This window comes from Roseateles paludis (assembly GCF_039872745.1).
In the GTDB taxonomy this organism is placed as follows: domain Bacteria; phylum Pseudomonadota; class Gammaproteobacteria; order Burkholderiales; family Burkholderiaceae_C; genus Pelomonas; species Pelomonas paludis.
The window spans coordinates 1-54,757 of record NZ_JBDPZD010000009.1 but is presented as its reverse complement, the minus strand read 5'-3'; the positions used below and the strand labels follow the sequence as shown (position 1 = coordinate 54,757).

52 protein-coding genes (1 of these 52 cut by a window edge) are annotated in these 54,757 nt (G+C 68.9%); 27 read left to right on the top strand and 25 right to left on the bottom strand.

Annotation, left to right across the window (positions count from 1 at the left end):
• The 4 genes in view from ABDJ85_RS19530 to ABDJ85_RS19515 are tightly spaced (at most 14 nt apart) and all read right to left on the bottom strand, a layout consistent with a single transcriptional unit that may run on beyond the window.
• Positions 1-166, bottom strand: partial view of an efflux RND transporter permease subunit gene (locus tag ABDJ85_RS19530; RefSeq protein ID WP_347706480.1) — the 5' portion only. It extends 2,924 nt beyond the left edge of the window; only the first 166 of its 3,090 coding nucleotides appear in the window; its start codon is at positions 164-166; its stop codon lies off the left edge, out of view.
• A 14-nt stretch (positions 167-180) separates the two neighbouring features.
• On the bottom strand, positions 181-1,314 hold the full coding sequence (locus ABDJ85_RS19525; RefSeq protein WP_347706479.1) for an efflux RND transporter periplasmic adaptor subunit: 1,134 nt from the start codon (positions 1,312-1,314) through the stop codon (positions 181-183).
• Positions 1,311-2,735 carry a TolC family protein gene (locus tag ABDJ85_RS19520; RefSeq protein ID WP_347706478.1) on the bottom strand — a complete coding sequence of 475 codons (1,425 nt, stop codon included), beginning with the start codon at positions 2,733-2,735 and terminating at the stop codon, positions 1,311-1,313. The genes ABDJ85_RS19525 and ABDJ85_RS19520 overlap by 4 nt, the downstream gene beginning before the upstream one ends.
• Positions 2,732-3,472, bottom strand: a complete 741-nt coding sequence (locus ABDJ85_RS19515; RefSeq protein WP_347706477.1) for a TetR/AcrR family transcriptional regulator — start codon at positions 3,470-3,472, stop codon at positions 2,732-2,734. Before ABDJ85_RS19515 ends, ABDJ85_RS19520 begins: the two co-directional genes overlap by 4 nt.
• Before the next feature lie 339 nt (positions 3,473-3,811).
• On the opposite strand from ABDJ85_RS19515, the gene ssuE reads away from it, so the two are divergent.
• The 6 genes from ssuE (at position 3,812) to ABDJ85_RS19485 (ending at position 9,355) form a co-directional block, all read left to right on the top strand.
• Positions 3,812-4,351 carry an NADPH-dependent FMN reductase gene (ssuE, locus tag ABDJ85_RS19510; RefSeq protein ID WP_347706476.1) on the top strand — a complete coding sequence of 180 codons (540 nt, stop codon included), beginning with the start codon at positions 3,812-3,814 and terminating at the stop codon, positions 4,349-4,351.
• 124 nt (positions 4,352-4,475) lie between these two features.
• Positions 4,476-5,432, top strand: coding sequence for a sulfonate ABC transporter substrate-binding protein (locus ABDJ85_RS19505; protein WP_347706475.1), 957 nt, complete (start codon positions 4,476-4,478; stop codon positions 5,430-5,432).
• Positions 5,433-5,445: 13 nt separating this feature from the next.
• Positions 5,446-6,423 (top strand): aliphatic sulfonate ABC transporter substrate-binding protein, encoded by a 978-nt coding sequence (locus ABDJ85_RS19500; protein WP_347706474.1) that lies wholly within the window; start codon positions 5,446-5,448, stop codon positions 6,421-6,423.
• Positions 6,424-6,467: 44 nt separating this feature from the next.
• Complete coding sequence (gene ssuD / locus ABDJ85_RS19495; RefSeq protein WP_347706513.1) at positions 6,468-7,652, top strand: FMNH2-dependent alkanesulfonate monooxygenase; 1,185 nt, start codon at positions 6,468-6,470, stop codon at positions 7,650-7,652.
• A 2-nt stretch (positions 7,653-7,654) separates the two neighbouring features.
• Positions 7,655-8,443 (top strand): aliphatic sulfonate ABC transporter permease SsuC, encoded by a 789-nt coding sequence (gene ssuC / locus ABDJ85_RS19490; protein WP_347706473.1) that lies wholly within the window; start codon positions 7,655-7,657, stop codon positions 8,441-8,443.
• A gap of 159 nt (positions 8,444-8,602) precedes the next feature.
• A complete protein-coding gene (locus ABDJ85_RS19485) occupies positions 8,603-9,355 on the top strand; it encodes an ATP-binding cassette domain-containing protein (RefSeq protein WP_347706512.1) in 753 nt (250 codons plus the stop codon).
• 10 nt (positions 9,356-9,365) lie between these two features.
• On the opposite strand, the gene ABDJ85_RS19480 is transcribed toward ABDJ85_RS19485, so the two are convergent.
• The 3 genes from ABDJ85_RS19480 to ABDJ85_RS19470 form a co-directional block, all read right to left on the bottom strand.
• Positions 9,366-11,147 (bottom strand): hypothetical protein, encoded by a 1,782-nt coding sequence (locus ABDJ85_RS19480; RefSeq protein WP_347706472.1) that lies wholly within the window; start codon positions 11,145-11,147, stop codon positions 9,366-9,368.
• 488 nt (positions 11,148-11,635) lie between these two features.
• A complete protein-coding gene (locus ABDJ85_RS19475) occupies positions 11,636-12,856 on the bottom strand; it encodes a sensor domain-containing diguanylate cyclase (RefSeq protein WP_347706471.1) in 1,221 nt (406 codons plus the stop codon).
• The gene (locus ABDJ85_RS19470; protein WP_347706470.1) at positions 12,853-13,317 is read right to left on the bottom strand and encodes a CreA family protein; all 465 of its coding nucleotides are present in this window, start codon (positions 13,315-13,317) and stop codon (positions 12,853-12,855) included. Before ABDJ85_RS19470 ends, ABDJ85_RS19475 begins: the two co-directional genes overlap by 4 nt.
• Positions 13,318-13,425: 108 nt before the next feature.
• On the opposite strand from ABDJ85_RS19470, the gene ABDJ85_RS19465 reads away from it, so the two are divergent.
• Positions 13,426-14,619 (top strand): GGDEF domain-containing protein, encoded by a 1,194-nt coding sequence (locus ABDJ85_RS19465; RefSeq protein WP_347706511.1) that lies wholly within the window; start codon positions 13,426-13,428, stop codon positions 14,617-14,619.
• A 112-nt stretch (positions 14,620-14,731) separates the two neighbouring features.
• A complete protein-coding gene (locus ABDJ85_RS19460; protein ID WP_347706469.1) occupies positions 14,732-15,841 on the top strand; it encodes a transglycosylase SLT domain-containing protein in 1,110 nt (369 codons plus the stop codon).
• A 6-nt stretch (positions 15,842-15,847) separates the two neighbouring features.
• On the opposite strand, the gene chrA is transcribed toward ABDJ85_RS19460, so the two are convergent.
• Both chrA and ABDJ85_RS19450 read right to left on the bottom strand, forming a co-directional pair.
• Positions 15,848-17,218: a chromate efflux transporter gene (gene chrA, locus ABDJ85_RS19455; RefSeq protein WP_347706468.1), complete on the bottom strand. Its 1,371-nt coding sequence runs from the start codon at positions 17,216-17,218 to the stop codon at positions 15,848-15,850.
• Positions 17,208-18,161, bottom strand: coding sequence for a chromate resistance protein ChrB domain-containing protein (locus tag ABDJ85_RS19450; protein WP_347706467.1), 954 nt, complete (start codon positions 18,159-18,161; stop codon positions 17,208-17,210). Before ABDJ85_RS19450 ends, chrA begins: the two co-directional genes overlap by 11 nt.
• A gap of 307 nt (positions 18,162-18,468) precedes the next feature.
• Here ABDJ85_RS19450 and ABDJ85_RS19445 point away from each other — a divergent pair, with 307 nt between their 5' ends.
• Positions 18,469-18,996, top strand: coding sequence for a DUF3859 domain-containing protein (locus ABDJ85_RS19445; RefSeq protein ID WP_347706466.1), 528 nt, complete (start codon positions 18,469-18,471; stop codon positions 18,994-18,996).
• A gap of 196 nt (positions 18,997-19,192) precedes the next feature.
• Here the strand turns inward: ABDJ85_RS19445 and icmF are convergent, their stop codons facing one another.
• From icmF to ABDJ85_RS19430, 3 genes are read right to left on the bottom strand one after another with little or no spacing between them, the layout of a single operon-like run.
• Positions 19,193-22,480, bottom strand: a complete 3,288-nt coding sequence (gene icmF / locus ABDJ85_RS19440) for a fused isobutyryl-CoA mutase/GTPase IcmF (protein WP_347706465.1) — start codon at positions 22,478-22,480, stop codon at positions 19,193-19,195.
• A gap of 58 nt (positions 22,481-22,538) precedes the next feature.
• Positions 22,539-22,952, bottom strand: coding sequence for a tellurite resistance TerB family protein (locus tag ABDJ85_RS19435; RefSeq protein ID WP_347706464.1), 414 nt, complete (start codon positions 22,950-22,952; stop codon positions 22,539-22,541).
• Between the two features lie 10 nt (positions 22,953-22,962).
• Positions 22,963-23,646: a Bax inhibitor-1/YccA family protein gene (locus tag ABDJ85_RS19430; protein ID WP_347706463.1), complete on the bottom strand. Its 684-nt coding sequence runs from the start codon at positions 23,644-23,646 to the stop codon at positions 22,963-22,965.
• A 117-nt stretch (positions 23,647-23,763) separates the two neighbouring features.
• Here ABDJ85_RS19430 and ABDJ85_RS19425 point away from each other — a divergent pair, with 117 nt between their 5' ends.
• From ABDJ85_RS19425 to ABDJ85_RS19410, 4 genes are all read left to right on the top strand, one after another.
• Positions 23,764-24,645 (top strand): LysR family transcriptional regulator, encoded by an 882-nt coding sequence (locus ABDJ85_RS19425; protein WP_347706462.1) that lies wholly within the window; start codon positions 23,764-23,766, stop codon positions 24,643-24,645.
• 27 nt (positions 24,646-24,672) lie between these two features.
• The gene (locus ABDJ85_RS19420) at positions 24,673-25,851 is read left to right on the top strand and encodes an isovaleryl-CoA dehydrogenase (RefSeq protein WP_347706461.1); all 1,179 of its coding nucleotides are present in this window, start codon (positions 24,673-24,675) and stop codon (positions 25,849-25,851) included.
• Positions 25,852-25,877: 26 nt separating this feature from the next.
• Positions 25,878-26,573, top strand: coding sequence for a carbonate dehydratase (can, locus tag ABDJ85_RS19415; protein ID WP_347706460.1), 696 nt, complete (start codon positions 25,878-25,880; stop codon positions 26,571-26,573).
• Between the two features lie 71 nt (positions 26,574-26,644).
• Positions 26,645-27,265, top strand: a complete 621-nt coding sequence (locus ABDJ85_RS19410) for a glutathione S-transferase family protein (protein WP_347706459.1) — start codon at positions 26,645-26,647, stop codon at positions 27,263-27,265.
• Here ABDJ85_RS19410 and ABDJ85_RS19405 read toward each other — a convergent pair whose 3' ends face one another.
• Positions 27,266-27,628, bottom strand: a complete 363-nt coding sequence (locus ABDJ85_RS19405; RefSeq protein ID WP_347706458.1) for a VOC family protein — start codon at positions 27,626-27,628, stop codon at positions 27,266-27,268.
• 99 nt (positions 27,629-27,727) lie between these two features.
• Between ABDJ85_RS19405 and ABDJ85_RS19400 the strand changes: the two genes are divergently transcribed.
• On the top strand, positions 27,728-27,973 hold the full coding sequence (locus ABDJ85_RS19400) for a DUF3297 family protein (protein WP_347706457.1): 246 nt from the start codon (positions 27,728-27,730) through the stop codon (positions 27,971-27,973).
• Between the two features lie 136 nt (positions 27,974-28,109).
• The gene (locus tag ABDJ85_RS19395; RefSeq protein WP_347706456.1) at positions 28,110-28,733 is read left to right on the top strand and encodes a hypothetical protein; all 624 of its coding nucleotides are present in this window, start codon (positions 28,110-28,112) and stop codon (positions 28,731-28,733) included.
• Between the two features lie 35 nt (positions 28,734-28,768).
• On the opposite strand, the gene ABDJ85_RS19390 is transcribed toward ABDJ85_RS19395, so the two are convergent.
• The 5 genes from ABDJ85_RS19390 to ABDJ85_RS19370 are packed head-to-tail and all read right to left on the bottom strand — an operon-like array spanning position 28,769 to position 34,005.
• On the bottom strand, positions 28,769-29,068 hold the full coding sequence (locus ABDJ85_RS19390) for a hypothetical protein (protein ID WP_347706455.1): 300 nt from the start codon (positions 29,066-29,068) through the stop codon (positions 28,769-28,771).
• 16 nt (positions 29,069-29,084) lie between these two features.
• On the bottom strand, positions 29,085-31,652 hold the full coding sequence (locus ABDJ85_RS19385; protein WP_347706454.1) for a protein kinase domain-containing protein: 2,568 nt from the start codon (positions 31,650-31,652) through the stop codon (positions 29,085-29,087).
• Positions 31,653-31,661: 9 nt separating this feature from the next.
• Positions 31,662-32,198, bottom strand: coding sequence for an ECF-type sigma factor (locus ABDJ85_RS19380; RefSeq protein ID WP_347706453.1), 537 nt, complete (start codon positions 32,196-32,198; stop codon positions 31,662-31,664).
• Positions 32,199-32,236: 38 nt separating this feature from the next.
• On the bottom strand, positions 32,237-32,653 hold the full coding sequence (locus ABDJ85_RS19375) for a hypothetical protein (RefSeq protein ID WP_347706452.1): 417 nt from the start codon (positions 32,651-32,653) through the stop codon (positions 32,237-32,239).
• A complete protein-coding gene (locus ABDJ85_RS19370; RefSeq protein WP_347706451.1) occupies positions 32,650-34,005 on the bottom strand; it encodes a cytochrome P450 in 1,356 nt (451 codons plus the stop codon). The genes ABDJ85_RS19375 and ABDJ85_RS19370 overlap by 4 nt, the downstream gene beginning before the upstream one ends.
• A gap of 66 nt (positions 34,006-34,071) precedes the next feature.
• Between ABDJ85_RS19370 and ABDJ85_RS19365 the strand changes: the two genes are divergently transcribed.
• The 7 genes from ABDJ85_RS19365 to ABDJ85_RS19335 all read left to right on the top strand — a co-directional run bounded on the left by ABDJ85_RS19365 (position 34,072) and on the right by ABDJ85_RS19335 (position 45,258).
• The gene (locus ABDJ85_RS19365) at positions 34,072-34,953 is read left to right on the top strand and encodes an AraC family transcriptional regulator (protein ID WP_347706450.1); all 882 of its coding nucleotides are present in this window, start codon (positions 34,072-34,074) and stop codon (positions 34,951-34,953) included.
• 86 nt (positions 34,954-35,039) lie between these two features.
• Positions 35,040-36,938 (top strand): response regulator, encoded by a 1,899-nt coding sequence (locus ABDJ85_RS19360; protein WP_347706510.1) that lies wholly within the window; start codon positions 35,040-35,042, stop codon positions 36,936-36,938.
• A gap of 76 nt (positions 36,939-37,014) precedes the next feature.
• Positions 37,015-38,007: a diguanylate cyclase gene (locus tag ABDJ85_RS19355; RefSeq protein ID WP_347706449.1), complete on the top strand. Its 993-nt coding sequence runs from the start codon at positions 37,015-37,017 to the stop codon at positions 38,005-38,007.
• Between the two features lie 7 nt (positions 38,008-38,014).
• Complete coding sequence (locus ABDJ85_RS19350; RefSeq protein WP_347706448.1) at positions 38,015-42,784, top strand: PAS domain S-box protein; 4,770 nt, start codon at positions 38,015-38,017, stop codon at positions 42,782-42,784.
• Between the two features lie 122 nt (positions 42,785-42,906).
• Positions 42,907-44,085, top strand: a complete 1,179-nt coding sequence (locus tag ABDJ85_RS19345; protein ID WP_347706447.1) for an acetyl-CoA C-acyltransferase — start codon at positions 42,907-42,909, stop codon at positions 44,083-44,085.
• The gene (locus tag ABDJ85_RS19340) at positions 44,082-44,747 is read left to right on the top strand and encodes an SDR family oxidoreductase (RefSeq protein ID WP_347706446.1); all 666 of its coding nucleotides are present in this window, start codon (positions 44,082-44,084) and stop codon (positions 44,745-44,747) included. Before ABDJ85_RS19345 ends, ABDJ85_RS19340 begins: the two co-directional genes overlap by 4 nt.
• 52 nt (positions 44,748-44,799) lie before the next feature.
• The gene (locus tag ABDJ85_RS19335) at positions 44,800-45,258 is read left to right on the top strand and encodes a MaoC family dehydratase (protein WP_347706445.1); all 459 of its coding nucleotides are present in this window, start codon (positions 44,800-44,802) and stop codon (positions 45,256-45,258) included.
• A gap of 6 nt (positions 45,259-45,264) precedes the next feature.
• Here ABDJ85_RS19335 and ylqF read toward each other — a convergent pair whose 3' ends face one another.
• Positions 45,265-46,242, bottom strand: coding sequence for a ribosome biogenesis GTPase YlqF (gene ylqF / locus ABDJ85_RS19330; RefSeq protein ID WP_347706444.1), 978 nt, complete (start codon positions 46,240-46,242; stop codon positions 45,265-45,267).
• Between the two features lie 130 nt (positions 46,243-46,372).
• Between ylqF and ABDJ85_RS19325 the strand changes: the two genes are divergently transcribed.
• Positions 46,373-46,771 carry a S1 domain-containing protein gene (locus ABDJ85_RS19325; RefSeq protein ID WP_347706443.1) on the top strand — a complete coding sequence of 133 codons (399 nt, stop codon included), beginning with the start codon at positions 46,373-46,375 and terminating at the stop codon, positions 46,769-46,771.
• A gap of 81 nt (positions 46,772-46,852) precedes the next feature.
• On the opposite strand, the gene ABDJ85_RS19320 is transcribed toward ABDJ85_RS19325, so the two are convergent.
• Positions 46,853-47,170 carry a TonB family protein gene (locus ABDJ85_RS19320; RefSeq protein ID WP_347706442.1) on the bottom strand — a complete coding sequence of 106 codons (318 nt, stop codon included), beginning with the start codon at positions 47,168-47,170 and terminating at the stop codon, positions 46,853-46,855.
• A 204-nt stretch (positions 47,171-47,374) separates the two neighbouring features.
• Positions 47,375-48,088 carry a YggS family pyridoxal phosphate-dependent enzyme gene (locus ABDJ85_RS19315; RefSeq protein ID WP_347706441.1) on the bottom strand — a complete coding sequence of 238 codons (714 nt, stop codon included), beginning with the start codon at positions 48,086-48,088 and terminating at the stop codon, positions 47,375-47,377.
• Positions 48,089-48,127: 39 nt separating this feature from the next.
• Here ABDJ85_RS19315 and ABDJ85_RS19310 point away from each other — a divergent pair, with 39 nt between their 5' ends.
• The 3 genes from ABDJ85_RS19310 to ABDJ85_RS19300 all read left to right on the top strand — a co-directional run bounded on the left by ABDJ85_RS19310 (position 48,128) and on the right by ABDJ85_RS19300 (position 51,452).
• Complete coding sequence (locus tag ABDJ85_RS19310) at positions 48,128-49,171, top strand: type IV pilus twitching motility protein PilT (protein WP_347706440.1); 1,044 nt, start codon at positions 48,128-48,130, stop codon at positions 49,169-49,171.
• A 135-nt stretch (positions 49,172-49,306) separates the two neighbouring features.
• Positions 49,307-50,443: a PilT/PilU family type 4a pilus ATPase gene (locus tag ABDJ85_RS19305; RefSeq protein ID WP_347706439.1), complete on the top strand. Its 1,137-nt coding sequence runs from the start codon at positions 49,307-49,309 to the stop codon at positions 50,441-50,443.
• 118 nt (positions 50,444-50,561) lie between these two features.
• Positions 50,562-51,452, top strand: a complete 891-nt coding sequence (locus ABDJ85_RS19300) for an NAD(P)-dependent oxidoreductase (RefSeq protein ID WP_347706438.1) — start codon at positions 50,562-50,564, stop codon at positions 51,450-51,452.
• Here the strand turns inward: ABDJ85_RS19300 and ABDJ85_RS19295 are convergent, their stop codons facing one another.
• The 3 genes from ABDJ85_RS19295 to ABDJ85_RS19285 are packed head-to-tail and all read right to left on the bottom strand — an operon-like array spanning position 51,453 to position 53,052.
• Positions 51,453-52,097, bottom strand: a complete 645-nt coding sequence (locus tag ABDJ85_RS19295) for a BON domain-containing protein (RefSeq protein ID WP_347706437.1) — start codon at positions 52,095-52,097, stop codon at positions 51,453-51,455.
• An 8-nt stretch (positions 52,098-52,105) separates the two neighbouring features.
• The gene (locus ABDJ85_RS19290) at positions 52,106-52,660 is read right to left on the bottom strand and encodes an SIS domain-containing protein (protein WP_347706436.1); all 555 of its coding nucleotides are present in this window, start codon (positions 52,658-52,660) and stop codon (positions 52,106-52,108) included.
• Between the two features lie 8 nt (positions 52,661-52,668).
• On the bottom strand, positions 52,669-53,052 hold the full coding sequence (locus ABDJ85_RS19285) for a YraN family protein (RefSeq protein WP_347706509.1): 384 nt from the start codon (positions 53,050-53,052) through the stop codon (positions 52,669-52,671).
• 258 nt (positions 53,053-53,310) lie between these two features.
• On the opposite strand from ABDJ85_RS19285, the gene rsmI reads away from it, so the two are divergent.
• Positions 53,311-54,201 (top strand): 16S rRNA (cytidine(1402)-2'-O)-methyltransferase, encoded by an 891-nt coding sequence (gene rsmI, locus ABDJ85_RS19280; RefSeq protein ID WP_347706508.1) that lies wholly within the window; start codon positions 53,311-53,313, stop codon positions 54,199-54,201.
• Between the two features lie 3 nt (positions 54,202-54,204).
• On the opposite strand, the gene ABDJ85_RS19275 is transcribed toward rsmI, so the two are convergent.
• Positions 54,205-54,528, bottom strand: coding sequence for a hypothetical protein (locus tag ABDJ85_RS19275; protein WP_347706435.1), 324 nt, complete (start codon positions 54,526-54,528; stop codon positions 54,205-54,207).
• Between the last annotated feature and the right edge of the window lie 229 nt (positions 54,529-54,757).

Here is a 54,757-nt window from a genome sequence, read left to right as displayed (position 1 = left end):
CGGCGCCCGGCAGGCTGGCCGTGACCATGACGGTGGGCAGCTCGATGTCGGGGAACTGCTGGATCTTCATGGCCCGAAAGCCCATGATGCCCAGCACCGTCAGCATCACGAAGAGCAACACCGACGGCACGGGGTTGCGGATGCTCCAGGCGGATACGTTGAACATGCTTGCGTCTCCGCTCATTGGGTCACGCGGACGGTGTCGCCATCAGCGAGGAAGCCCACGCCCTGCGCCACCACCTTGTCGGCAGCCTTGAGCCCGTTGCGGATCTCGACCCGGTCACCCTGGCGCCGGCCCAGCTCCACCTTCACCTGCCGCACCTTGCTGCCCTCAAGCTTGAAGACGAAGGCAAAGCCATCGCGCAGCAGCAGGGCGGTTTGCGGCACGGTCAGCACATTGGCGTCGCCGAGCACGAAGTCGCCGCGCGCAAACATGCCCGCCCGGGCGCCAGGGCCGGCACCCAGGTCCACCAGCACGCGGCCGAGGCGGGTGGTGGCGTCCACCGTGGGGGCCACCACGCGCACCTTGCCCTCCAGCGGCTGGGTGCCGCCGGCTGGCAGCACGCGCACCTTCTGGCCGGGCTGCAGCTGCGCCAGCTCGCTGGCCGGCACTTCGGCGCGCCACTCCAGGCGGCCGTCGCGGATCAGGCTGAAGAGCGTCTGGCCGGCTTGCGGCAGCGCGCCTTCCACGGCCTCCTTGCTGCTGACGATGCCGTCCACCGGCGCCACGATGCGGGTGTAGGACAGGCGCAGCTCGTCGGCCTGCACGCGGGCCTTGGCGGCGGCGGCGCGGGCCTCGGCGCCTGCGGCGGCGGCCTGGGCCTGCTCCAGCTGCTGGGCGCTGACGGCGTCGGTGCCGGCCAGGGTCTTGAGCCGCGCGGCGGTGCTGACGGCCTCGCGGGCGGTGGCTTCTGCTTCGAGCAAGCCGGCGCGGCTGGCGGCCAGGTCAGCGGCCACGCTGGCGCTTTGCAGCTGCGCGAGCACCTGGCCCTTGTGCACGCGCTGGCCCAGCTCCACGGCCACTTGCTGGATGCGCTGGCCGCCGAGCTCGCTGCCCACCTGCACCTCGCGCCAGGCGGCGAGGCTGCCGGTGGAGGACAGCAGCTGCGGCCAGCTCTCGGCCTTCACGGGCGTGAGCGCCACGGTCAGCGCGGGCTTGACGGCCGAGGCTGCAGCGGCTGATGCATCCGCCGCTTCGGCGGGCTGCAGGGCAAAGGTCATTGCGGCCGCCAAAGCGGCAGCCAGCAAGGCAACGGTGGCAAAGGGCAAGGCGGAATCGGGCTTGAACTTGCGTGGCATGGCGAGGGTCTTCATGGGGCGGTGGCAGCGGTGGCGGCGGCGGTGGCGCTGGCTTGCCAGCCGCCCCCGAGGGCGCGAACGAGTTGCAGGTAGGCGGCGACGTGCTCGCGCGCGGCGTCGAGCTCGGCGGAGGTGGCGGTCAGGAGGTTGCGCTGGTCGCGGGCCTGGGCTTGGGCACTGGCCAGGCCGGCGCGGGCCTGGGCGCGCGTGGCCTCGGCAATGCGCTGCCAGTGCTGGCGCGTGGTGGCGGCGTCAACGCGCTCGGCGGTTGCCGCGTGCCAGCGCAGCAGCGCCTGCTCGACCTCGGACACCGCGCCGCGCCACTGCGCCTCCAGCCCCGCGCGGGCTTCGGCCTCGGTGGCGCGCGCCGCAGCCGTGGCGGCGGCGCGGCCGCCAAAGTCGAACAGCGGCAGGCTGAGCGTGGGCGCGATGTTCCAGACTTGGCCGGTCAGCGTGCCGCTCGTCAGCTCCCAGCGGCCACGGCCGGCCAAGGCGCCGAGGCTGAGCTGGGGCGTGGTCTGGTCGAGCCGGGCGGCGTGGGCGTCCAGTGCGGCGGCCTGCCACTGGTGCAGCGCGGCGCGCAGGTCGGGGCGGCGCTCCAGCAACTCGGCCGGCACGGTCTCGACGCGCAGCGCCTGCGGCACGGGCAGCGGGGCCGGGCTGGCAGACAGTTCGGTGGCCAGGGTGTTGGCTTCATCGGCGCAGAGCACGGCCAGGGTCTGCAGCCAGACGCCGCGCTGCTCTTGCCAGACACGGTGGCGGCTGCGGGCGGCCGCGGCAATGGTTTGCGACAGCGCGGCGCCGGCGGGGCTCAGCACACCGGCCTGGGCCTGGGCGGCGTCGGCAGCGGCCAGGCGCTCGGCCAGGGTCTGGTCTTCTGCGGCCAGGCGTGCCTGGGCGTCGGCATGGCGCCAGGCCAGCAGGGCCTGCGCGACCTCGACGTCGAGCGAGACCTGGGCCTGGTCCAGCGTGAGCTGGGCGGCGGTGGCGCGCTGGCCGGCGGCATCGCGGCTGGCGCGGGTGCTGCCAAAGAGATCGATCTCCCAGCCAGCCTGCAAGGTCCAGAGTGCGCTGGTCGAGGCGTGCAGTGGCGGTGCCATCTGGCCGCGCTGCGGGGCCAGCTCCATGCCCACGCGCGGCGCCAGCGCCGCTTGCGCTGCCTCGCGGCCGGCGGTGGCGCGGGCCAGGCGGGCGCGGGCCTGGGCCAGGCTGGGGCTTTGCTCGCGGGCCCGCTCGATGAGGCGGCCCAGCAGCGGGTCGCCCAGCGGGGTCCACCAGTCAGGCTGCAGGGCCTGGGTACCGCTTTGCGGCGCGGTCCAGGCGGCTGGGAGGCGCGGCGGCGCGGCGGGGCTGGGGGGCGGTGCGGCGCAACCTGACAGCAGGGCCAGCAGCGCCAGCGCGGCCAGGGCCGTGGGGAGCGGGGTCAAGGGTTTCATGGCTTGCGGGAGGCGGGTTTCTTCTTGGAAATCGGAGCCAGCTTGGGCGGGGAGCTTTGCGCGTGCTTGCGGCGCTCGTGCTCCACCAGCACCAGGCCCCACTCGACGAGGCGCTCGCGCACAGCGTCAAAGCTGCCGGGGGCGTCGAGCCAGCCGGGCGACATCAGCTCCATCATTCCGCTGCAGTGCGAGTAGTCGTGCGCGGCGGCCTGCAGCGCGTAGGCCAGCTGGTGGGTGGTGGTGTTGGGGCCCTTCAAGCCGATGTGCCGGGCCAGCAGACCCGAGAGCGATTGGTGCAGCGGCGCCACCACGTCGCGGAAGGCCTGGGCGAACACCGGGCTCGGGTCGTGGATCTCGTCGTGGAAGAGCTTCATCACCGCCTCTTGCAGCGGGTCGGTGTCGTCACCGCACATGAAGGGCATCAGCACGCGCGCCAGCGCCTCGCGCAGCAGCAGGGCCGGGTCGTCAAAGCCGGTCATCTCGTCGCGCAGGGCCTCCAGCGGGCCCAGCAGCACGGCGCGGTAGAGGCCGTCCTTGTCGCCAAAGTGGTAGTGGATGGCACCGGGGTTGAGCCCCGCCGCCGTGCAGATCTCGCGCGTGGTCGTCTCGGCCACGCCTTGCTCGGCAAACAGCTGGGTGGCGGCCTTGAGCAGCGCCGCGCGCGCGTCGATGGCCTCCGCCTTGGGGCGGCGGCCGGCACGGGGGGCGGCAGGTTCGGGGGGGCGTCGGGCGGCCATGGGGGCGGGCAGGGGCGTGGGTCGAAGTGCGCGCAATGTATCAAACAATCAAGCGACTGCTTGAATTCAATGGCCTTGCAGATTGGGGGGTGTCGAATGGCATCCGGGGGGGGCACCGCGCACCCCGCGTGGGAGCGGTGTGGGTGCCAGGGCTTGTCACCATAACGAACGAGGTGGCACGAAATTGACAGCAGGCTGCGCAGATCGTTTGCCGGCGGGGCACTTCCCGGTTTTGCGCATGAGGTTCTCTGAATCGCTTCGTTGGCTTGGGCAGGGGTGGCTCCTAAGCTGAGTGCACTGTTCAAACACCTGCGGCGTCTTGGTGGCGCTGAGTCCGTCATGAAGCTTGTCCGCATCTCCGGCAGCCCCTCTGCCCACTCACGCTCCCACTGGTTGCTGGCGCTCGCGGTTGAACGCCTGCAGCCGCAGTTGGCCTCCTTGATCGCCGTGCGCGAGCTGCCTGCAGAGGCGCTGTTGGGGGCCGATGTGCACGCCGCGCCCATTGCGGCCGCCCTGCAGCAGGTGCTGGAGGCCGATGTGGTGTTGGTCTCCACACCCATCTACAAGGCGGCCTACAGCGGCTTGCTCAAGACCTTTCTCGACCTGCTGCCGCAGGACGCACTGCGTGGCAAGCGCGTGCTGCCCTTGGCCACCGGCGGCAGCGCGGGCCACCTGCTGGCGCTCGACTACGCACTGCGCCCGGTGCTGAACGCACTGGGTGCGCGGCAGATTGCCGATGGCGTGTTTGCCACCGATGCGCAGCTGCCGCGCGGTGCGGGCAACCGCTTTGAAGCGGCGCCGGAGTTGCTGGCGCGGCTGGATGTGGCGGTGGCGGGGCTGCTCGCTCTCGCGCCACTAGCTCAGCCACAACCAAGCTGACGCCGACCGGCTCCACGCCTCACATCCTGCTCTACCCCCACACGGCGCCCGCCCGGGCTGGCCGTGCGGGCCTTGCTGTCCCTTCGTCTTTGACACCCACGCCAACAACCTGCCCCACCTCATCATGTCCATCGCCAAACTACCCCGCCGCCTCGCCCTTGCGAGCCTGATTGCCCTCACCACCTGGGCCGGCACGGCCGCCGCCCAGAGCGGCGAGCTGCTGCGCATCGGCTACCAGAAGTCCGCCAGCCTCTTGACCCTGCAAAAGGCCCAGGGCACGTTGGAGAAACGCCTCGCGCCGCTGGGCGTGGGGGTGAAGTGGGTCGAGTTCCCGGCCGGCCCGCAGCTGCTCGAAGGCCTCAACGTGGGCAGCGTGGACGTGGGCTTTGTCGGCGAGGCGCCGCCCATCTTTGCCCAGGCCGCCGGGGCCAACTTCGTCTACATCGGCTACGACCCGGCGGCGCCCGAGGCCGAGGCCATCGTGGTGCCCAAGGACTCGCCGATCAAGTCCGTCGCAGAGCTGCGCGGCAAGAAGGTGGCCTTCAACAAGGGCAGCAATGTGCACTTTCTGCTCGTCAAGTTGCTGGAGAAGGCCGGGCTCAAGTACGCCGACATCCAGCCCGTCTTCCTGCCGCCGGCCGATGCGCGCGCGGCCTTTGAGAAGGGCGCCGTGGACGCCTGGGTGATCTGGGACCCCTTCCTCTCGGCGGCCGAGAAGCAGACGGGGGCGCGCGTCCTGGCCGATGGGCGTGGCACGGTGAACAACTTCGCCTACTACCTGGCCGAGCGTGGCTACGCGCAGAAGAAGCCCCAGGTCATCAAGGCGCTGTTTGACGACAGCACCGAGCGCGGCCAGTGGTTGCGGGCCAACTTCAAGCAGGCCGTGGCCTTGATTGCGCCCTTGCAGGGCCTGGAGCCCGAGGTGGTGGAGCAGAGCCTGCGCCGCTACCAGTTTGGCGTGAAGCCGGTGACGGCCGCCATCGCCGCCGAGCAGCAGAAGATCGCCGACAGCTTCTTCGAGCTCAAGCTCATCCCCAAGGCCATCCGCATCGCCGACGCGCTGCCGGCTGGCGCGAACTGAGGCGGGCCCGGCGATGCGCTCCTTCCCTCGCCCCGCGTCGCGCCGCCGCTGGTTGGTCGCCTTGACCAGCTTGCTGGCCACTCCCGCCTGGGCCCAGGCGGGCAAGCCTGCCGCCGTGCTCGGCCTCAGTGAGTTCCGCGTCGGCTTCCAAAAGGGCAGCTTCAACCTCGCCCTGCTCAAGAGCCTCGGCCTGCTGGACAAGCACCTGCCCGGTGTAGCGCTGAAGTGGGTCGAGTTCCCGGCCGGCCCGCAACTGCTGGAGGCGCTGGCCGTGGGCAGTGTGGACTTCGGCGGCGTGGGCGACTCGCCGCCCGTCTTCGCCCAGGCTGCCGGCAAGGACATCGTCTACGTCGGCGCCGAGCCGCCCAAGCCCGACAGCTCGGCCGTGCTGGTGCGCCAGGACAGCCCGCTCAAGACGCTCGCCGATTTGCGCGGCCGCCGCGTGGCCGTGCAGCGCGGCAGCAGTGCGCACTACCTGCTGGTGCAGGCCGTCAAGAAGGGGGGCCTCAAGTGGACCGACATCCAGGCCACCTACCTGGCGCCGGCTGATGCCCGTGCGGCCTTCGAGCGTGGCTCGGTGGACGCCTGGGCCGTGTGGGACCCCTACTACGCGGCGGCCGAGATCGACGGTGCCGCGCGCCCCCTGGCCACCAGCCGGGGCCTGACCAACAACAACACCTTCTACCTGGCCTCGCGCGCGCTGGCTGGCAACGAGCCGGCGCTGCGCGCCGTGTTCCGTGCGCTGACCGAGACCGATGCCTGGGTGCAGGCGCACCGCAAGGAGGCCGCCCAGCTGTTTGCCGACTTTGCCGGGCTGGGCCTGGCCACCGTGCACCGCGTGCTGGAGCGCCGCCCGCCCTCGCCCGTGGCCCCCTTGCCCCCGGCCCTGGTGGCCGACCAGCAGCAGGTGGCTGACGCCTTTGCCGAGCTGACCCTCATCCCCAAATCCATCCGCGTGGCCGACATCGTCTGGCGCCCCGCTGGCCGTTGACTGCCCCACCCCCTTAGGAGACCTGACCCATGTCGCAGCAGCCCCTGAAGATTCTCTGGTTCATCCCCACCCACGGCGACAGCCGCTACCTCGGCACCAGCCGGGGCGGCCGCCAGACCGACCTCGCCTACTTCAAGCAGATCGCCGTTGCGGCCGACTCGCTGGGCTACGAGGGCGTGCTCATCCCCACCGGCCGTTCCTGCGAGGACCCCTGGACGGTGGCCGCCAGCCTGATCGACGCGACGCGGCGGCTCAAGTTCCTGGTCGCGCTGCGGCCCGGGCTGATCACGCCCTCGCAGTACGCGCGCATCACCGCCACCTTTGACCGCCTCTCCGGCGGGCGCCTGCTGCTCAACCTCGTCACCGGCGGCGACGCCGAGGAGCTGGAGGGCGACGGCCTCTTCCTGCCGCATGCCGAGCGCTACCGCCTGTCCAGCGAGTTCCTGACCATCTGGCGCGAGATCCTGGCGCGCAGCCACACCGGCGAGGCGCTGGACTATGAAGGCCAGCACCTCCAGGTCAAGGGCGCCAAGCTGCTCTACCCGCCGGTGCAGGCGCCGTATCCGCCGCTGTTCTTCGGCGGCTCCTCGCCCGAGGCGCATGAGCTGGCGGCTGCGCAGCTCGACACCTACCTGACCTGGGGCGAGCCGCCCGAGGCCGTGGCCGAGAAGATTGCCGACGTGCGTGCCCGTGCCGCCGCGCGGGGCCGCTCGCTCAGCTATGGCATCCGGCTGCACGTCATCGTCCGCGAGACCGAAGAGCAGGCCTGGGCCGCCGCCGCCGAGCTGGTGCAGCACCTGGACCCGGCCACCGTGGCCGCCGCGCAAAAGCGCTTTGCGCAGATGGACAGCGTGGGCCAGCGCCGCATGGCCGAGCTGCACAAGGGCGCTTTTGACCCCAGCGACATCCGCAAGGGCCTGGAGGTGGCGCCCAACCTCTGGGCCGGCGTGGGCCTGGTGCGCGGCGGCGCCGGCACGGCCCTGGTGGGCAACCCCGAGCAGGTGGCCGCGCGCATCAAGGAGTACGCCGACCTCGGGCTCGAGTACTTCGTGCTCTCGGGCTACCCGCACCTGGAAGAGGCCTACCGCTTTGCCGAGCTGGTCTTCCCGCTGCTGCCGCTGGCGCTGCGCGAGAAGCTGGCCGCGCCGAAGCTGACCGGGCCCTTCGGAGAGATCGTGGCCAACAGCTATGTGCCCGCCGCCAACGCGGCACAGACGGCTGCGAGCTGAGCATGGGCAGCAAGGCGAGCATCTGGCTTGAGCGCGCGGCCCCCTGGGCCCTGCCCGTGCTCATCATCGCGGCCTGGGAGCTGGCCTCCGTGCAGGGCTGGCTCAGCACCCGCGTGCTGCCCGAGCCCTGGGCCGTGCTGCAGGCCTTTGGCCGCCTGGCGGCCAGCGGCGAGATGTGGGAGCACGTGGCCGTGAGCACGCGGCGCGCGGCCCTGGGCTTTGCCATCGGCGGCGGGCTGGGCCTGCTGCTGGGCCTGCTCACCGGCAGCTTCCGGCGCGCCGAGACCCTGCTCGACACCACGCTGCAGATGGTGCGCAACGTGCCGCCGCTGGCGCTGATCCCGCTGGTCATCCTGTGGTTCGGCATCGACGAGACGGCCAAGCTCTTTCTCGTCGCGCTGGGTGTGTTCTTCCCGGTCTACCTCAACACCTTCCATGGCATCCGCGCGGTGGACAAGGGCCTGATCGAGATGGCCGGCAGCTATGGCCTGCGCGGCTGGCAGCTGTACCGGCACGTGGTGCTGCCCGGCGCGTTGCCGAACATCCTCGTCGGCGTGCGCTTCAGCCTGGGGCTGATGTGGGTGCTGCTGATCGTGGCCGAGACCATCTCGGCCCAGTCCGGCATCGGCTACATGACGATGAATGCCCGCGAGTTCCTGCAGACCGACGTGGTGCTGGTGGGCATCACGCTCTATGCCTTGCTGGGCAAGCTGGCCGACCTGGCCGCCAAGGGCCTGGAGCGCTGGTGGCTGCGCTGGCACCCGGGTTACCAGGCCACCGCCAAAGCTTGAAGGAAACGCACGATGACCTTGCTCACCACAGCCAGCACGCCCACCGCCTGGCGCGAGCCTGCGCGGCCCTCGATTCCCACGCCCAGCCGCCCGGGCCTCGAAGCCTCTGCATTCACCGCAGCCCCCACCCCACCGCACGTGCCGGGCATCGCTGTCTCGATGCGCGGGCTGGGCAAGGCCTTTGGCGAGCGCCAGGTGCTGAAAGAGGTCGATCTCGACATCGCGCCCGGCGAGTTCGTCGCCATCGTCGGCCGCAGCGGCTGCGGCAAGAGCACCCTGCTGCGCCTGGTGGCCGGGCTGGAGCGCGCGACGGCAGGCAGCCTGCAGCTCGACGGCCAGGCTGCTGGCCCGCGCCGTGATGACCTGCGCATCATGTTCCAGGACGCTCGCCTGCTGCCCTGGAAGCGCGTGATCGACAACATCGTCCTGGGCCTGGCCGACCCGCGCGCCCTAGCCCGCGCCCACGAGGCGCTGGCCCAGGTGGGCCTGGCCGACCGCGCGCACGACTGGCCGGCCGTGCTCTCGGGCGGGCAGCGCCAGCGCGTGGCCCTGGCCCGCGCCCTGGTGCACCGGCCCCGGCTGCTGCTGCTGGACGAGCCACTGGGTGCGCTGGATGCCCTCACCCGCATCGAGATGCATGGCCTGATCGAGCGCCTGTGGCGTGAGCACGGCTTCACGGCCCTGCTCGTCACGCATGACGTGGGCGAAGCCATCGCCCTGGCCGACCGCGTGGTGTTGGTAGAGGACCATCGCCTCGCGCTCGATGAGGCGGTTCCGTTGCCCCGCCCGCGTGAGCGTGGCGATGCGGCCTTTGCCGCGCTGGAGGCGCGTGTGCTGCAACGCGTGCTGCAGCAGCCCGACGAGCCCGCGCCGCCCGCCGCGCCGGCTTCGAGCTGGCGCTGGGCGTTCTAGGCAGTTGCCCTCAAGGGCAGGCCACGCCGGCCGCCACGGTGCCGCAGCTCTGCCAGTCGGTCTGCATCAGGCTGCCATCGGTGTTGATGGCCATCAGGCGCAGCTGCTTGAAGGTCACAGTGTCGAGCAGGCTGGCGCCATTGGTGCCGGTCAGGGTGGCGGTGGTGGCGGCGGTGGGCAGGGTCATCAGGCCCAGGCGCGTGCCGCAGGCGGCGTCCGTGCACAGCATCATCTGCGTCAGGGTCAGGCCGCCACGCGCCAGGGTCCAGCTCGATTGCAGGCTGATCTTGGCATTGGCCACGGCCTTGAGCCCTGACAGGGCCGAGATGCCGGCCACCACGAGGTTGGGCCAGGGCAGGGCCGTCATGCTGCTGGCCGCCAGGGGCGGCGTGCCGGCCATGTTGACGCTGATGGTGGCGCCGTCGGCACCGGCCCAGGGCGTGCTGCAGCCGATGTCGCCATAGAGCGCAATGCGCACCTCGCGGCCCATGCGCACGAAGTTGCGCACCAGGCTGTCGCCGCCCACGCTGTTGGCGATGGGCACCTCGACGATGTCGTTGCCGCGCGTGACGCCGCTGGCAGCGTTGAGGCTGGGCGAGCCGTCGCTAAGCGACACGCTCCACAGCGACAGGTAGGTGCCGGCGCCGGTGGACTTGAAGATGGCGAAGGGCGCGTTGGCGCCGTTCGTGTCCTTCTGGCTGGCAACGGCGCACTGCACGCCGCTGGCGGCGGGGATGGGGATGTCGATGTAGCGGTAGAGGTTGTCGGGGGCGGTCTTGTCGATGCGGCGGATGAGGCGCGTGCGCGCCGTGGCGGTGGCTTGCACCTCCAGCCGGTTGCCCAGAAAACGCCAGCCCCCGGGCCGCTTGACGGCCGCTTGCTCCACGCCCAGCACCCGCAGCTCGCCCTTGGACGTGAGCCAGCGGAAGGAAACGCGGCAGACCGGGTCGGCCCCGGAGGGGAAGTCGCAGCGGTCCAGCTCGGGCTGCAGCAGCTTGCCGCCGAACAGCACCTCACCGTCGCCCAGCACACCGTTCATGCGCAGGCACAGCAGCTCGGCGGCATTGGCGCCGGTGCGCACCACGGTCTCGATGTTGTAGCGGCCGGCGGCGTCAAAGAGCGGCGTGAGGCTGGCCTGGCAGACGTTGTTGTTGGCCGTGCCGGTGATCATGGACGCGGCCATCGCGTCGAGGCCGGTGAAGTCAAAGCCCGCCGCGCCGCTGGCCAGGTTGAGCGGGGTCGGGGCCGCGCCGCCGGGCTCCAGGTAGGCGGTGTTGGTGCCCAGCCGCGAGCCGATGCGCACGGCCGGGACGCTGCCGTCCTGGTTGAGGGCGACGTCGGTCAGGTCGAGCAGCAGGTCATAGCCTGCGTGGCTGGCCGGCGTGAGGTTGCCGGTCATGAAGTCGAAGTCAGCCGCCAAGCCGGCCTCGGTCAGCAGCGGCGCCAGGGCGGCGCGCAGCTGGGTCTGGGCGGTGGCCAGCGCGGGGTCACCGAGGCCCTGGACGGTGCCGGTCATCATCGCGTCGGCGGCCTGGCCACCGGCCAGCACGGTGAGCGCGCTGGTCAGCGGCGTGATGTGCAAGGTGCCGCCCACATTGGTGGCCGACCACACGCAGCGCTGCCGCCCGGCGAAGTTGCCGCAGGCCTCAACGCGGTAGGGCCCGGTGCCCGAGAGCGTGATGGGCCCATAGGCCCCGGTGACGGCCGTGACCGGCTTGCCGGTGGCGATGGCCTTGCCGGTGCTGTCGAGCACGCGCACCGTGCCATTGCTCATCGCCGCGCCCAGGGCCACGATGCCCTGGATGGGGGGCGGCGGAGGAGGCGGTGGCGGAGGGGGTGGTGGCGGCGGCGGTGGCGGGGTGGGTGTGGGGCTGGGCGCTGGGGCCGGGCCTGGCGAAGGGCTGGGCGAAGGACTTGGAGATGGACTCGGGCTGGGGCTCGGACTCGGGCTCGGTGAGGGGCTCGGCGACGGAGATGGTGACGGCGAAGGCGTCGGGGCCGGCGCCGGTGTCGGTTGGGGCAGGGGGCTGGGGCTCGGGCTGGCCACCGGCGGCGGGGGCGCGGTGGTGTCGGGGCCCGAGCTGCCGCCGCCGCCACAGGCACCCAGTGCGAGGGACAACGGCCAGGCCAGCAGGTTCGCGGTGGACTTGCGGCGCGGCGGCGGGCAGGACGCGAGCGCCGGCAAGGGACTGGGCGGGGCAGAGACGGGCATTGCCCGACGACTTTAGGCCGATGCGGGGTGCGCGATCCGTCGAACAGGGGCGCCGGACGCGCGCAAGTTCACGACTCGTGCGGGTTGTCGTGCTGCTCGCTGTCCCGCACCGGGGTCTCGGCCATCTGGCCCAGGGGGCTGAGGCCGGGCTCGGCCTTGAGCTGGCCGTGGCCGGCCCGGCGGGCCTCGTTGAGGGCGAGGTCGGCACGGCGCAGCAGGTCGTTCAGGTGCCGGTCGCCATTGCGCAGCCGTGCCCAGCCGGCGCTGTGGCTGATGGCAAAGCCCAGCTCCAGCGGGGCGCGCTGGGCCAGGTCGACGCGCAAGCGTGCATCCATGGCAGCGGGGCCGGTGGGCTCGCAGCGGGCCAGCAGCACGCCGAACTTGTCGTTCGACAAGCGGCCGATCACATCGCCCAGGCGCATCTGCGTCTGCAGCCCGCTGGCAAACAGGGCCAGCGCCCGCTGGGCGGTTTCCTCGCCGTGCTCGGCGCGCAGGGCCTGGAAGTTGTCGATGTCCAGCACCAGCAGCGCCAGCGGCTCCCGAAAGCGCCGCGACACCGAGAACAGCTCCAGCGCGCGGGCCTCGAAGGCGCTCAGGTCCATCAGGCCGGTCACGCCATCGGTGCGGGCCAGGCGGGCCAGGTCGGCCTCCACCTCGCCGCGCCAGGCCAGCATCAGCACGGGCAGGGCCAGCAGCAGGGCCAGCTCGGCGGCCAGGCCCACGGCCAGCTCGGCCGAGAACAGGGCCAGCGGCCACTGGGTGATGACCAGCGCGTGCGCCAGCAGGGCCAGCAGCATGGGCATCACGGCCGCCAGCGCCAGCGCGCGCCAGCGCTGCGGGTGCAGGCCCTGCACCACGCGCAGCCGCTCGGGCCGCGAGAGCGTCCAGGCCATCACGGCCAGGTGGGCGGCCAGCAGCGCGTCTGCCAGCACGGCCGCCGCCACGCTTTGCATCGGCAGCGCCTGGTGCCACAGCCCGCACACCACCGGCACCACCACCAGCCAGGCGCCGCGCCGCAGTGGCCGGATCCAGAGGCTGATGGCCCACCACAGCGCGCACAGCCCGGCGCTTTGCAGCGCCAGCGCCAGGCTGGGCAGCCAGATCAGCGCGCTGAGGCGGCCGCCCCAGCCGGCACGCAGCGCCAGGCCGAGGCCGGCCGCTGCCATGCCCAGCACGGCCCAGCGTGCGGCCGGCGTGGCGTGGCGCAGGCCCATCAGCAGGGCCAGCACCAGCGCGGCACAGAAGGCCTGCAGTGCGGCCAGCGCAAAGGGGTCGAGGGGCGTGTTCATTTGCGCAGCGGGATGGGGGTCTCTTTGGGCACGGGCACGGCGGTCACGCTGTTCTGCGGTGAGCCGTCGATCAGGCGGTCGGAGTAGGTCAGGTAGACCAGCGTGTTGCGCTTGGTGTCCACCATGCGCACGATGCGCAGGTGCTTGAACAAAAGCGAGATGCGCTCATTGAACACCTCTTGCTGCTGCGGCAGCGCGGCCGGGATGCTGATGGGCCCGATCTGCCGGCAGGCGATGGAGGCCTCGGCCTTGTCCTCGGCCAACCCGAGAGCCCCTTTGATGCCCCCGGTCTTGGCGCGGGAGACATAACACGCCACCCCGTTGACGCCCGGGTCGTCGTAAGCTTCGACCGTGATCTTGTGATCGGGTCCGATCAGCTTGAACGCGGTGTCCACCGAGCCGATCCCCTCGGCCCGAACAATGCCAAAGGACAACATGGCCAGTGCAGTCAGCAGCTTCATGGCGATGAGTCTAACGAGCGAGACGCATCAGCCGCCACATCGGCCGGCCAGCATCGGTGACCGTCTGTGTTGGCGGCAGCCCCCCCGGGCCGCAGCCCGGTGACCACGATGCTGCTGCACACGCCCACCCTGCTGTTGGTGCTGCTGCTCGGGTTTGCGCTGCTGGGCGTGCAGCTGTGGCTGACGCGCAGCGCCACCTTGCCCCGGCGCGAGCTGCGCCCCGTGGAGTGGCTGTGCTGGAGCTCGATGACGGGCTTTGGCTTCTTTCTTGCGCGGGACTGGATGCCCAGCAGCATCGCCAGCTTGCTGGGCATGCTGGCGCTGGCGGCGGGCGTCACCTGCTTCACGGCGGCCGTGTTCCAGCACGTGCTGCAGCGCCTACCGCCCCGGGCCTATTGGGTCTTGCTGGGGCTGATGGCCCTGCCCGTGCTGGGCAGCCTGGCGGCCGACGGGGCGGTGCGCGTGTCGGTGTCCTGCCTGGTGCTGGCCCTGCTGCTGCTGCCGCCCACCTGGGTGGCGCTGCGCCATGGCTGGCACAACGAGGTGTCCTTCCGCATCGTGGGCGGCACGCTGTGCGTGACCGTGCTGGGCCTGCTGTGGCGCACGCTTGACGCCTGGTGGCATCCGGCCGACTACCAGGACGGCCAGCAAGACAGCCTGCGTGCGGGTCTCACCTTCTTGTTCGCCTTCATGGGCCTCTTGGGCTCGGCGTTTGGCTTCCTGCTGGCCAGCTTCGAGCGCGTGGCGCAGAAGATGCGCCGCCTGGCGTCGGTGGACGGCCTCACCGGCTGCTTCAACCACAACACCACCCAGGCCCTGTTCGCGCACAGCCTGGAGCGCGCCCGCCGCGAGCGGCTGCCCATGTCGCTGCTGATGCTGGACCTTGACCACTTCAAGCAGGTCAACGACCGCTACGGCCACCCCGTGGGCGACCATGTGCTGCGCGAGGTGGCCGAGGCCGTGCGCCGCTGCCTGCGCGCCTCCGACGTGTTTGGCCGCCTCGGGGGCGAGGAGTTCGCCGTCATCCTGCCCACCGGTGACGACGCCGGCACCCGCGTGCTGGCCGAGCGCATCCGCACCGCCATCGAGCGCACCGACATGCGCAGCGACACCGGCCAGGTCTTCCACGTCACCGTCAGCATCGGCATGGCCGTGATCGGCCCGCAACTCGTGCTCACGCCCAACGAGGCCCTGCACTGGGCCGACAAGGCCCTCTATCAGGCCAAGTCCCAGGGCCGCAACCGCGTGGTGGTGGCCGACCCGTGGATGCTCAACACGACGATTGCCGAAGTGCCTTCGTGAGCCCTTGACGCGCCCGGCTGGGCCCTCCGTTGAGGGGGTGCCAACTCCGCACAAACCCGAGGCCCGCCCCTAGACTGACCCGCTTTGCAAGGCTGGAGCGCAGCAGGTGGTGATGGGCAAGGTTTGGGTGCGGCAAGGCGGAGTGTTGGGCACGGTGGCCGCTGCACTGCTGCTGGGCATTGCCCCTGGGGCGCAGGCCCAATACCAGGCTCCGCTGGCTGGCAGCGCCCACGTCAGCACGCGCACGGCCAACAGTCTGGGTGGCGCCGCCGCTGCCCTGCCCACGCTGACCGAGGACCAGCTCCCCCGCCCCAGCACCCCCCCACCTGAGCGGGGCACCGTGGTGCCCGCCCAGGTCGAGCGCTGGCGCGAGGACGCCAAGCGCTGGGAGCACGGCGACGGCCTGTCCCAAGACCCTGTGATGGCCGCCAAGCTCTACTGCCGCGCCGCCCGCTATGGCGACGCCGAGGCCCAGTACAACCTGGGCTGGATGCTGACCAACGCGCGTGGCATCCAGCGCAACGACAGCGAAGCCGCCCACCTCTTTGCCGCTGCCGCCGAGCAAGGCATGCAGCAAGCCCAGAACATGCTGAACGCCATGGGCGGCACCCCCATGGGCGACCCCCCGCCCTGCCTGCGCCCGCCCGAGACCGACCCCCCGCTCGCCGTGGCCGAGAAGCGCCCGCCCGTGGTGGCCGGCGCCGGCCTCAAGCTGGCTCAGGCTTCGCTGCTGCCGCCCCCGCCGCCGCCCGCCAATGCCCCGGCTGCCCTCGTCAAGTTCGTCCAGCTCGTCGCGCCTGACTACGGCCTCCAGCCCCACCTGGTGCTGGCCGTGATGGCGGCAGAGTCCAATTTCGACGTCCGTGCCGTCTCGCCCAAGAACGCGCAGGGCCTGATGCAGGTCATGCCCGCCACCGGCGCGCGCTTTGGCGTCACCAAGCTCAGCGACCCGGCCCAGAACATCCGCGCCGGCATGGCCTATCTGCGCTGGCTGCTGGCCTACTTCGAGGGCGACATCACCCTCGCCCTGGCTGGCTACAACGCCGGTGAAGGCGCCGTGGACCGCTACCTCGGCGTCCCGCCCTACGCCGAAACCCGCCTCTACGTCCGCAAGATCGTGGCCAATATCAACGGCCAGCGCTTCCACCCCTTCGACCCCAAGTACGCCGAGGCTTCGCCGCTGGTGGGCAGGATCAAGATGGTGGCGAGTGCGATGAGGTGATGGGGCTCAGCCCGCCGCCGACAGCAGGCTGTGGCCCATCTGGAACAAAAGCCCGGCAAGGCCCGCGCCCGCCACCACCGAGATCACGCCGAGCTTGAAGCGGAACAGCGCCGCAGCGGCGCCCAGCCCGATCAGCGCCGACATCCACTCGAAGTGCCCGCCCAGGCCCTGCGGCCAGAGCACGTGGTACGCGAAGAACACGGCGAGGTTCACGATCACGCCCACCACCGCCGCCGTGATGCCCGTCAGCGGCGCGGTGAACTTGAGATTGCCGTGCGTGGACTCGATGAAGGGTCCGCCGAGGAAGATGAACAGGAACGAGGGCAGGAAGGTGAACAGCGTCACCACGCCCGCCGCCACTGCCCCGGCAAGGAACAGCGCATCGGGGCCGAAGATGGCCTTGGTCCAGCCGCCGACGAAGCCGACGAAGGCCACCACCATGATCAGCGGCCCCGGCGTGGTCTCGCCCAGGGCCAGGCCGTCGATCATCTGCGTGGCGCTCAGCCACTGGTAGTGGTCCACCGCGCCCTGGTAGACGTAGGGCAGCACCGCGTAGGCGCCGCCAAAGGTCAGCAGCGCGGCCTTGGTGAAGAACCAGCCCATCTGCGTCAGCACGCCGCTCCAGCCGTATAGCGCCGTCAGCGCACCCAGGGCCGCGGCCCACAGGGCCACAAAGACCACCAGCACGGCCCTGAAGCGCGCCCAGGTGAAGAGCGCGTGGGGCGGCGTCGGCGTGTGGTCGTCAATCAGCGCCGGGCCAAAGCCTTGCTTGGCCGCGCCATGCCCACCGCCGGCCTTGAACTTGTCGGGCGCCACCCGGCCGCCCACATAGCCGATCACGCCCGCGATGAGGACGATCAACGGAAACGGCAACGCCAGCGCAAAGATCGCCACAAAGGCGCCCGCCGCAATCGCCCACAGCCAGGCGTTCTTCAGCGCCCTCGAGCCCACACGCCAGGCCGCGTGCACAACCAACGCCGTCACGGCCGGCTTGATGCCGTAGAACAGACCCGCAATCACCGGGACGTGGCCGTAAGCCATGTAGACCCAGGACAGCGCGATGAGGATGAACAGCGACGGCAGCACGAACAGCCCGCCCGCCACCAGGCCGCCCCAGCTGCGGTGCATCAGCCAGCCGATGTAGGTGGCCAGCTGCTGCGCCTCGGGGCCCGGCAGCACCATGCAGTAGTTGAGCGCGTGCAGGAAGCGGTTCTCTGAGATCCAGCGGCGGCGCTCGACCAGCTCCTCGTGCATGACCGCGATCTGCCCGGCCGGCCCGCCAAAGCTGATGAAGCCCAGCTTCAGCCAGAAGCCAAAGGCCTCGGCGCGGGTGGGCATGGGGGGCTGGCTTGGAGCCTCGGCGTTGTCAGTGCTCATGCGGTGTCTGCAAGGCAGCGTAGTAGGCGTCGAACACCGGCAGGGCGGCGGCCAACAAGGCGTCGTCCGCCGCGTGCTGGGCCTGGAGCCCGCGCATCAACAGCTCCAGCCCAGGCGCGGCATCAACCGGGATGCCGCCGATGTCGATGAAGTGCACCAAGGCGGCCAGGTGCCGCAGGGCTGCGTCCTGCAGCAGGCCAAAGCTCTGGGCCACCACTTCAAAGGTCACCTGGTCGCCCACGTGCGTGAACGTCGCGCCGTCGAAGTCATAGCCCAGGGCCGACTTGGGGCAGCGCCTGGCGTCGGCCAGCCAGGTGAAGCTGGGGCGTTGGTCGATGAAGCGCTGGATGAGCCAGGCCGTGGCCAGGCGGTCCACCCACGGCCGCTTGCGTGTGGCCCAGGTGCGGCCCTGGTAGTCGGCAATCGAGCGCGCGGGAATGGCGGCCTTGCTGGCGGCCGGCTCGTCGGGCGACAGCTGCAGCTCGATCGCCCGGCGCAGCGCGCCCAGGGCCTCGGCCGCCTTCTGGCTGCCCGGGCCGGGGAAGAAGTCCAGCGCCTGGCAGGCTTGCCACTGCGCCTCCAGCACCCGCAGCGCCTTGCGCAGCTCCGCCTCGCTCGACTTGCGCAAGCCCGCCCGCACCTGCTTGACCGCCTGCACCAGCTCCGCATACAGCGCCGACCTGTCGAACAACGCCCGAAACGCCTGCTCCTGCTCCGCGTCACGCGCCTGCAGCGTCAGCAGGTGAGCATCTGCCCCCGCCTGCGTGATCGTCTGCGCCAACTCCCGCAGGGTCTCGCTACTCGGCGCCTGCGCCGGCAACAGGTAAACCCCCTCACGCAGCGTGCCCGCCCCCGTCGCCTTGAGCGCCCGCCACACACGCACCCGCAGCCCGCTGGGCGTGGTGGGCAGCGTAGCGGTGAGGATGAGCCAGGTGGTAGGCATGTATCAATTATCTCTTGGTGAGATGACTGATGCACGACAAGTGGGTGAGCCTGTCGCCGAGGGCTGAGCCAGCCTGGCCGGAGCGCAAGGCAGCCACGTGCGCCAAGCGACAGGCCCCTCTCGTCCTACAGGCCGGTTTCCCGAAGCGCTGCGTTACAGACGCACGCATGCGTTGCGCCAAGCGGCTTTCACTCCGACGAGAACATTTGTCTGGCGCAGCGAGGAGAAGATGCGCTTTGCGGCAAAGTACCAATGGGCCTTACAGGCCGCTCGCAAACACGTTCAATCAACGCATTCGAGTTCACCCATGCACAAATTTGTCCGACTTCTTGCTTCGTTTGCCTTGGCGACCTTCATCAGTTCCGCTGTGGCCGCACCCCGCGGGGCTGAACGAACGACGGTGGGCGAGCTCACATTTGTTGTGACGGAAGTGGGGCAGTACGAGACGGTCGGTGATGTTGTCGACGTTCCTCAGCCCAATACCGCTGCCGGCAAGATGAGCGAGCACGAAAAGATCCGACTCGTTCGCGCTGGGAACCAAATACCCGCCAAGAAGGGAAATGCCTTTGGTTTTCGCTACCGCGTTGAGGGGAAGCGAGATGGCCCAATGACTGGGGCAGAGATGCACGTCGTGCACCCGCCCATGCAGGGAGTCGATGGCAGGATTCACACCACAACGACTGCATCAATCGACCTGTACTTCGAGAGCGGAGTGGCTGAAGAGGACATCATCTACATGCTCAGCGAAGACTTCGAAGTCTTGCCAGGCACGTGGATCTTGCAGATCCGCTTTGACGGGAAGGTGGCAGCGAGTCGTACTTTTGAGCTGCGTTGAGGCCTGAGTAGCCAGTCTCCGGCATCGCGCCAGTAGCCAAAGGTCTCGAAGACGTCGGCCGCAGGCCTGCGCTTCGGACGTCGTCCGATGGTGCGCCTTGCGGTGTGCTTCTGATCGGGCTTCGCCCGCCGCGCACCCGGAGGCCCGAGGCAAGCGTGCCTGCAGCACGCGGCGCTACGGAACCTTTGTGCCGCCCCTACAAACTCCTCCGATACGCCCCACCCACCTCAAACAGCGCCTGCGTGATCTGCCCGAGGGAGCAGACGCGCACGGCGTCCATCAGTACCTCAAACACATTGCCGCCTTCGATGACGGCGCGTTGCAGTCGCTGCAGCATGGCGGCGCTGCTACCAGCGTGCTGAGCGTGGAAGGCCGCGAGGCGGTGGAGTTGGCTTTGCTTTTCGGCCTCGGTGGAGCGGGCGAGTTCGAGGCGTTGGGGCACGGGCTCAGCGCTGGGGTTGCGGAAGGTGTTGACGCCGATGAGGGGCAGGGTGCCGGCGTGCTTGAGGTGCTCGTAGTGCAGGGATTCGTCCTGGATCTTGCTGCGCTGGTAGCCGGTCTCCATGGCGCCGAGCACGCCGCCGCGTTCGCTGAGGCGTTCGAACTCTGAGAGAACCGCCTCTTCGACCAGTTCGGTCAGCTCGTCGATGACGAAGGCGCCTTGGTTTGGGTTCTCGCACTTTGAGAGGCCCCACTCGCGCTGAATGATGAGCTGGATGGCCATGGCGCGGCGCACGCTCTCGTCGGTGGGCGTGGTGATGGCCTCGTCGTAGGCGTTGGTGTGCAAGCTGTTGCAGTGGTCGTAGAGGGCGATGAGGGCCTGCAGCGTGGTGCGGATGTCGTTGAAGGCGATCTCTTGCGCGTGCAGGCTGCGGCCGCTGGTTTGGACGTGGTACTTGAGCTTTTGGCTGCGCTCGGCGGCGCCGTAGCGGTCACGCAGGGTCACAGCCCAGATGCGGCGGGCGACGCGGCCGAGCACGCTGTACTCGGGGTCCATGCCGTTGCTGAAGAAGAAGCTGAGGTTGGGCGCGAAGTCGTCAATGGCCATGCCGCGCGCCAAGTAGGCCTCGACGTAGGTGAAGCCGTTGGAGAGCGTGAGCGCGAGCTGGGTGATGGGGTTGGCCCCGGCCTCGGCGATGTGATAACCGCTGATGGAGACGGAGTAGAAGTTGCGCACGCCGTGCTGCACAAAGTAGGCGGCGATGTCGCCCATGACCTTGAGGCTGAACTCGGTGGAGAAGATGCAGGTGTTCTGGCCCTGGTCTTCCTTGAGGATGTCGGCCTGGACGGTGCCGCGCACTTGCGTGAGCACCTCGGCGCGCAGGGCGGCGGCTTCCGCAGCGGTGGGGGCGCGGCCTTGGGTCGACTCGAAGCGGGCGAGGCGCTGGTCGATGGCGGTGTTCATGAACATGGCCAGGATCGTGGGCGCGGGGCCGTTGATGGTCATGGACACCGAGGTGGCGGGGTCGCAGAGATCGAAGCCGTCGTAGAGCAGCTTCATGTCGTCGAGCGTGGCGATGCTGACGCCGCTGTTGCCGACCTTGCCGTAGATGTCGGGCCGGGGGTTGGGGTCGTGGCCGTAGAGGGTGACGGAATCAAACGCGGTGGAGAGGCGCTTGGCGGCCTGGCCTGCTGACACCAGCTTGAAGCGACGGTTGGTGCGCGCGGCGTCGCCCTCGCCCGCGAACATGCGGGTGGGGTCTTCGCCTTCTCGCTTGAAGGCGAAGACGCCAGCGGTGAACGGGAAGCGGCCGGGCAGGTTCTCCAGCAGCAGCCACTTGAGCAGCTCGCCGTGGCACTCGTAGCGGGGCAGGGCGAGCTTGCGGATCTTGCTGCCCGAGAGGCTCTCGGTGACGAGCTTGGTGCGCACCGTCTGGCCGCGCACCTGCACCACCAGCTCATCGGCCGCGTAGGCCCGCTGCAGCGCGGGCCATTCGGCCAGCAGGGCTTGCGAGTGGGGCGTGAGCTGGGCCTGGCGGGCGCGGGCGAGGGTGTGGAGACTGTCTGGCACCTCTGCCCCAGCGGCGTGCAGCAGGGCGGCGCTGGCCTCCAACTGCTGGGCTTCGCGGGCGAGGCGAGATTGGGTCAGCGCCTGGGCCTTGTAGCGGCGCGCGGTGTCGCTGATCTCGGCCAGGTAGCGCACGCGGCCTGGGGGGATGAGGGGCGTTTGCGCGGTGCTGTGCCGGGTGTCCACACGCGGCAGGCTGGTGCCGGGCAGGGGCAGGCCCAGGGCCTGGAGGCGGGCTTTGAGGGCTTGGTAGAGCGCGGTGACGCCGTCGTCGTTGAAGCGGCTGGCGATGGTGCCAAAGACGGGCATGGCCTCAGGCGGTTGGTCGAAGGCCTCGCGGTTGCGCTGCACCTGCTTGGCCACATCGCGCAGCGCGTCCAGCGCACCCCGGCGGTCGAACTTGTTGATGGCGACCAGGGCGGCGAAGTCGAGCATGTCGATCTTCTCCAACTGGCTGGCGGCGCCGTACTCGGGCGTCATCACATAGAGCGGCAGGTCCACGTGCGGGACGATGGCGGCGTCGCCCTGGCCGATGCCCGAGGTCTCGACGAGCAGCAGATCAAAGCCCGCAAGCTGGCAGGCGGCGAGCAGGTCGGGCAGGGCAGCGGTGATCTCGCTGCCGGAGTCGCGGGTCGCCACTGACCTCATGAACACGCGTGGCCCATGGGCCCACGGCCCGATGGCATTCATGCGGATGCGATCGCCCAGCAGCGCGCCACCGCTGCGGCGGCGCGAAGGGTCGATGGAGAGCAGGGCGATGCGCAGGCGGTCGCCCTGGTCCAGGCGCAGGCGGCGGATAAGCTCGTCGGTGAGGCTGCTCTTGCCCGCGCCGCCGGTGCCGGTGATGCCGACCACGGGCACGCGGCGTTCACTCGCTTGCTCGCGCAGGCGCGCGGTGGCCTCAGGTGCCAGGCGGCCGCACTCCAGGGCCGAGAGCAGCCGGGCCAGCTCGCGCCAGGCGGCCTCGGTGCCATCGCGGGGCAGGGCGCTAGGGTCGGGTGGTGGTGCGGCCAGTTCGGAGGGTCGGTCCACGGCGCGCAGCATCTCTTCGATCATGCCGACCAGGCCCAGGCGCTGGCCGTCCTCGGGGCTGAAGATGCGCACACCCTCTTGCGCCAGCAGCGCGATCTCGTCCGGCACGATGACGCCGCCACCGCCGCCAAAGACCCGGATAGCCCCGCCGCCCCGCTCGCGCAGCTGCGCCACCATGTAGCGGAAGAACTCGACATGCCCGCCCTGGTAGCTGCTGACGGCGATGCCGTGGGCGTCCTCCTGCAGCGCAGCGGTGACGATCTCGTCCACCGAGCGGTTGTGCCCGAGGTGGATGACCTCAGCCCCTTGCGCCTGCAGCACGCGCCGCATGATGTTGATGGCGGCGTCGTGGCCATCGAACAAGCTGGCGGCGGTGACGAAGCGCAGCTTCTGCGTGGGATGGAAAGCGGCCACCGGAGCGGTGGCCGCAGGGCGGTCGGACATCAGATGGCTCCTCGCCAGCGTGTGTCCGACCGATTCTAGGAAGGAGCGCTAGCAGGCCCTAGTCCGCCCGCGTGGCCTTGTGTCTGGGCGGCTCGTCCAGCATGCCCCAGTGCTGCATGGCGTCCAGCAGGATGCGGGACTCGGCGTCGTGCAGGTCGCGGTCGGCCTGGGCCACGCGCAGGGCCTCTTGCAGGGCCAGCAGGCGCTGCTGGGGTGCGCGCAGCTCGTTGAGTAGCGGGTACAGCACCTCGGGCGGTACGGTGCAGACTTGGCGCCAGTCCAGGCCCGTGTCCTTGAGCAGGTCCTGGCAGAGGTCCTGCACCACGGTGCGCGTCTCGTCGAGGCTGAGGCCGGCGGCGTTGTCGGTCTCCAGGGCCAGGATCTCCTCCAGCGAGAGGTTGCCGTCGGCCATGGCCGTCAGGGCCACGAGCCGGGTGATGGCCTGGGGGCTGTCGGTGGGGTAGCTGCGCATCATGGTCTCCTCACTCGTCTTGGCTGCCAAAGCCGAACAGGCTGAGCAGGCTGGTGAACAGGTTGAAGATCGAGACGTAGAGGCTGACCGTGGCGAGCACGTAGTTGGACTCACCGCCGTTCACGATGCGGCTGGTCTCGAAGAGGATCATGCCGGCTGACAGCAGGGCCACCACGGCCGAGACCGTGAGCGCCAGCGCCGGGATCTCGAAGAACATGGCTGCCAGGCCCGCCAGCAAGGCCACCACCATGCCGGCAAACAGGAAGCCGCCCATCCACGAGAAGTCGCGCCGCGTGGCGCGCACCCAGGCCGACAGGGCCAGGAAGATGGCACCCGTGCTGCCCAGGGCCAGCATCACCACCTGGCTGCCGCCCTTGAGCGAGAGCACGGCGCTGAGCAAAGGCCCGAGCGAGTAGCCCATGAAGCCGGTGAGCGCGAAGACCAGCCCAACGGCCTTGCCGCTGTTTTGCAGTTTGTGGATGCCGAACAGCAGGCCGAAGTAGACCGCCAGCGTCAGGATGACCCCGGGGCCGGGCAGCTTCCAGGCCACGGCGGCGGCGGCGGTGGCGGCGCTGAACAGCAGCGTCATCGACAGCAGGCCATAGGTGTTGCGCAGGACGCGCTGGCTGGCGTCCTGATCGCTGGCCATGCCGACCGGCATCGCCAGCGTGTTCGAGCGGGACAGGGATTGCATGTGGACCTCCAAGGAAAGACCGTGATGAGCCACGGGTGATGCGGAGGCTACGGGTGCTGGCCTTGCGGAAAAAGCAGAGACTCGTTGAACTTAAATTCGCAATAACTTGCTCAGTCCATGACGCAAAGCTTCAGCTACCGGCATCTGTACTACTTCTGGGTGGTGGCCAAGGAGGGCGGTCTCAGCCGGGGCGCCGAGCGCCTGGGCCTGTCGGTGCAGACGGTCTCGGCCCAGGTGCGGGAGCTGGAGCAGTCGGTCGGCGTGGCCCTGCTCAAGCCCGCTGGGCGGGGCCTCGCGCTGACCGAAGCCGGCCGTGCGGCGCTGGACGTGGCGGACCAGATCTTTCCGCTGGGCGAGAGCCTGCCCGAGCGGCTGCAGGAGGCCGTGAGTGCTCCTTCAGTGCGGCTGACGGTGGGTATCTCGGACGGGCTGCCCAAGCTGGTGGCCCACCAGCTGCTGGCCCCCGTGCTGGAGACCCCGCACCTGCGCCTGCTGGCCCATGAGGACGAGTTTGACGACCTGCTGGGCGACCTGGCCCTGCATCGGCTCGATGTGGTGCTGGCCGACCGGCCCGCGCCGCCCAACCCCAATCTGCGCCTTTACAGCCACTCGCTCGGGCACTCGCCCGTGGCCTGGTATGCCAGCCAGCGCTGGGCCGATGCCGCGGCGGCCGACTTCCCGCGCTCGCTGGCTGCCGTGCCCGTGCTGCTGCCCACCGCCCACGCCGCGTTGCGCCCGCGCCTGGATGCCTGGCTGCACAACCAGGGCCTGCGCGTGCGCGTGGCCGGCGAGTTTGAAGACAGCGCCTTGCTCGCCACCTTTGGGGCCGAGGGCATGGGCGCCTTCCCCGCCGCCGTGGTGGCCGACGCGCGCCTGCGCGAGCGCTATGGACTCACTCGGGTGGGCGACTGCACCGGCGTTGAGGAGCAGTTCTACGCCATCGGCACCGACAAGAAGGTGGTGCATCCGCTGGTGCGGCGCTTGCTGCCAGGCGGCTAGAGTGGTCGTTCTGCCTAGGAGAGCGCCATGGATCTGCCCGGCCTGAACTTCCACCTCGGTGAGGACATCGACGCGCTGCGCGATGCCGTGCGCGCCTTTGCCGACGCCGAGATTGCGCCGCGCGCGGCCGAGATCGACCGCAGCGATCAGTTCCCCATGGACCTCTGGCGCAAGATGGGCGAGCTCGGCGTGCTCGGCATCACCGCGCCGGCCGCGTATGGCGGCGCCGACATGGGCTACCTGGCCCACATGGTGGCCATGGAGGAGATCAGCCGCGCCAGTGCCTCAGTGGGCCTCTCCTACGGCGCGCACAGCAACCTGTGCGTCAACCAGATCAAGCGCAATGGCAGCGAGGCACAGCGCGCCAGATACCTGCCCAAGCTGATCTCAGGCGAGCACGTGGGTGCACTGGCCATGAGCGAGCCGGGCGCGGGCTCGGACGTGCTGTCCATGAAGCTGCGCGCCGAGGAGCGCGGCGGCGTCTACGTGCTCAACGGCAGCAAGATGTGGATCACCAATGGCCCCGATGCTGACACCCTCGTCGTCTACGCCAAGACCGAACCCGAGCTTGGGGCACGCGGCGTGACGGCCTTCCTGGTCGAGAAGGGCATGCCCGGCTTCAGCGTCGCCCAGAAGCTCGACAAGCTCGGCATGCGCGGCAGCCACACGGGGGAGCTGGTGTTCCACAACGTCGAGGTGCCGGCCGAGAACGTGCTGGGCGGGCTGAACAACGGCGCCAAGGTGCTGATGTCGGGCCTGGACTACGAGCGTGCCGTGCTGGCCGCCGGGCCCGTGGGCATCATGCAGGCAGTGATGGACGCCGTCGTGCCCTATGTGCATGACCGCAAGCAGTTCGGCCAGAGCATCGGCGAGTTCCAGCTCATCCAGGCCAAGCTGGCCGACATGTACACCGTGCTGCAGGCCGGCCGCGCCTTGCTCTACACCGTGGGCAAGAACCTCGACCAGCTCGGCACCGAGCACGTCCGCCGCGTGCGCAAGGACTGCGCGAGCGTGATCCTCTGGTGCGCCGAGAAAGCCACCTGGATGGCCGGCGAAGGCGTGCAGATCTTTGGCGGCAATGGCTACATCAACGACTACCCGTTGGGGCGGCTGTGGCGGGATGCCAAGCTCTATGAAATCGGGGCGGGCACCAGCGAGATCCGCCGGATGTTGATTGGCCGTGAGCTGTTTTCAGAAACCGCCTGAAACCCGCCGCAAGGACAATGGGGCCCATGACGAAAGAACTCGACGACCTCTTCGCCAACAACCGCCAGTGGGCCGCCGACATGGTGGCCCGCGAGGAAGGCTTTTTCACCAAGCTGCTGGCCCAGCAGGAGCCCCAGTATTTGTGGATCGGCTGCGCCGACAGCCGCGTGCCGGCCAATGAACTCGTCGGGCTGCTGCCGGGCGAGCTCTTCGTGCACCGCAACGTGGCCAACCTCGTGGTGCACACGGACCTGAACGCGCTCTCGGTGATCCAGTTCGCCGTCGATGTGCTGAACGTGCTGCACGTCATCGTCGTCGGCCACAGCCAGTGCGGCGGTGTGAAGGCCGCGTTGCTGGGCAAGCGCGCCGGCTTGGTGGACAACTGGCTGCGCCACGTGGTGGACGTGCGCGACACACACGCCGGCCTGCTGTCTTGCATCGATGACGAGGCGCGCCGTGTGGACGCCCTCGTCGAGCTCAACGTGCTGGAGCAGGCCCGCAATGTCTGCCACACCACCATCGTCAAGGACGCCTGGGCGCGCGGCCAGTCCGTCACCGTGCACGGCTGGGTCTACGGCCTGCACAACGGCCTGCTGCAAGACCTCAAGATCAACGCCGCCAGCGCGGAAGATGTGGCGCCGGCCTATGCGCGCGGCCTGGCCAGCGTGGCCATGCGCTACCTGCCGCCCAACCAGCGCGTGCCCGCACCCAGCCTGGTGTGACGACAAGGCAGGGCGTGTCGAAACCGCTGGCTGCGGTTCGTCGTGTCCGCAGTGCCGACTGAAAGCCCGCCATGCCGACCCTGTACCACTCGATCAATCTCAACCCCCGCCTCTGCGTCGCTGCGGCGCGCTACCTCAACGCGCCCATCCGCTACGAAGCAGCCGCGCCGCTGGCGCCGGGCCAGTCTGAGCGCTTTGCGCCGCTCAACCCCAATCTGCGCGTGCCCATCCTGCAACTGGACAACGGCAGCACGCTCTGGGAGTGCGATGCCATCGTCTGCAAGCTCGCCCGCCTGGCGGGCAAGCCGGAGTTCTTCCCGGACGGCGAGCAGCTGCCCGAGCTGATCCGCTGGCTCAGCTGGACGGCCAAGCACTGGGGCCGCGCCACCTCGGCCTTCTACTTCCAGCACATCGTCGTGCCGCGCTACCGGCTGCCGGTGGTGCCCGAGGCCGAGATGCAGGGCTATGCCAGCGAGGTCGCCCGCCTCGCCCCCATCCTCGACGCCCACCTGGCCGGCCGCACCTGGATGCTGGGCGGCGACGCGCCCACCTACGCCGACTTCCGCGTGGGCGACATCTTCCCGTTCGAGCAGGACGCGAAGCTGGACTTCAGCGCCTTCCCGAACATCCGGCGGTTGTCGGAGCAACTGGCTGCGTTGCCGCATTGGCGCGCGCCCTTTGAAGGGCTTTGATCATGTTGGCCGGAACACCCGGATGCGATGCCCATCCAGGTCCGCCGTGACGGCGGTGTAGCCAAAGTCCATGGCCGTGGCGGCCTGCAGCACGGGCCAGCCCATGGCTTCCCACGCGCTCACGGCCTGGTCCACGGCGGCGTCGCTGGCCACGGTGACGCCAACCTCGGCGCCGCCGCCGCGCACGCCGCTGGCGGGCTGCACATCATGTACGGCCCAGAGGCCCAGTGTGGTGGCCTCGTTGAGCTTGAACATCGCGAAATTGGGGTGGTGCTCAACGGGCTCGCGGCCCAGCAGGCGGCTGTAGAAGAGCACGCTCTCGGCGGGGCTCTTGACGTAGAGGATGAGGCAGTTGGGTTGCATGGCAGCTCCGTGGTGTGTGAAGGCCGCCATGCTCGGGTGCGGCGCTACCAGAAGCTGTCAGCAGCGAGAATCTCGCCCTTCCAGAACCTGCCCTTGACCATGACCGACACCGCTCGCCCCGAACTCCCTGATCACCTCAGCGTCGACCCGCGCAGCCCGCACCACGTGGCCGCCGTGTTCGAGCACGACATCGGCATCCGCTTCAACGGCAAGGAGCGCTTCGACGTCGAGGAGTACTGCGTCAGCGAGGGCTGGATCAAGGTGCCAGCCGGCAAGACGCTCGACCGCAAGGGCCGCCCGTTGTGCATCAAGCTCAAGGGCCAGGTCGAAGCCTTCTATCGGTGAAGTTCTGCGGGGCAATATTCCCCGCCTGATCCCTGGCCCGGATCCCCTGCGTCTGTCCTCCTGAGCCCGGCATGTGCCGGCCTTGCGGAGGGGCGATGAAGCCACCCGCTTCATCCCGTTTTGCAGGAGATCCACCATGGCTGCATTGCCCGTCACCATCGCCGTCAAGAACATCAAGTGCCGCATCGAGACCGATGAGGTCGGGGCCGATGAGCCCTACGTGCTCGTCACCGCGATTGACCTCAAGACCTTCCCGTTGCCCACCGTCGAGGTGACTCGCTACGGGCCCTGGGGCGACGTGGACAAAGGCGAGACCCACTCCACCATGCCGCTGCAGCCGGGCTTCAACCCCGACAACCTGCCCGGCATCGTCTGGCGCCGCAACGCCTGGGGCCCGAGCGGCAACGCCAAGGCGATTGCGAGCCCGCAAGACGCCATCATCCTTGTGAGCATGATGGAGCACGACGACGGCGAGCCCTCGGCGGCGCGCACCATCGTCAAGGGCGCGGTGGTGTCGTCGCTGGCGGCCTCAAGTAGCCTCAGCCGTGCTCAGAAGGTGCAGAAGCTGATCGCCGACATCAACGGCGCGCTTGAGATCCCGACCGGCGCGCCGAACTTTGATGACCGCGTGGGCAGCACCCAGGAGTTCGTGCTGAGCAACTCGCTGCTCAACGTGGCTGCCGGCCCCAAGACCAAGACGCTGACCATCGTGGGCGATGGTGGCAAGTACGACGTCAAGTTGGTGGTGACGAAGGGCTGAGTACCAGCCTCAGCGCCGGAGGGTGGCCGTCGCGACTACTGGGCGACGGCGGCCTTTTCGGCCTGGCACTTGGTGGGATCGGGGCACTTTGGCAGTTTGGGTTTGATGGCTGTGGCACTGGCACTGCGCGCCGAGCCAGCGCCGCCGCCGGAACCGCCGGCCTTGACTTCGGGCGCCTGTTTGCTGCCGCCGGCGCTAGCCTTTGATGCGCCGTCGGCGGGCACAACGGCGGGCGTGGCGGCAGGCTTCGCTTCCGGCGCAGCCTTCACCGCCATGCTGCTGCCCCCCAAGATCAGGGCAGTCGAAATAAGCGCGAGGCGAAGTTGGAATCGCATGGTGGTCTCTCGGTAGTCAGGTTGCCAGAAGAAGGAGTGCCGCAGCGATGCTGGCATGCCCTGCCGGGTCGGGCAACCCCAAGAACTTCGAGCGCAGGGTGTCAGCGTCTGGGCGCCAGGCCAGCGTCTGAAGGTAGCGGTCGCGCGCAGTAGGCCATGCGTTTCGGTCGCCCGAAACGCGCGCTTGCAGCCAAGCGCGCAGCGCGGCCACGCGAAGGCGGTCGGGGTGCGAGTCTGGCGTAGCCGCCACGACAGCGGCTTCGGCCGCCTGCATGTGCGTTTGTGCTTTGCTTGGTTGATCAAGCAATAGCTGCGTGAGCGCGCTCAGTGCCAGCGTCTGCCAATGCTCTGCATCCGAAGCCGACAAATTGGCGGATTGCCATTGCTGTGCGGCATCCAGCAGCGCCTGGGCTTCGCTGGCAGGACCGCCGCTTCGCAGCAAGGCCTCTGCCCAGAGTACCTGGGCGCGGGCTCGCCCGGCCGGGTGACCGAGGCGCCCCAATTCGTCTGCCAGGGCTGGCAGGTCTGCGCGCGCGGTGTGTGATGCATCGCCACGCAGGCGCCATCGCTGCAAGGTCAGAGACACGGTGGGCAGGCCCAGCGGCTCGGAGACAGCTCGTGCGTCGTGTACGGCCTGCGTGGCAACGTCCAGAGCCTCGGCTTGGCGGCCGCTGCGTGCGAGTGCATTTGCCAGCCAAGTACGGGCGTACACCGTGATGGCATCTTGACGCCCAAGCACTTGGGTGAGGCTCGCTACGCCGGCTTCCAATTCGGGCACGGCGCCGGACAGGTCGCCCAGGTCCATCAGCAGCACGCCGTGGCTGACACGTGCTTGTGCCATCGTCTGGGGGTGGCCTTGCGAGGCCTGGATCATTTCGTTCGCCCAGTGGCGGGCGCTCGCCCAATCGCCTCGTTGGCGCGCGAGATCGAGCAGGTCGTCGCAGGCGCGGCGGTAGACCGGGTGCGTGCGGCCGCTAACGCTCAATGCGCTCTGTGCCGCCTGCTTTAGCCAGCGCTCGGCACCCACCGCGTCGCCTCCCTCCAGCGCCAGCTCGCCCAGGTAGCCCATGGCGGCGGTGCGGCTGGTTGGGTCCTGGCCGTTGGCCAAGGCCTCGAACAATGGTCGAGCCCGTTCGGTCTGATTTTGCCGCCGCCATGCATGGGCAAGTTCCAGCGTGAGCTCAGCGTCTGCATTGGCGTGGGAGTGCGCCAGAGCAAGGGCCTCAGCAGCCAGCCCCATGTCGCCTGCGCGGCTCAGCAGCAGGCCCAGGGGCTTGGCTACATCGGCCAGCAGAGCCGGGTCGTCCGCGAGTCGCTTCTTGGCCTCAGCCCAGGCGCGGCGCAGCAGCTCCACCATCGGTACGTCGGCCCGGTTCGCTACTTCGGGGCTGAAGGCGCCAAGCAACTCCGTCATCACCGTCTGCACGCGCCGCGTGCGGTCGGCCTCCAGCCGCGCTGCACGCCACTGCCAGGCCGTGCCAGCCAGGCCCAGTAGCAGGCTCAAGGTCAGCAGACTACCCGCAGCCACCCCCACCCGGTGTCGGCGCAAAAACTTGCCCGCCCGGTAGCGCCAGGGCCCGGCGCGGGCGAAGAGCGGCTCGTGGTCGATGTAGCGGCGCAGGTCTTCGGACAGCGCGGCGACGCTGGCGTAGCGGTCCTCAGGGCGCGCTTGGGTAGCGCGGGCGATGAGGGCGCGCAGGTCGGCGTCCAGCCCTGTCGCGCTGGGCAACTGGCGCTGGCCGGTGAGCAGCTGGCAGAGCATCACGCCGAGCGCGTACACATCGGTCGCGACGCTGACGGGCTCGCCGCGCAGTTGCTCGGGGGCGGCGTACTCGGGCGTGAGGCCGGCGGCGGCGAGGCGGGTCAGCTCGTCGCTGCCCTCGGTGTTGTCGAGCAACTTGGCGACGCCGAAGTCCAGCAGCTTGACCTGGCCGTCGGGCGTGACGAGCACATTGCCGGGCTTGAGGTCGCGGTGGACGATGAGCTGGGCGTGCGCATGGGCCACGGCGCTGCAGACTTGCTGCATCAGCGCCAGGCGTTCGGCGGTGCCGAGCTGCCGCGCGGTGGCGTAGGCGTCGAGGCGCTCGCCGCCGTCCACCAGCTCGATGACGAGGTAGCGCACGGCCCAAGGCCCGAGCTGGGCCTCGCCGATGTCGAGCAGCTGGGCGATGTGCGGGTGGCGCAGGCGCGCGAGCAGTTCGCCCTCGCGGCGGAAGCGGGCGGCGGCGGCATCGCCTCGGCCGGGGCTGTGCAGCAGTTTGATGGCGGCCTCGCCGCTGTGCGCGCCGTCGCTGCGCTGCGCGCGCCAGACCTCGCCCATGCCGCCTCGGCCGAGCAGGCTCTGCAGCGTCCAGGCGCCGAGGCGCTGGCCAGCGAGCGCTTGCCCCAAGGCCTCGGCCTGCACGGGCTGGGCCAGGAAGTTGCCCGCCTCGGCCTGCCGGTCGGCCTCGATCAGGCCGCGCACGCGGGCGGCGAGTGCAGGGTCCTCGGCCTCGATCTCGGCCAGCAGCGCGGCGGGGTCGGCGGCGTCCTGCCAGCGTTCAAACGCCGCAAGCGCGGCCTGCCAGGTTTGCGTGCCGGACATGGCGCGGCCTTAGCTCTGCAGCGCCTCAAACAGAAAGGCCCGGGCGCGCTGCCAGTCGCGCTTGACCGTCGGCACCGAGATGCCCAGCAGTGGCGCGATCTCGGCCAGCTCCAGGCCGCCAAAGAAGCGCATCTCGACGACTTGGTGCGCGCGGCTGTCCGCCCGCGCGAGTTGCTGCAGCACCTCGTCGAGCTGCAGCACATCGGGCGCAGGGATGGCCTCGAAGCCGCCGGTGGACAGGGTGACGAGGCTCTCCGGCCCGCCGCGCTTGTCGGCGTGCTGGCGGCGCAGATGGTCGACGATCACGCTGCGCATCACCTTGCTGGCGTGGGCGAAGAACTGCGCGCGGTGCTCGGCGGCTTCGCCCTGGCTCTTGAGCCAGACCTCGTGGATCAACGCGGCGGGCTCCAGCGTCATCGGGGCTTGGCGCGAGAGGTGCGCGCGCGCCAGGCGTTTGAGCTCGGGGTAGAGCGCGGTGTAGAGGCGATCGCGTGCGGCGGCGTCGCCGCTTGCGAGTTGCTGCAGGAGGAGTGTGATTTCGGACATGGGCTGGGCGCGGATGCTCGCATCCTGCCCCCAAGCTGTCAGCCCCCCAGAAGCCTTCGGCCGCCCAGCGTGGCGAGCGCGCCAACAGGCAGCAGCAGCGTCCACTGTGGCAGCAAGGCGAGGCCGGCCATGCCTTGGTAGACCAAGTCCACGGCCACAAAGACGGCGCCAAAGCCCAGCCACATCGCGCCGATGAACAGGGCCAGGGCGCCCGCACTGGCCTGCCGTGCCGGCCTCGCACACCACAGCAGCGCCGGGCCCGAGACGAGCAGCGCCACGCTCACCAGGTGCCAGCAGGCCAACAGGAGCAGGCGGAGGAACTCGGTGAGCTGGGAGGTCATCAGCGGCTGGTGGATCTCGATCGTGCCGCCGATGAGATGCAGCAGGGCCGTGAAGCTGGCGAGGTAGCCGGCAGCCAGCAACTGGCGCCTGACGGTCTTGGGTTCATGGCTCATCGGGTGCTCCGGGGGGTGAGCCGCAGGCGCAAGCCTCCGGCGGGTCGCAAAGTAACGGCCAGGCGCAGGCGCGGAGCGGGGTCGCCGCTAGGGCTCAGCTCAAAGGCCTGCAGCACCAGGGCCGCGACGAGGCTCATCTCCAGCATCGCGAAGTGCTGGCCCAGGCAGACGCGCGGGCCCTGGCCAAAGGGCATGTAGGCGCCTCTTGGAATCTCGGGCGCCTCGGGCAGGAAGCGCTCGGGCCGGAAGGCCTCGGGCTCGGCCCAGACGCGCTCGTCGCGGTGCAGCAGGTAGGGCGTGCAGCGCAGCATGGCGCCGCGCGGCAGGTGCAGCGTGTCGCCTCGCCAGGGCACGGCGATGTCGCGCGTCAGCCGCCGGGTGAGCAGGGCGGCGGCGGGCGGATAGAGCCGCATGGCTTCCTTGAGCGTGGCGGTGAGCCAGGGCAGGGCGTGCAGGTCGTCGGGGGTTGGTGCGCGCTCGCCCAGCGCGGCTTGCACCTCGGTGGCTGCGCGGGCCTGGGCCTCGGGGTGCTCGGCCATCAGCCAGGCCCACCACAGCAGGGCGGTGGCGGTGGTCTCGTGCCCGGCCTGGAAGGTGGTGATGCATTGGTCAAACACCTCTTGCTCGCTCAGCGCCTCGCCGGTCTCTTCGTCGCGCAGCGCGCGCAGTTGGGTCAGCAGGTCTTGCGCGCCGGGGCGCGCTGGCGCATCGAGGTGGCGGCGCAGCAGGCCGCGCATGAAGGCCAGCGCGCGTCGCTTGGCGGCCTTGCCCGGCAGCGGCAGCCAGTCGGGCAGCGTCGCGGGCCAGAACATCTCCCGGAAGCCGGCCTCGCTCAGCACCTGGGTGGCGGCGGCGGCCTCGACGGTTTCGGCTCCGGCGCGGGCGCTGAAGAGCACACGCAGGATCACGTCCATGGTCACGTGGCTGAAGAAGGCGTCCATCGCGACGATTCCGCCCGGGCACGCTGCCAACGCGTCACGTGCCGCCTCGGCCATGAAGCCCGCATAGCCCGCCATGCGCTTGGGCGCGAAGGCCGGCATCAGCATGCGGCGCTGGCGCTGCCAGGTGGCGCCTTCGGTCACGAGGACCGACTGCCCAAGGGTCTCGCCAAACACTTCGGTCGCGCGCTCCCAACGGATCTGCGCGTCGGCATGCTCCAGCATCACGCGGCGCAGCAGCTCGGGGTCGAAGATGTCCAGCGTCCGCTCGACGGAGATGCGCAGCCGCGTCACGTCGCCCAGGCGCCGGTAGCGAGCGAGCGTGCCGAGGTAGTCCTGCCGCATGGCCCAAAGCTCAGCAAAGCCAAAGTAGCGCGGCGCAGGGCCGGGGAGTTCGTTCCAGGTGATGTCCATGGCCGGCATGCTGCCCGCCGGGGCGCTGGCGGTATTGAACGAATGCGACACTCGTTTGCCATGGCCATGCCGCCTTCCGATGTGACCCCGCTCTCGCCGCTGCACGACGCGACGCGGCTGTGGTTGCCGCCGCTACGCTTGGCCGGCTGCGTGCGCGCGGTGCTGCTGCGGGACACGCGCGGGTGGGTAGCCGAGGGCGTCACCCACGCCACCTACTGGCCGGCTTCGCCGTACTGCTCGCTGCACTTCCTGTTCTCGGGCGACGGCGACTGGCTGGCCACACCGGGCTTTGTGCCCCCGAACGACGGCTATCGCCTGGGCCCCTGCCTGCTCAGCGGCCCGTTCACGGGGCCGACGCACATGCACGTGCGCGGGGCCACGCACGGGCTGATCGTGATGTTCATGCTCGACGCCTTCCAGGCACTCACCGGCATTGCGCCCGAGGCGCTGCAGAACCGCTGTGACGACGCCCTTGGCTGGCTGCCGGCGGACTGGCAGCCGCTCTTGGCAGCCATGGCGCAAGCGCCCGACGATGCCGCCCGCTTGGCAGTGCTGGAAGACTTCGTGACCCCGCGCTGGCAGGCCTTGCGCCTGGAGCGCGCGCTGGGGCTGCGCCTGACGGATTGGGTTGAGGCCCTGGCCGTGCGCGCCGCCACCAGCAGCGCCGGCCGCAGCTTGCGGCAGTTCGAGCGCCGCGTGAAGGCCTGGGCCGGCTTGCCGCTGCGCGAGCTGCGTGCGGCCTCACGCGCCGAGGCCGCCTTCCTGCAGGTGGCGGCCACGCAGCATGACCCGGGCTTTGAATGGGCTGGCGTCGCGGCCGACGCGGGCTACGCGGACCAATCCCACCTGTGCCGCGAGACGCGGCGCTTGACCGGCTTCAGCCCCGAGGACCTGCGCCGCCGGATGGAGACGGACGAAGCCTTCTGGGCCTACCGGGTTTGGCGATAGCCCGGTTCTGCTGCAAGATCGCGGCGGTGCTAGGGCAGTCAACCGTCATCAATATGGCCGCAAGGGTCGAAGCAGTCGGGGTGGAAATGATGAAAGCAGCGCCTGAGGCGGCGAAGATTCTGTTGGTCGATGACGAGCCCGATTCGATCAAGTTGATCAGCCGGATGCTGGCAGGCTTTGGCCAGGTGCGCTTCGCCACCTCTGGCCTTGAAGCCTTGGAGCGCATTCGCGCCGACGCGCCAGACCTCGTCATCACCGACATCCACATGCCTGGCATGTCAGGCCTTGAGTTGTGTGGTGCCATCCGCAGCGCGCCCGAACTGCGGCAACTGCCGGTGATCGTGATCACCGCTTCAGGGTTGGGCGAGGTGGAACTTGCCGCGTTGCAGCGCGGTGCAGCCGACTTCGTGACCAAGCCGGTGGAGCCCGAGTCCTTTGTGGCGCGGGTCCGGGCTCACCTGAGGTCTGCTGGGCTCACGGAACGCGTCTCGACAGCTCTGTCGCGGCAGCCTTCCGAGGCCGGCGCAAATCCGCGCTTGCTGGTGGTTGATGACGATGCGGATGCCATTCAGCTGGTACAGCGCGCGGTGGCGGGTTTGGGCGTGGTGCACTTTGCGACCACGGGCTCGGAGGCGCTCCGGCTTGCGCACGAACTGGATCCCGACCTCGTGCTGCTGGACGCAAACATGCCCGGCCTGGACGGCTTCGGTGTGTGTGCGGCGCTGAAGTCTCAGGAGCGGTTTGCGCACTTGCCCATCGTCTTTGTCACTCGGCACTCAGATGTCGCCAATGAGCGGCAGGCTCTTGATCTGGGCGCGGCCGACTTTGTGTCCAAGCCTTATGACCCCCAAGTGCTGCGTGCCCGTGTGCGCAATCTGCTTGAGTTGAAACGCCGGCAGGATGCGGAACTGCGCGCAGCGACCGAACACTGGCGTCGGCTTGCCGACTCTCACCTGGCGGAGATCGTGCGCACGGCCAGCGACGCCATCGTCAGTTGCAACGAGCAGGGCCAGGTGGTGCTCGCGAACGCCGCTGCCGCGCAGATGTTTGGCTGTGCTGAGGCCGAGCTGATCGGCGCGCCCGCAGACCGGCTACTGCCGGGCTTGTGGGCGCAGGCCGACGCAGCTTGTGCTGGCCCAGTAGGCCGGCGGGTGCAGCGGCAAGGCGCTGCCGCCGACCGTCCCGTAGAGATCCGGGCATCGCGTTCGGCCCCAGGCGGGCTGACGACCTTCTTGCTCCGGGATTGCTCAGAGCGCGAGCAACTGATTGCCGAACAGCAAGCGCGCTCCGGCGCCGAGGCCGTCGCGCAAGCGCGGGCGCGCTTGATGGCTTATGTCAGCCACGAGATGGGGGCGCCCCTCAACGCCATCTTGGGTTTTGCTCAGATTCTGGCGGGCAATGGCATGGCTGATGAGGCGCAGAACCGGCGCCAGCTCCAACGAATCCTGGAGGGTGCGGAGCAGTTACAGGGCTTGATTGCCGACCTGCTTGAAGTGTCCCGACAAGCGGCGGGCCAACTGAGCGTGCAGATGGCGTCCATGGAGCTTGGCGCCGTCGTCCAAGGCTGTGTCGATGCTCTCCGGCCGGCGGCGGAACGCGGCCGCGTCGTGTTGCGGGTCGAGGGGCTTGACGAGCCGCTGGCCGTGCGCGCCGACGCGAAGCGCGTGCGCCAGTGCATCAGCAACCTCGTGTCCAACGCCATCAAGTACAGCCCTCAGGGCGGTGTCGTCCAGGTGCGACTCTTCAGGTCTGGCACCGAAGCCTGCGTCATGGTCAAGGATGAGGGGCCAGGTCTTTCCGAGGCGCAACTCGCGCACCTGTTCGAGCCTTTCAACCGGCTGGGGGCGGAGTCGACCAGCATCCCCGGCACCGGATTGGGGCTGGTGATCTCCAAGGGCTTCGCGGAAGCGATGGGTGGCCGTCTGGAGGTGTGGTCAGAAATGGGTAGCGGCAGCCGGTTTTCGTTATTTCTGCACGCCGCTTAGCGCGCCGCGCCACAGCGGGCGAAGGGGCGCGTCTATACAGTCATCGCTTTAATTGCTGTGTCGAGGTTTGGGCCGAATGGCTGCAGTCCCGAAATTGCTCGTGGTGGACGACGATCCGACGCTGGTGCAGCTGGTTGGCAAGATGCTGGCCGGTCTGGGTGAGATCCGCTTCGCGACCAGCGGTGAAGCAGCGCTCAAGGTCGCCGACCGGGAAGCGCCGGACTTGATCCTGCTGGATGCGCAAATGGACGGCATCGACGGCTTCGAGGTCTGCGAACGGCTCAAACTGCGGCCTGAGTTTGCCGACGTGCCCATCCTCTTCGTCACGGCCAACGACGACGAGCCGTCCGAATTGCGTGGCTTTGCGGTCGGGGCGGCGGACTTCATCCACAAGCCCGTGCGCGAACCCTTGCTGCGAGCACGTGTGCTCACGCATCTGCGGCTCAAGGCGCTGGCGGATGAATTGCGCCATCAGGCGGGTACCGACGCCCTGACGCACCTGCCCAACCGTCGCAGCTTCGACGCGGCGCTGGCGGTGGAGTGGTCGAGAGTCATGCGCCAGCATGACCCGCTGTGCGTGCTGATGATCGACGTGGATCGGTTCAAGCAGTACAACGATCGGTACGGTCATCTGGATGGGGACCATTGCCTGCATGCGGTAGCTGCCTGCTTGAGATCAGTGCTGAACCGCCCCGCCGATTTGGTGGCCCGCTACGGCGGCGAAGAATTCGCCGCGCTGCTGCCCGGCACTGACCTGGAGGGCGGTTGCCAAGTGGCGGAGCGCATGTTGCAGGCCGTACTGGAGCTGCGCTTGCCGCATCTCGACGGCGCGATTTCTGGAATCGTCTCGGTCAGCGTGGGGGTGAGCTGCGTCGAGGGCATCGAGGGTCAGGGCTGGGACGTGGCCTCGGTGAGTACGGCGAGCTTGTTGGACCGGGCGGACCAAGCGCTCTACTTAGCCAAGGCACGGGGTCGCGCGCGAGTGGCTAGCTTGCCCATGTTGCCCGTGCCGGTGAAGCCGTCATCGCGCGACGCGGAGCTAGCCGGCGTAGCGCCGCAGGCCGATTGAATCGAGCATGAAGTCGTCTCAGATGCCCTACTGGGTGGGCGCCGTGGCTCTCGCCTTGGGCCTCGTTGGGACGGCTTGGATGGCCAGCAGCCATGAGCGCAACAACCGAGAGCTGGCGCAGGCCCGGTTCGAGACCTTGGCCAAGAGCGCCATTCGGCAAGTGGGCGATCAGGTACGTGGCTTCGAGTACGGCTTGCGGGGCGCTCGCGGCGTGGTCGCCGCACAGCAAGGGCTGCCGTCATGGGCGGCCTTTCGGCGCTATGCACAGACGCGCGATTTCGATACGGAGTTCCCGGGTGCTCGCGGTTTTGGCCTCATCTGGCGCCTGCCCGAGGAAGCCGAAGCCCGTCATGTGGCTTCGCAGCGCGATCAGGGGCGCGAGTCGTTTGCCGTCAAACAGCTGACGCCGACGCCTGGCGAGCGCTTCGTCATCACCTACATCGAGCCCGAGGCTTCCAACCAGCAGGCCGTCGGCTTGGATGTGGGATCGGAGTCGCGTCGCCGCGCGACGGCCGAATCGGCCATGCGGACAGGCCGAGCGTCGATCACGGAGCCCATCACCTTGGTCCAGGCCAGCGGCAAGCGCGCGCGGGCCTTCCTGATCATGCTGCCGATCCATGCGTCGGACCAGCCCAAGGTGGCTGAGTCTGTGGTCGGGTGGAGCTACACGCCGGTGGTCATTGACGAAGTGATCGGGCGCGCCCACTGGCCGGAGGATCAACTCTGGGTCGAGTGGCGAGACGCGAACAGCCAGGAGGCCGGGACGTTCTATCAGTCGACTGGTGAGCCCCCGAACGATGCCGCTTTGCCCACCACGCGGGTCGTGCTCGACATCTTCGACCGCCAGTGGGAAGCCCATGTGACGGCGACACCCGCATTCGTGCGCGGCTTGGGCCTCACCCCGACGAATGCCGTCTGGGCGGTAGGCGTTGTGCTCTCGATGCTGCTGGGCATGGTGGCTTTTCTGATCGCCCAGCGCGAGCAACGAAAGCGACTCCTCAATCTGGAGCAGGCTCGCCGAGCGGCCATCCTGAACACGACCGACGACGGCATCGTGGTGGTGCTGGCGGACGGCACGGTGAGCGAATGGAACCCTGCAGCTGAGCGCCTGTTTGGCTTCGCTGCCGACGAGGCCATTGGCCGCCCCATCCTCGAGTTGGTGGTGCCTGGCTCGGACATGGCAGAGGACGAGCGGACGCGTCAACTCGTCCTGGGCGGCGCGCGCTGTGAGCCGCGGGAGGTAGAACGGCGACACCGCGCCGGGCATTTGGTCGACGTCTCCGTCAGCATGGCGCCAGTCAGCAATGAAAAGGGCCAGCGCATTGGCGTGGCGCAGATCTTCCGGGACATCCGGCAGGCCAAAGCCGCACAGCGCGACATCCTGGAGCTGAACGCGAACCTGGAGAACCAGGTCGCCGCCCGGACTCTGGAAGTGGCGCGCGCTGCACACGATCTGCGCAGCATCGTTGATGGCTTGCCGTCGCTGGTGGCGTACTGGGATCCGCAGCTGGTCATCCGTGTCGCCAACAAAGCTCACGGGGAGTGGTTCGGCGTGGATGCTGAACAGCTCAAGGGTGACAGCTTCGAGCGCTTGCTGCTCCCCACGGTGTTTGCTGCTCTGCGGTCCCACATTGAGGCTGCGCTGAATGGACAGCCGCAGCGCTGCGAGTTCAGCCTGCCGCGCAGGGACGGCGCGGGAGAGCGGCATGTGCTGGCCCACTTTCTGCCGGACGTGCTCGACGACAAGGTGCAGGGCCTTTGCGCCCTGATGCACGACATCACGGAGTTGACCGAGCAGCGCCGCGTGCTGGAGGCCGAGCGCAAGGACAAGGCAGCTTTGCTCGACACCATCATGAGCCACGCCTTGGTGTCGATCACTGATCGCCACGGCAGCATCATTGAGGTGAACCAGCGCTTCTGCGAAGTCTCCGGCTACCGGGCGGAGGAACTCGTAGGCCAGAACCATCGGTTGATCAATTCAGGGCACCACGATCGCGAGTTCTGGCGCCAGATGTGGCGCACCGTGGTCAGCGGCAAGACCTGGCGCGGCGGCGAGGTCTGCAACCGTGCCAAGGATGGCTCGCTGTACTGGGTGGATAGCGTCGTTGCGCCGCACCTGGATGCGGACGGGCGCATCGAGCGCATCGTGTCGTTCCGCATCGACATCAGCGAGATCAAACGCCTGCAGCAGGTCGCGTCCGACGCCTGGGCGCAGACCGAGCGCAGCGAGGCCTTCTTGCGTGAGCTGACTGACCGCCTGCCCATGAGCCTGGCCTTCCTGGATGCATCCGGGGAGGTCCGCTTTGCCAATGCAGGCTTCTGCGACCGGGCTGGTTTGAGCCGGGAGCAATTGGTGGGGCGGTCCGCCCAGAGCCTTGCGGCTTGGCCAGAAGCTGCGCGCGACCTGGCGCTGCTTGTTGCCGAACCTGGCCACCACGAGTTGGTGACGGAGGCGCGCGATGGTCCGGCGCGGCATTACGGCTACCTGGTGGCCGATGACGTGGATGTATCCGGTACGACGCGCGGCCGGTTTGTGATCGGCAGCGACACCACGGATGCCAGACGCGCCGAGCAGGAAATGCGTCGAACGCTGGCCGTGCTTCGCTCGGTCCTGCGTTCCGCCAGCACCATCTCCATCGTGGCCGTCAACCGCAAGGGCAAGATCGATTTCTTCAATCGGGGCGCGGAAGAGTTGCTGGGCTACTCCGAAGCGGAGGCGGCGGGCACCATGAATGGGATGGACTGGCACCTGCCGGAGGAGCTGCAGGCGCGCGCCGATGCGCTGAGCGCCCGGCTGGGCCGCGCGGTGCCGGCCTCGCTGGCCTTGGTGTTGCCCGAAGCCTTGAATGAACGCTTCGACTGCCACTACCGACGCAAGGACGGTGCGCTGGTCCCTGTGACGCTGACCGTGAGTCCGATTGCCGATGACGCTGGCGCCACCATCGGCTACATCGGCGTGGCGTACGACATCAGCGAACGGCTAAGTTATGAGGAGGGGCTGAGGAACGCCGTGAAAGCGGCCGAGGCGGCGAATCAGGCGAAATCCAGCTTCCTGGCCAACATGAGCCACGAGATCCGGACACCGCTCAATGCCGTCATCGGCATGGCTTATCTGCTCGAGCGCACCCCCTTGAATCCGGAGCAAGCGACGTTCGCTCAAAACATCTGGCTCGCGGGCAAGTCACTGCTCAGCGTAGTGAATGACGTGCTCGATGTCTCCAAGATCGAAGCCGGCGAGATGACGCTGGAGAAGATCGACTTCAGCCTGCGGGACCTCGTCTCCGAGCTGCAAGCAGTGATGGGGGCGCAAGCCGCCGCCAAGCGGCTGGAGATGGGTTTCGACTTTGAGGCCGACGTGCCGGAGTTGGTGCGCGGAGACCCCACGCGCCTGCGCCAGATCCTGATGAACCTGCTTGGCAACGCGCTCAAGTTCACGGAGCGGGGATCCATCAATCTGCGGCTCAGCAAGGTGTCTGAAGCCGATGGCGTCCACCGGCTCAAGTTCGAGGTGGCGGACAGCGGCGTCGGCATCCCGCCAGACGTACTCCCTAACTTGTTCAACCCCTTTGCTCAGGCCGATGCGTCCACCACGCGACGCTTTGGCGGCACAGGGCTCGGCCTGTCCATCGTGCGGCAACTTGCCGAACACATGGGGGGGCGCGTGGGCGTGAGCAGCGAACTCGGCGCGGGGAGTTGCTTCTGGGCCGAGTTGCCCTTCGAACTGGGCGACCCGGCGAGCTTTGAAGGTCCAGAGAGCACGACTGCGGCTGCTGGCGAACGCTTGGCGGGTGTCAAGGTGCTGCTGGTCGATGACAGCCCGATCAACCTCCAGGTTGCGGGCCGGCTGCTTGAAATGGACGGCGTCGTCGTCAGCTACGCCTCGCATGGCCAGGAGGCGCTGGACCGCCTGGTGGCGGGTCCTTCGGTCGACCTCGTGCTGATGGACGTGCAGATGCCGGGCATGGATGGGCTTGAGGCCACGCGGCGTCTGCACGCCATGCCAGAGTTTGCGGACCTGCCGGTGCTGGCCTTGACGGCAGGCAGCACCGCCGACGAACTCGGCCGGGCGCGCGACGCAGGCATGCTCGACGTGCTCTCCAAGCCCATTGACCCGCGGCAGCTCATTGAAGCCATCGCGCGCGCATTGCGCCGAACGGTCGCGCCAACGCCGGCGGTTGCGCCCGCAGCCCCAGCAGCGACCTACTGGCCCAGCATCGAAGGGTTTGACACTCAATCCGCACGGCCGCGCTTCCTGGGTGACGTGGCGCTGTTCGACAGCATGGTTCAGCGCACGCTCGGTCTGGCAGAGAAGGTGCAAGACCTGCCGTTGACCAACGACGAGGAGCACAGGGCGTTGGCAAGCCGGATGCACAGTCTCAAGGGCAGCGCCTCCACGGTTGGGGCCGCGCGCCTGACGAACCTGGCTGTGGAGGCCGAGTCGCTTGCATTGCGTCAAGCGACGCCCGAACTGCCGCCCGTTCTGGAGGCAATGGATGCTGAGGCCACGCTGAGACGCGCTGCCGTGCAGGCAGAGTTGTCGTCGCGACCCAAACCGGCCCCAGAGGCGACGGGAGTCGAGGGTGCACTGGCCGCCGAAGACCTGGCCGAGCTGCAAGCGGCGTTGCGTATCAACGACTTGCAGGCGCTGGAGCTCTACCGGCGCTTCAAGCTGCAGATCAAGAGGCGGCTTGCTGCCGAGCGGTTCTCTGCGCTGGACGATCTGGTGCGGCGCCTTGAGTTCGAGCAGGCAGCCGAACTGCTCAATGAGCTCGGCTGAGCTCACCAAGCCCCCGGGCGGACAGTCCCCTGCCAAGTTCAAGCCCCGCGCTGCGATTGGGTTCCTGTAAGGGAGCCGGCCTCCAATCTTCGGCAAATCAACCCGTTGAGCTGGAGTAGGTCATGCAGGATCCCATCGTCATCGTGTCCGCCGCGCGCACGCCCATCGGCGGCTTGCTGGGCGACTTCTCTGGCCTCGCGGGCTGGGAGCTTGGTGCCGTGGCCGTGCGTACCGCCGTGGAGCGCGCCGGCATCGCGGGCGAGGCGGTGGACGAGGTGCTGCTGGGCAACTGCCTGATGGCCGGCCAGGGCCAGGCGCCCGCACGCCAGGCGGCGCGCAAGGCAGGCCTGCCGGACTCGGCCGGTGCAGTGACGATGTCCAAGATGTGCGGCTCGGGCATGCGCGCGGCGATGTTCGGGCATGACATGCTGCTGGCCGGTAGCGCCGAGGTGGTGGTGGCCGGCGGCATGGAGAGCATGACCAATGCGCCGCACCTGATGTTTGTGCGCAAGGGGCTGAAGTACGGCGCCAGCGCCGTCTACGACCACATGGCTCTGGATGGCCTGGAAGACGCCTACGAGCGCGGCAAGGCCATGGGCGTGTTTGCCGAGAGCTGCGTGGCCAAGTACGCCTTCACGCGCGAGGCCATGGACCAGTACGCCATCACCTCCACCCAGCGCGCCAAGGCCGCCAACGAGAACGGCAGCTTCGACTGGGAGATGGCGCCTGTCACCATCAGCTCCCCCAAGGGCGACACCGTCATCAAGTTCGACGAGCAGCCTTTCAAGGCCAAGCTCGACAAGATCCCCGGCCTCAAACCCGCGTTCAAGAAGGACGGCCTGCTGACGGCGGCCACCTCGTCCAGCATCTCGGACGGCGCGGCGGCCTTGGTGCTGATGCGTGAGAGCAGCGCCCGCGCGCGTGGCCTCACGCCGGTGGCGCGCATCGTGTCGCACGCGGTGCACGCGCAGGCGCCCGAGTGGTTCACCACAGCGCCGGTGGGTGCCATCCAGAAGGTACTGGCCCGCGCCGGCTGGCAGGCAGCCGACGTGGACTTGTGGGAAGTGAACGAGGCCTTTGCGGCGGTGACCATGGCCGCGATGGCCGAGTTCAAGCTGCCGCACGACATCGTCAACGTGAACGGCGGCGCCGTGGCCCTCGGGCACCCCATCGGCGCCAGCGGCGCGCGCATCGTCGTGACCCTGCTTGGCGCACTGAAGAAGCGCGGTCTCAAGAAGGGCGTGGCCGCGCTGTGCATCGGCGGCGGCGAGGGCACGGCCATGGCGGTGGAGCTGATTTGAAGGTTCTCGTCATCGGGGCCTCGCGCGGGCTGGGCTTGGAGTTCGCGCGTCAGTACCGCGAGGCAGGTGCCCAGGTCACGGCTACCGCGCGTGACGACGCGGGCCTTGCGCGCCTGCAGCAGCTGGGCGCCAAGGCCTTGCGACTGGACGTGGCCGACGCCGCCGGCAGCACGGCCCTGGCTTGGCAGATCGACGGTGAGGCCTTTGATGTGGTGGTGATCAACGCGGGCGTGGGCTGCAAGGGCCAACTGGCGCCCGACGCGCCCAGCCAGGCCGACTTCGACCACGTGATGCACACCAATGTGCTCGGGCCCATGCGCGTGCTGCCCCAGGTGGTGGATGCGCTGGCGCCGGGCGCGCGCATCGTCATCGTGTCGTCCCGCGAGGGCTCGATAGCACTCAAGGAGCACCCCGGTGGCTGGCTCTACCGGGCGTCCAAGGCGGCGGTCAACTCCGTCATGCGCGACGCCGCGCTGCGCCTGGCTGGCAAGGCCATCGTCGTCAGCGTGCACCCGGGCTGGGTGCGCACCGACATGGGCGGGCCGCGCGCGCCGCTCGATGCCGAGACCAGCATTGCCGCCTTGCGGCGCGTGATCGAGGGCCTGGTGCCGGCGCACAGCGGCGGCTTCTTCAACGTGGACGGCGAACCGCTACCGTGGTGAAAAGCCGGAATGGGCTAACCTTGCGGAAAGCTTTCTGCGTTTTCCAGCTCCTGTGACCCTGACTGATGCCCCTCTGATTGCCGTTGCCGATGCCTGCGAGCGCGCCGTGCGCTACACCCGTGAGGACATCGCGGCCTTTGCCCGTCTGACGGGCGATACCAACCCCATCCATCACGACGCCCAAGCCGCGCAGCGGGCCCGGCATGGCGAAATCATCGCCAGCGGCCAGCAGACCACGGCACTGATGATCGGCCTGGCGGCGAGCCACTTCAGCCGTGCGGACGATGGCCGCCCGCGCGAGCTGCTGTGCCTGAACTTCAACTTTGCGTTCAAGGCCCCGGTGTTTGCCGAGCAGGACCTGCTGCTGCGCTGGCGCGTGGCCAGCGTCGAGTGGAATGCCACGCTCGGCGGCTGGCTGGCGCATGCGGATGGCACGGCGGGCGTGCCGCACGCGGCGCCGGCCGTGGTGGGGCGCGGGACGCTGCTGGTGAAGGCGGCCAGCGGCAACTGAGCGGACTCAGTCCTCGATCACGTCCGCGCGGCCCTGGCTGCCTCCGCTTGTGCGGCGGCCGCTGCGCTTGAGTTTTTCTGCGGCGCGCGCGGCCTCCTCCGCAGCCTTGCGGGCGTCCTCAGCCTCGGCGGCCTGGCGGCGCCACTCGTCCATCTCTTCGGGGGTCTCCAGCGTGATGCGGCCGAGCTGGCCTTGGCGGAAATCGGTCAGCAGCATCTCGGCGGCCTTGTGCCACTGCACCTCGCCGCCGCGCACCTTGGCGCCTCGCTTGGCGCCGATGGCGGCCAGCACGTCCTCTTCGGGCGCTAGGGGGTCGGCCAGGCCGTAGCGCTCTTTCAGGCGCTCAGGGTAGTGGCGCTGCAGTACCAGGATCAGCTCCAGCGCCACCTCGGTCTCGTCGAAGGCATTGCGCCCGATGGCGCCACTGGCGGCCAGGTGGTAGCCGCTTTGCGCGATGCTGATGCGGGGCCAGAGCATGCCGGGGGTGTCGAAGAGGTAGAAGCCGTCCTCCAGCACGATCTTCTGCTCGGTCTTGGTGATGCCGGGCTCGTCGCCCGTCTTGGCAGCGCGGCGGCCCACGAGGGTGTTGATCAGGGTGGACTTGCCGACGTTGGGGATGCCGCAGATCAGCACGCGCAGCGGCTTGGCGAGGCCGCCACGGTTGGGCGCCAGCTCCCGACAGGCGCGCACCAAGGCCCGGGCGGGCGACTTCTCGCTGGCATCGAGCCCGATGGCGCTGGTGTGGGGCAGGGCGTTGTAGTGGGCCAGCCAGCGCTCGGTCAGTTGGGGGTCGGCCAGGTCTTGTTTGTTGAGCACCTTGAGCGCCGCGCGGCCGGTGGTGAGGCTGGCCAGCAGCGGGTTGCTGCTGGAGCCGGGCAGGCGCGCGTCCAGCAGCTCAATGACGACGTCGAGCCCGGCCTTGACACGGTCCCGGATCGCCTGGCGGGTGGCGTTCATGTGACCGGGAAACCAGTGGATGGGCATGTTCAGGCGCGCAGGCGGGGGGTGGCGGGAGGGCGCATTCTCGGCTTACATGTCGTTGCGGCGCGCGCTTCCGGCTGCTCACACTGCCGATGGCCCGGTTGTTGCGGCCGCAATGCAAAGAGGACACATCATGAGATTCGAAGGCGAATTGGTGGCGTGGAACCCGGATACGGCGTTCGGCACCATCCGCCCCGCGGGTGGGGGTGAGGAGGTCCGAGTCAGCCAGGTGGCGTTCCCGATGGACGGTGATATTCCACACTTGGGCGAGAAGCTCAGTTTCGAAATCGTGACAGGCCGTGATGGCCGCAAGGTGGCTGCGCAGGTGCGGCGCCTGCCCCCGCCGAAGCGGGACTCGGCCTTCATCCCGCTGCGCGAAACCAAGGGCCGCCGCCGGCCGCGCAGGCCGCGCACGATGTGGATGCTGGTGGGGGCGCTGTTGGTGCTGGGCGTGCTGGGCATGGCCCAGTGGAAGGCCTCGCACTCGAAGGACCTGGCGGGCATGTCGGCGGCGCCCACGGCAAGGCGCTGAACGTCCCACGGGAGCCCCAAATGAAACAGGGGCCCTGGCGGGCCCCTGTCGGTCGGTGTCAGACGAAGCGTCGAGCGGTGCTCAGTCTTCGTTCTGGAACACGAGCTTGAGTTCGTGGGTGGTCTTTTCGCCGGGTTCGAAGCGCCACTCCTTCAGCGCCTCCTTCACGGCGTTGTCGAAGAGCCGCTTGGGTTCGGCCTCAAGGATTTCGACGGCGCTGACCTTGCCATCGGCTTCGATGGTGATCTTGGCCTTGACCGAGCCCTTGTTGACGCCCTTGTTGGCGGCCTCGGGCGGGAACTCAGGCGGCACCTTCTTGATGACCTTGGGCACAGCCAGCGCAGACAGGCTGATCAGCAAGCCGGCAAGGATCAGGGTGGCAGAACGAACGATGCGCATGTTGTAGCTCCGGCCTCTTGAGAGGGACTGCGGACGGGTGAATGACAGATTGAGAAGCAGTGTCTACCGACTTGGGAAGCTAGGGACTCGCCCGGAGCGAAATGCCCGTGAAGGGCGTCACGCGGGGTGAGATCTTTGCTCGCCGGGGGTGCATCTTGCCTTGACCTTCAAGGGGGAAGACCCCCCATGTCGCGATGAAATTCTTCACGACTTGTCCTCCGCAGCGGGTGATCGGGGCCGGTGGCCAAAAATGGCCGAGCCGACGCGGACCAGGGTGGCGCCCTCGGCAATGGCGGCTTCCAGGTCGGCGCTCATGCCGAGGCTGAGGGTGTCGAGCGCCAAGCCCTGGGCGCGCAGGGCCTGGTAGAGCTGCGCCACGCGGCGGTGGGGTTGGCGCTGGGCCTCGAAGTCGTCCAGCGGCTCGGGCACGGCCATCACGCCGCGCAGGCTCAGCCGGGGCAGGGCGGCCACGGCCTGGGCCAGTGTGGCAGCCTCGTCGGGCGCCACGCCGCTCTTGCTGGCCTCGCCGCTGACGTTGACCTGGATGCAGACATTGAGCGGCGGCAGCTCGGGCGGGCGCTGGGCGGACAGGCGCTCGGCGATGCGCAGGCGGTCGATGCTGTGCACCCAGTCGAAGTGCTCGGCCACGACGCGGGTCTTGTTCGATTGCAGCGGGCCGATCAAATGCCACTGCAGCTGCGGGCGCAGGTCGATCAGGGCCTCGATCTTGTCGAGCGCCTCTTGCACGTAGTTCTCGCCAAAGCAGCGGGCGCCGGCCGCAAAGGCCTCGCGCAGGGCCTCGGCCGGGAAGGTCTTGCTGACGGGCAGCAGGCTGACCTCGGCCGGGTCGCGTTGGAATCGCACACATGCGGCCTCGATGCGGCTCAGGGTGGCTTGCAAGGAAATGTAGATCGCCATAATCGGCCGACTCAATTTGCGGCCACGAGGCCAGACCCCATGGACATCACTCAGCTGCTGGCATTCTCAGTCAAGAACAAAGCGTCTGACCTGCATCTGTCGGCCGGGCTGCCGCCGATGATCCGGGTGCATGGCGACGTGCGCCGCATCAATGTCGAGGCCCTGGACCACCGCATGGTCCACGACATGGTCTACGACATCATGAACGACTCGCAGCGCAAGATCTACGAGGAGCACCTGGAGGTGGACTTCTCGTTCGAGATCCAGGGCCTGGCGCGTTTCCGGGTCAACGCCTTCAACCAGAACCGCGGCGCTGGCGCGGTGTTCCGGACGATTCCGAGCAAGATCCTGTCGCTGGAGCAGCTCAACGCGCCCAAGGTGTTTGGCGAGTTGGCGCTCAAGCCACGCGGCATGGTGCTGGTGACGGGGCCGACCGGCTCAGGCAAGAGCACGACGCTGGCCGGCATGGTCAACCACCTCAACGAGAACGAGTACGGCCACATCCTCACCATCGAGGACCCGATCGAGTTCGTGCACGAGAGCAAGAAGTGCCTGATCAACCAGCGCGAGGTTGGGCCGCACACGCTGTCTTTCTCCAACGCGCTGCGCTCTGCCCTGCGCGAGGACCCGGACGCCGTGCTGGTGGGCGAAATGCGTGACCTGGAGACCATCCGCCTGGCGTTGACTGCTGCCGAAACCGGCCACCTGGTCTTTGGCACCCTGCACACCTCGTCGGCCGCCAAGACGGTGGACCGGATCGTGGACGTGTTCCCGGCGGCCGAGAAGGAAATGGTCCGCGCGATGCTGTCCGAGTCCCTCGTGGCCGTGATCTCGCAGACCCTGTGCAAGCTCAAGGACGGCACCGGCCGCGCGGCGGCGCACGAGATCATGCTCGGCAACTCGGCCATCCGGAACCTGATCCGTGAGAACAAGGTGGCCCAGATGTACTCGTCCATCCAAACCGGCAACTCGCAGGGCATGCAGACCCTGGACCAGAATCTGACGGACCTGGTGCGGCGCAACATCATCTCGCCCGCCGAGGCCCGCGGCAAAGCCAAGTTTCCGGAAAACTTCCCCGGGTAGATGGACCACCCCCTACGCGCTGCGCGCGCCCCCTCAAGGGGGCACACCCAGTGGCCCGGCGGAGCCGGTTCCACGGGTGTCGCTGGACGATGAGCGGGCCTGGCGGCCGCTCAAGACTGAAGAACAGGTAGGAACATGGAACGCGATCAGGCCTCGAAATTCATCAATGACTTGTTGCGCTTGATGCTCTCGCGCAAGGGCTCGGACCTGTTCCTGACGGCCGAGTTCCCGCCCGCGATCAAGATCGACGGCAAGCTGACCAAGGTGTCGCCCCAGCCCTTGACCGGCCAGCACACGCTGCAGCTGGCGCGGGCCATCATGAACGACAAGCAGGCGGCCGAGTTCGAGCGCAGCAAGGAGTGCAACTTCGCGATCTCGCCGCACGGCATTGGGCGTTTCCGCGTCAACGCCTTCCTGCAGCAGGGCCAGGTGGGCCTGGTGCTGCGGACCATTCCGTCCACGCTGCCCACCATCCAGTCGCTCGACCTGCCGCCCATCCTGCGTGATGTGGTGCAGGCCAAGCGCGGACTGGTGATCGTGGTGGGCGCCACTGGTTCCGGCAAAAGCACCACGCTGGCCGCGATGATCGACGAGCGCAACGAGACCAGCTTCGGCCACATCATCACCATCGAAGACCCCATCGAGTTCGTGCACCCGCACAAGAACTGCATCGTGACCCAGCGCGAGGTGGGCCTGGACACCGACAGCTGGGACGCGGCGCTCAAGAACTCGCTGCGTCAGGCGCCCGACGTGATCCTGATGGGCGAGCTGCGCGACCGCGAGAGCATGGAGCTGGCCGTGGCCTTTGCCGAAACCGGCCACCTCTGCATGGCCACGCTGCACGCCAACAGCGCCAACCAGGCGCTGGATCGCATCATCAACTTCTTCCCCGAGGAACGCCGCAGTCAGTTGCTGATGGACTTGTCTCTCAACCTGCGTGCTCTCGTCAGCCAACGCCTGCTGCCCCGCCGCGAGGGCAAGGGCCGCGTGGCGGCGGTCGAGATCCTGCTCAACACGCCGCTGATCTCCGACATGATCTTCAAGGGCGAGGTCGGCGAGATCAAGGAAGTGATGAAGCGCTCGCGCGAGCAAGGCATGCAGACCTTCGACCAGGCCTTGTTTGACCTCTACGAAATGGGCCGTGTCACCTACGAAGACGCACTGCGCAACGCCGACTCGGTGAACGACCTGCGCCTGCAGATCAAGCTCAACAGCGAGCGTGCGCGCAGTGGCGATCTATCTACCGGCACCGAGCATCTGACGATTCTTTGACCACCCCCTACCGGCTGCGCCGGCCCCCTCAAGGGGGCGCCGCTGGCGGCCCGGCAGAGCCGGTTCCGCGGCGGCCGCTGAGTCGCTGGCGTCACCGGACTTCCGGAGGTTTTTGCACATGAGCACCCGCACTTACGAACCTGTCACGCCGGCCCACGTCGCCTTCCTGGGCCTGGGCGTCATGGGCCACCCCATGGCCGGCCACCTGCAGCGAGCCGGGCATGCGGTGACGGTCTACAACCGCACCCACGCCAAGGCCGAGGCCTGGGTGGCCGAGTACGGCGGCCGTGCTGCTGCCACGCCGCGCGAGGCGGCCCAAGGCGCGCGCTTCGTGTTTGCCTGTGTGGGCAATGACGACGACCTGCGTCAGGTGGTGCTGGGGCCAGATGGCGCCTTTGCCGGCATGGCGCCGGGCAGCGTGTTCGTGGATCACACCACCGCGTCCGCCGAGGTGGCGCGTGAGCTGGCGGCCGAGGCGCAAGCGCGTGGCCTGGCTTTCATCGATGCGCCGGTCTCCGGCGGGCAGGCCGGTGCGGTGAATGGGGTGCTGACCGTGATGTGCGGCGGCGATGCCGAGGCCTTCACGGCCATGCAGCCGGTGGCCTTGGCCTACTCGCGCGCCGTCACGCTGCTGGGTGGGCCTGGCTCGGGTCAGCTCGCCAAGATGGTCAACCAGATCTGCATCGCCGGCCTGGTGCAGGGGCTGGCGGAGGCGGTGCGCTTTGGTCAGCGCGCGGGGCTCGACATGAACGCCGTGCTCGACGTGATCGGCAAGGGCGCCGCGCAAAGCTGGCAGATGGACAACCGTGGCAAGACCATGGTGGCCGACAAGTTCGACTTCGGCTTTGCGGTGGACTGGATGCGCAAGGACCTGGGCCTGGTGCTGGACGAGGCCCGCCGCAACGGCGCACGCCTGCCTGTCACGGCCCTGGTCGATCAGTTTTACGCCGACCTGCAGGCCGACGGCGGAGGGCGCTGGGACACCTCCAGCCTCATCAAAAGGCTCTGATCAGTCTTTCTGTTTGGGCTGCAGGCGGGCCAGTTCGTCTTCCGAGATGATCTCGAACGCGCGGACCACCTTGTTCACGCCGCTGATCTGCCGGGCGATGTCGGTGGCGCGCACGGCCTCGCGCTCGGTCACGCGGCCCATCAGGTAGACGGTGCCACGCGTGACGACCACGTCAAACGCGTTGCTGAAGAGGTCTTGCGCGTCCAGGAACTTGGCCTTGATCTGGCTGCCAATCCAGACGTCGTTGCTGCGGCTCTTGAGGCTGGAGGCCTCCAGCACGGCGGTTTCGTTCATCACGCGCTGCACGTTGTCGACGCCGGCCACGATGCGCTCGACGGCCTGGCGGTCGGCTTCACTGCTGACCTCGCCCGTCGCCAGCGCCACGCGGTTGTAGCTGTTGACCGAGACGTGGGCGCTGCTGCCGAGTTGCTCGCGGATGCGGGCGCCGGCCTTGAGCTCGATGGTCTGGTCTTCGAGCTGGCTGCCGGAGGTGCGCCGGTCGGTGGCGACCATAGCGCCGCCGCCCACCACGGCGCCCACCACCAGCGGTGCGCAGGCGCTGTTCAGGCCCGCAACCGCAATCAAGGCGACCAGCAGACCGAGCTTGCGGGAGGTGGCCAGGGACAAGACGGGATGGTTCTTCATGGTGGCTTTCATTCCTCTGAGCCCAGCAGCAGCTGGTCGATGGCATCGCAAAGTGCGTGCACGAGCACGCGCTGGGTTTCGACAACGCGCGCTGCGCGCGGTGCGCTGACACGCAGCTGCAGGTCGGTGTCCTGCAACTGGCCGCGCCAGTCATCCGCCGTCAGCGCGACAACAAACATCTCCTGCCCGTGCGCGGTGGCCAGCACCTCGGCCCAGGCTGGGGCGCGTGAGGCCTCGGGTTCGATCACGACCAGCACATCGCCCGGGTGGCCCTGCGCCTGGAGCAGGCGGGACAGGTCCAAACCGGCACGGGTTTGGGCCGGCAGGCTCCAGGCGGCCAGGCCCGGGCGGTCTTGCTCAAAGCGCCCGGCCAGGCGTGCGGCCAGGTAGTCGGCGTCCAGCGCGGCGTGGCCCTGGGCCACGGTCAGCACGCGGTGCCCGCCGGTCAGGGCGTCGGTGATCATCTGCGCCGCAAAGGCCAGCGGGCGCCCCAACTGCTCGGCCACCTGGTAGAGCAGGTCGGCACTCTCGAAAAAATGCTGTTGGACACGTTGTTCAAGCATCCGGGAAATCATAGATGGAAGGCTGCGGGCAGCCATTGCAGCTCACCGCCGTCGATGGCCACGACGTCAAACCGGCAGGGCGGCGGCGAGGCATGGCGCAGCAGGTAGTGCTGGGCCGCATAGATGAGCTTGCGCTGCTTGGTGGCCGTGACGCTGGCCGCCGCGCCGCCGTGGCTGCGGCTGGCGCGGGCACGCACTTCAACGAAGACCAAGGTGCCGTCGCGGTCACGCATGATCAGGTCCACCTCGCCGGCGTGGCGGCTGGGGCCGGCGGCGACTCGATAATTTCGCTCCAGCAGCGTGAGGCCGGCCTGCCGCAGGTGGGCCAGCGCAGCATCCTCGGCGGCGCTGCCGGTCTCGGCGCGTTGCGTCTTTGAACCCGGGCCCCACATGAACCTAGAAGCCGCAGTTGACCGCTTGCTACTCATCGAAGGTCATGTCCGATCAACACCTTGTGGGCGTCGCCGCATTCACCACTTTGATGATCACCGCTGCCCGCCCGCTGGTCTGCCGCTTCGGGTCCCTGGCGGTGTTGCTCCTTCTCGTGGGCATCAGCCCACTTCGTCGTCACGCCTTGCCCGGGAGCCGCTTTGGCAGCCCCTCGGCCGAGCCCAACTGCGGTTTCTAGGTTGAACACTTCCATCGCCTCCGTGTTGAGTCAGGCCGCAGCGTCAGCAGCCGGCGGCCAGCAGTATCCCGCCGGCAGCCTCTACGTCGTCGCCACGCCCATCGGCAATCTGGCCGACCTGAGCCTGCGTGCGATCCATGTGTTGGGGCTGGTGGATGCCGTGGCCTGCGAGGACACGCGCCAGACGGCGGTGCTGATGCGTCATCTCGGCCTGCACAAGCCCTTGCTGGCCGTGCACGAGCACAACGAGCAAAGTGCGTCGGGCCCAGTGCTGGCGCGGCTGGCGGCGGGCGAACGTGTGGCCTATGTGTCGGATGCCGGCACGCCGGCCGTGTCCGACCCGGGCGCCGCCCTGGTGGCCCGTGCGGTGGCGGCCGGGCACCGGGTACTGCCCATCCCGGGCGCCAGCAGTGCCGTGGCGGCGCTGAGCGTGGCCGGTGATGAGGGCGCGCGGGCCTTTGCCTTTGTGGGCTTCCTGCCCACCAAGGCGGGCGAGCGCCGCACGGCGCTGCAGGAGGTGCTGGCCCACACCGACACAAGCCAGGTGCTGTTCGAGGCGCCCCACCGCATCGTCGAGCTGGTGGCGCTGCTGGCCGAGTTGGCGCCGCAGCGGCGCATCACGCTGGCGCGCGAGCTGACCAAGCAATTCGAGTCCATCCACACGGCCGAGGCCGCTGGCTTGCCGGCCTGGCTGGCTGCAGACGCGCAGCGCCAGCGCGGTGAGTTCGTGCTGGTGCTGCATGCGGCGGCGGCGGCGGTGTCAGAGGGCCTGCCGGCCGAGGCGCAGCGGGTGCTGCAGCTGCTGCTGGCCGAGCTGCCGCTCAAGCCGGCGGTGGCGCTGGCGGCCCAGATCACCGGGGCGCCGCGCAACGCGCTCTATGAGGCCGGCCTGGCCCTGAAGAACAGCGGCTGAGACTTACTGGCCAGGTGCCGAGGCGGCGCGGTCGTTGTGCTTCTTGCGGTGGATGTCGCGGCTGGCGGCGTCTTGCATGTGGTGCATGCGGCGGCGCTCAGCGCGGGTCACGGTGCCATCGGACTTGGCCTTGTCTTCAGCGCGGTTGATGTGGGCCTGTTCTTTTTCCAGCCGCTGGGTCTCGTGCGGGGTCAGGGCGCCACTGGCGGCGCCTTGGGCAATGCGGGCCTGCTGGTTGGCCTCGCGCTGGTCAACGCGCGGCGTGTTGGACTGGGCGAAGGCGCTGGCAGCGGTCAGGCACAGCGCGGCGATGAGGAGGCGGTTCATGGTCGATGTCCTTGCGGTGGGTTGAAGGGGAATACCAAGGCCCTGTCACAACGAGGCGAGGCCGGAATCCGCTGACGTCCAAGGGGTAAAGAAGCGTTTCATCAAGCTTTCTAGGAGTCGGTCGGGCTTTGGGCCGGGGGCGCGCCGGGGCGAGTTGCGGGGCCAAGCTAGGCGTCGGCGAGGCGTTGGATCGGCCCCAACAACGAGTCGACAACGACGCATGGCCCCG

Bases quoted from the DNA above. Each gene is read 5' to 3' on its own strand.
- ABDJ85_RS19385 (WP_347706454.1), bottom strand. From the start codon at position 31,652: ATGTCCGGCACGCAAACCTGGCAGGCCGCGCTTGCGGCGTTTGAACGC.
- ABDJ85_RS19410 (WP_347706459.1), top strand. From the start codon at position 26,645: ATGCCGACCCTGTACCACTCGATCAATCTCAACCCCCGCCTCTGCGTC.
- ABDJ85_RS19515 (WP_347706477.1), bottom strand. From the start codon at position 3,472: ATGGCCGCCCGACGCCCCCCCGAACCTGCCGCCCCCCGTGCCGGCCGC.
- icmF (WP_347706465.1), bottom strand. From the start codon at position 22,480: ATGTCCGACCGCCCTGCGGCCACCGCTCCGGTGGCCGCTTTCCATCCC.
- ABDJ85_RS19350 (WP_347706448.1), top strand. From the start codon at position 38,015: ATGAAGTCGTCTCAGATGCCCTACTGGGTGGGCGCCGTGGCTCTCGCC.
- ABDJ85_RS19365 (WP_347706450.1), top strand. From the start codon at position 34,072: ATGCCGCCTTCCGATGTGACCCCGCTCTCGCCGCTGCACGACGCGACG.
- ABDJ85_RS19325 (WP_347706443.1), top strand. From the start codon at position 46,373: ATGAGATTCGAAGGCGAATTGGTGGCGTGGAACCCGGATACGGCGTTC.
- ABDJ85_RS19465 (WP_347706511.1), top strand. From the start codon at position 13,426: ATGCTGCTGCACACGCCCACCCTGCTGTTGGTGCTGCTGCTCGGGTTT.
- ABDJ85_RS19395 (WP_347706456.1), top strand. From the start codon at position 28,110: ATGGCTGCATTGCCCGTCACCATCGCCGTCAAGAACATCAAGTGCCGC.
- ABDJ85_RS19375 (WP_347706452.1), bottom strand. From the start codon at position 32,653: ATGAGCCATGAACCCAAGACCGTCAGGCGCCAGTTGCTGGCTGCCGGC.
- ABDJ85_RS19315 (WP_347706441.1), bottom strand. From the start codon at position 48,088: ATGGCGATCTACATTTCCTTGCAAGCCACCCTGAGCCGCATCGAGGCC.
- ABDJ85_RS19390 (WP_347706455.1), bottom strand. From the start codon at position 29,068: ATGCGATTCCAACTTCGCCTCGCGCTTATTTCGACTGCCCTGATCTTG.
- ABDJ85_RS19460 (WP_347706469.1), top strand. From the start codon at position 14,732: ATGGGCAAGGTTTGGGTGCGGCAAGGCGGAGTGTTGGGCACGGTGGCC.
- ABDJ85_RS19445 (WP_347706466.1), top strand. From the start codon at position 18,469: ATGCACAAATTTGTCCGACTTCTTGCTTCGTTTGCCTTGGCGACCTTC.
- ABDJ85_RS19525 (WP_347706479.1), bottom strand. From the start codon at position 1,314: ATGAAGACCCTCGCCATGCCACGCAAGTTCAAGCCCGATTCCGCCTTG.
- ABDJ85_RS19345 (WP_347706447.1), top strand. From the start codon at position 42,907: ATGCAGGATCCCATCGTCATCGTGTCCGCCGCGCGCACGCCCATCGGC.
- ABDJ85_RS19505 (WP_347706475.1), top strand. From the start codon at position 4,476: ATGTCCATCGCCAAACTACCCCGCCGCCTCGCCCTTGCGAGCCTGATT.
- ABDJ85_RS19420 (WP_347706461.1), top strand. From the start codon at position 24,673: ATGGATCTGCCCGGCCTGAACTTCCACCTCGGTGAGGACATCGACGCG.
- ABDJ85_RS19400 (WP_347706457.1), top strand. From the start codon at position 27,728: ATGACCGACACCGCTCGCCCCGAACTCCCTGATCACCTCAGCGTCGAC.
- ABDJ85_RS19300 (WP_347706438.1), top strand. From the start codon at position 50,562: ATGAGCACCCGCACTTACGAACCTGTCACGCCGGCCCACGTCGCCTTC.
- ABDJ85_RS19275 (WP_347706435.1), bottom strand. From the start codon at position 54,528: ATGAACCGCCTCCTCATCGCCGCGCTGTGCCTGACCGCTGCCAGCGCC.
- ABDJ85_RS19500 (WP_347706474.1), top strand. From the start codon at position 5,446: ATGCGCTCCTTCCCTCGCCCCGCGTCGCGCCGCCGCTGGTTGGTCGCC.
- ABDJ85_RS19425 (WP_347706462.1), top strand. From the start codon at position 23,764: ATGACGCAAAGCTTCAGCTACCGGCATCTGTACTACTTCTGGGTGGTG.
- ABDJ85_RS19320 (WP_347706442.1), bottom strand. From the start codon at position 47,170: ATGCGCATCGTTCGTTCTGCCACCCTGATCCTTGCCGGCTTGCTGATC.
- ABDJ85_RS19360 (WP_347706510.1), top strand. From the start codon at position 35,040: ATGATGAAAGCAGCGCCTGAGGCGGCGAAGATTCTGTTGGTCGATGAC.
- ABDJ85_RS19450 (WP_347706467.1), bottom strand. From the start codon at position 18,161: ATGCCTACCACCTGGCTCATCCTCACCGCTACGCTGCCCACCACGCCC.
- ABDJ85_RS19310 (WP_347706440.1), top strand. From the start codon at position 48,128: ATGGACATCACTCAGCTGCTGGCATTCTCAGTCAAGAACAAAGCGTCT.
- chrA (WP_347706468.1), bottom strand. From the start codon at position 17,218: ATGAGCACTGACAACGCCGAGGCTCCAAGCCAGCCCCCCATGCCCACC.
- ssuC (WP_347706473.1), top strand. From the start codon at position 7,655: ATGGGCAGCAAGGCGAGCATCTGGCTTGAGCGCGCGGCCCCCTGGGCC.
- ssuE (WP_347706476.1), top strand. From the start codon at position 3,812: ATGAAGCTTGTCCGCATCTCCGGCAGCCCCTCTGCCCACTCACGCTCC.
- ABDJ85_RS19295 (WP_347706437.1), bottom strand. From the start codon at position 52,097: ATGAAGAACCATCCCGTCTTGTCCCTGGCCACCTCCCGCAAGCTCGGT.
- ABDJ85_RS19520 (WP_347706478.1), bottom strand. From the start codon at position 2,735: ATGAAACCCTTGACCCCGCTCCCCACGGCCCTGGCCGCGCTGGCGCTG.
- ABDJ85_RS19430 (WP_347706463.1), bottom strand. From the start codon at position 23,646: ATGCAATCCCTGTCCCGCTCGAACACGCTGGCGATGCCGGTCGGCATG.
- ABDJ85_RS19370 (WP_347706451.1), bottom strand. From the start codon at position 34,005: ATGGACATCACCTGGAACGAACTCCCCGGCCCTGCGCCGCGCTACTTT.
- ABDJ85_RS19285 (WP_347706509.1), bottom strand. From the start codon at position 53,052: ATGTGGGGCCCGGGTTCAAAGACGCAACGCGCCGAGACCGGCAGCGCC.
- ABDJ85_RS19305 (WP_347706439.1), top strand. From the start codon at position 49,307: ATGGAACGCGATCAGGCCTCGAAATTCATCAATGACTTGTTGCGCTTG.
- ABDJ85_RS19380 (WP_347706453.1), bottom strand. From the start codon at position 32,198: ATGTCCGAAATCACACTCCTCCTGCAGCAACTCGCAAGCGGCGACGCC.
- ABDJ85_RS19475 (WP_347706471.1), bottom strand. From the start codon at position 12,856: ATGAACACGCCCCTCGACCCCTTTGCGCTGGCCGCACTGCAGGCCTTC.
- ABDJ85_RS19290 (WP_347706436.1), bottom strand. From the start codon at position 52,660: ATGCTTGAACAACGTGTCCAACAGCATTTTTTCGAGAGTGCCGACCTG.
- ABDJ85_RS19355 (WP_347706449.1), top strand. From the start codon at position 37,015: ATGGCTGCAGTCCCGAAATTGCTCGTGGTGGACGACGATCCGACGCTG.
- ABDJ85_RS19485 (WP_347706512.1), top strand. From the start codon at position 8,603: ATGCGCGGGCTGGGCAAGGCCTTTGGCGAGCGCCAGGTGCTGAAAGAG.
- can (WP_347706460.1), top strand. From the start codon at position 25,878: ATGACGAAAGAACTCGACGACCTCTTCGCCAACAACCGCCAGTGGGCC.
- ABDJ85_RS19435 (WP_347706464.1), bottom strand. From the start codon at position 22,952: ATGCGCAGCTACCCCACCGACAGCCCCCAGGCCATCACCCGGCTCGTG.
- ABDJ85_RS19405 (WP_347706458.1), bottom strand. From the start codon at position 27,628: ATGCAACCCAACTGCCTCATCCTCTACGTCAAGAGCCCCGCCGAGAGC.
- ylqF (WP_347706444.1), bottom strand. From the start codon at position 46,242: ATGCCCATCCACTGGTTTCCCGGTCACATGAACGCCACCCGCCAGGCG.
- ABDJ85_RS19470 (WP_347706470.1), bottom strand. From the start codon at position 13,317: ATGAAGCTGCTGACTGCACTGGCCATGTTGTCCTTTGGCATTGTTCGG.